At 35.1% G+C, this 57450-nt stretch carries 65 protein-coding genes and 1 pseudogene (1 of these 66 only partly in view); 39 read left to right on the top strand and 27 right to left on the bottom strand.

What is annotated here, in order from left to right; all coding sequences use genetic code 11:
• The 22 genes from AC3WV0_RS12570 to AC3WV0_RS12465 all read left to right on the top strand — a co-directional run.
• A protein-coding gene (locus AC3WV0_RS12570) for a hypothetical protein (RefSeq protein WP_488846434.1) crosses the window boundary here: on the top strand, positions 1-1357 show its 3' portion. The gene continues 2330 nt to the left of window position 1, outside the view; only the last 1357 of its 3687 coding nucleotides appear in the window; the start codon falls outside the window, past its left edge; its stop codon occupies positions 1355-1357.
• A gap of 14 nt (positions 1358-1371) precedes the next feature.
• Positions 1372-1731 carry a hypothetical protein gene (locus AC3WV0_RS12565; protein WP_488846432.1) on the top strand — a complete coding sequence of 120 codons (360 nt, stop codon included), beginning with the start codon at positions 1372-1374 and terminating at the stop codon, positions 1729-1731.
• 98 nt (positions 1732-1829) lie between these two features.
• Positions 1830-2201: an SMI1/KNR4 family protein gene (locus tag AC3WV0_RS12560; protein WP_488846431.1), complete on the top strand. Its 372-nt coding sequence runs from the start codon at positions 1830-1832 to the stop codon at positions 2199-2201.
• Positions 2182-2742 carry an ankyrin repeat domain-containing protein gene (locus AC3WV0_RS12555; protein WP_488846429.1) on the top strand — a complete coding sequence of 187 codons (561 nt, stop codon included), beginning with the start codon at positions 2182-2184 and terminating at the stop codon, positions 2740-2742. The genes AC3WV0_RS12560 and AC3WV0_RS12555 overlap by 20 nt, the downstream gene beginning before the upstream one ends.
• Before the next feature lie 434 nt (positions 2743-3176).
• Positions 3177-3575 (top strand): AHH domain-containing protein, encoded by a 399-nt coding sequence (locus AC3WV0_RS12550; protein WP_488846501.1) that lies wholly within the window; start codon positions 3177-3179, stop codon positions 3573-3575.
• 5 nt (positions 3576-3580) lie between these two features.
• A complete protein-coding gene (locus AC3WV0_RS12545) occupies positions 3581-4120 on the top strand; it encodes an imm11 family protein (protein WP_488846428.1) in 540 nt (179 codons plus the stop codon).
• Between the two features lie 199 nt (positions 4121-4319).
• Complete coding sequence (locus AC3WV0_RS12540) at positions 4320-4592, top strand: hypothetical protein (RefSeq protein WP_488846426.1); 273 nt, start codon at positions 4320-4322, stop codon at positions 4590-4592.
• On the top strand, positions 4586-4969 hold the full coding sequence (locus tag AC3WV0_RS12535) for a hypothetical protein (protein WP_488846424.1): 384 nt from the start codon (positions 4586-4588) through the stop codon (positions 4967-4969). The genes AC3WV0_RS12540 and AC3WV0_RS12535 overlap by 7 nt, the downstream gene beginning before the upstream one ends.
• Positions 4970-5098: 129 nt before the next feature.
• The gene (locus AC3WV0_RS12530) at positions 5099-5761 is read left to right on the top strand and encodes a hypothetical protein (RefSeq protein WP_488846423.1); all 663 of its coding nucleotides are present in this window, start codon (positions 5099-5101) and stop codon (positions 5759-5761) included.
• A gap of 5 nt (positions 5762-5766) precedes the next feature.
• Complete coding sequence (locus AC3WV0_RS12525; RefSeq protein ID WP_488846421.1) at positions 5767-6216, top strand: hypothetical protein; 450 nt, start codon at positions 5767-5769, stop codon at positions 6214-6216.
• A complete protein-coding gene (locus AC3WV0_RS12520; RefSeq protein ID WP_488846420.1) occupies positions 6213-6512 on the top strand; it encodes a hypothetical protein in 300 nt (99 codons plus the stop codon). Before AC3WV0_RS12525 ends, AC3WV0_RS12520 begins: the two co-directional genes overlap by 4 nt.
• Positions 6513-6514: 2 nt before the next feature.
• On the top strand, positions 6515-6664 hold the full coding sequence (locus AC3WV0_RS12515) for a hypothetical protein (protein WP_488846419.1): 150 nt from the start codon (positions 6515-6517) through the stop codon (positions 6662-6664).
• Between the two features lie 279 nt (positions 6665-6943).
• On the top strand, positions 6944-7354 hold the full coding sequence (locus AC3WV0_RS12510) for a 5-fold beta-flower protein (protein ID WP_488846418.1): 411 nt from the start codon (positions 6944-6946) through the stop codon (positions 7352-7354).
• 397 nt (positions 7355-7751) lie between these two features.
• Positions 7752-9680: a hypothetical protein gene (locus tag AC3WV0_RS12505; protein WP_488846416.1), complete on the top strand. Its 1929-nt coding sequence runs from the start codon at positions 7752-7754 to the stop codon at positions 9678-9680.
• Between the two features lie 14 nt (positions 9681-9694).
• Positions 9695-10189: a hypothetical protein gene (locus AC3WV0_RS12500; protein WP_488846415.1), complete on the top strand. Its 495-nt coding sequence runs from the start codon at positions 9695-9697 to the stop codon at positions 10187-10189.
• Between the two features lie 366 nt (positions 10190-10555).
• A complete protein-coding gene (locus AC3WV0_RS12495; protein ID WP_488846412.1) occupies positions 10556-11416 on the top strand; it encodes a hypothetical protein in 861 nt (286 codons plus the stop codon).
• A gap of 1005 nt (positions 11417-12421) precedes the next feature.
• Complete coding sequence (locus AC3WV0_RS12490; protein ID WP_488846411.1) at positions 12422-13738, top strand: ATP-binding protein; 1317 nt, start codon at positions 12422-12424, stop codon at positions 13736-13738.
• Between the two features lie 392 nt (positions 13739-14130).
• Positions 14131-14703 carry a hypothetical protein gene (locus AC3WV0_RS12485; RefSeq protein WP_488846410.1) on the top strand — a complete coding sequence of 191 codons (573 nt, stop codon included), beginning with the start codon at positions 14131-14133 and terminating at the stop codon, positions 14701-14703.
• Entirely contained in the window at positions 14700-15140 is a 441-nt protein-coding gene (locus AC3WV0_RS12480; RefSeq protein WP_488846409.1) for a lysozyme, read from the top strand. Before AC3WV0_RS12485 ends, AC3WV0_RS12480 begins: the two co-directional genes overlap by 4 nt.
• A 158-nt stretch (positions 15141-15298) precedes the next feature.
• On the top strand, positions 15299-16150 hold the full coding sequence (locus AC3WV0_RS12475; protein WP_488846407.1) for a hypothetical protein: 852 nt from the start codon (positions 15299-15301) through the stop codon (positions 16148-16150).
• Positions 16151-16152: 2 nt separating this feature from the next.
• Positions 16153-17571, top strand: coding sequence for a hypothetical protein (locus tag AC3WV0_RS12470; protein ID WP_488846406.1), 1419 nt, complete (start codon positions 16153-16155; stop codon positions 17569-17571).
• Between the two features lies 1 nt (position 17572).
• Positions 17573-19981 carry a pyocin knob domain-containing protein gene (locus tag AC3WV0_RS12465; RefSeq protein ID WP_488846404.1) on the top strand — a complete coding sequence of 803 codons (2409 nt, stop codon included), beginning with the start codon at positions 17573-17575 and terminating at the stop codon, positions 19979-19981.
• 184 nt (positions 19982-20165) lie between these two features.
• On the opposite strand, the gene AC3WV0_RS12460 is transcribed toward AC3WV0_RS12465, so the two are convergent.
• The 3 genes from AC3WV0_RS12460 to AC3WV0_RS12450 form a co-directional block, all read right to left on the bottom strand.
• Positions 20166-20585, bottom strand: a complete 420-nt coding sequence (locus AC3WV0_RS12460) for a DUF305 domain-containing protein (protein ID WP_488846403.1) — start codon at positions 20583-20585, stop codon at positions 20166-20168.
• A gap of 214 nt (positions 20586-20799) precedes the next feature.
• Positions 20800-21471, bottom strand: coding sequence for a hypothetical protein (locus AC3WV0_RS12455; RefSeq protein ID WP_488846401.1), 672 nt, complete (start codon positions 21469-21471; stop codon positions 20800-20802).
• Positions 21472-21535: 64 nt separating this feature from the next.
• A complete protein-coding gene (locus AC3WV0_RS12450; protein WP_488846400.1) occupies positions 21536-22123 on the bottom strand; it encodes a Crp/Fnr family transcriptional regulator in 588 nt (195 codons plus the stop codon).
• A 369-nt stretch (positions 22124-22492) separates the two neighbouring features.
• On the opposite strand from AC3WV0_RS12450, the gene AC3WV0_RS12445 reads away from it, so the two are divergent.
• Positions 22493-22909 (top strand): pyridoxamine 5'-phosphate oxidase family protein, encoded by a 417-nt coding sequence (locus AC3WV0_RS12445; protein WP_488846399.1) that lies wholly within the window; start codon positions 22493-22495, stop codon positions 22907-22909.
• Between the two features lie 986 nt (positions 22910-23895).
• On the opposite strand, the gene AC3WV0_RS12440 is transcribed toward AC3WV0_RS12445, so the two are convergent.
• Positions 23896-24141 (bottom strand): nitronate monooxygenase, encoded by a 246-nt coding sequence (locus tag AC3WV0_RS12440; protein ID WP_488846398.1) that lies wholly within the window; start codon positions 24139-24141, stop codon positions 23896-23898.
• Positions 24142-24157: 16 nt separating this feature from the next.
• On the opposite strand from AC3WV0_RS12440, the gene AC3WV0_RS12435 reads away from it, so the two are divergent.
• Positions 24158-24358, top strand: a complete 201-nt coding sequence (locus AC3WV0_RS12435; protein WP_488846397.1) for a hypothetical protein — start codon at positions 24158-24160, stop codon at positions 24356-24358.
• A gap of 13 nt (positions 24359-24371) precedes the next feature.
• Here AC3WV0_RS12435 and AC3WV0_RS12430 read toward each other — a convergent pair whose 3' ends face one another.
• From AC3WV0_RS12430 to AC3WV0_RS12380, 11 genes are all read right to left on the bottom strand, one after another.
• Positions 24372-24731 (bottom strand): response regulator transcription factor, encoded by a 360-nt coding sequence (locus AC3WV0_RS12430; protein ID WP_488846396.1) that lies wholly within the window; start codon positions 24729-24731, stop codon positions 24372-24374.
• A 345-nt stretch (positions 24732-25076) separates the two neighbouring features.
• The gene (locus AC3WV0_RS12425; RefSeq protein ID WP_488846395.1) at positions 25077-25424 is read right to left on the bottom strand and encodes a hypothetical protein; all 348 of its coding nucleotides are present in this window, start codon (positions 25422-25424) and stop codon (positions 25077-25079) included.
• A 24-nt stretch (positions 25425-25448) separates the two neighbouring features.
• Positions 25449-25751: a hypothetical protein gene (locus AC3WV0_RS12420; RefSeq protein ID WP_488846394.1), complete on the bottom strand. Its 303-nt coding sequence runs from the start codon at positions 25749-25751 to the stop codon at positions 25449-25451.
• Between the two features lie 39 nt (positions 25752-25790).
• Positions 25791-26741 carry a hypothetical protein gene (locus AC3WV0_RS12415; protein WP_488846393.1) on the bottom strand — a complete coding sequence of 317 codons (951 nt, stop codon included), beginning with the start codon at positions 26739-26741 and terminating at the stop codon, positions 25791-25793.
• 33 nt (positions 26742-26774) lie between these two features.
• Complete coding sequence (locus AC3WV0_RS12410) at positions 26775-27377, bottom strand: hypothetical protein (protein WP_488846392.1); 603 nt, start codon at positions 27375-27377, stop codon at positions 26775-26777.
• 21 nt (positions 27378-27398) lie between these two features.
• Positions 27399-28166 (bottom strand): hypothetical protein, encoded by a 768-nt coding sequence (locus AC3WV0_RS12405; protein WP_488846391.1) that lies wholly within the window; start codon positions 28164-28166, stop codon positions 27399-27401.
• A gap of 28 nt (positions 28167-28194) precedes the next feature.
• Positions 28195-28536, bottom strand: a complete 342-nt coding sequence (locus AC3WV0_RS12400) for a DUF4870 domain-containing protein (protein WP_488846390.1) — start codon at positions 28534-28536, stop codon at positions 28195-28197.
• 13 nt (positions 28537-28549) lie between these two features.
• Entirely contained in the window at positions 28550-29530 is a 981-nt protein-coding gene (locus AC3WV0_RS12395; RefSeq protein WP_488846389.1) for a hypothetical protein, read from the bottom strand.
• A gap of 11 nt (positions 29531-29541) precedes the next feature.
• Entirely contained in the window at positions 29542-30189 is a 648-nt protein-coding gene (locus AC3WV0_RS12390) for a hypothetical protein (RefSeq protein ID WP_488846388.1), read from the bottom strand.
• A gap of 12 nt (positions 30190-30201) precedes the next feature.
• Positions 30202-31521 (bottom strand): OmpA family protein, encoded by a 1320-nt coding sequence (locus AC3WV0_RS12385; protein WP_488846387.1) that lies wholly within the window; start codon positions 31519-31521, stop codon positions 30202-30204.
• A gap of 11 nt (positions 31522-31532) precedes the next feature.
• Positions 31533-33077, bottom strand: a complete 1545-nt coding sequence (locus AC3WV0_RS12380) for a T9SS type A sorting domain-containing protein (RefSeq protein WP_488846386.1) — start codon at positions 33075-33077, stop codon at positions 31533-31535.
• Between the two features lie 113 nt (positions 33078-33190).
• Here AC3WV0_RS12380 and AC3WV0_RS12375 point away from each other — a divergent pair, with 113 nt between their 5' ends.
• On the top strand, positions 33191-33730 hold the full coding sequence (locus tag AC3WV0_RS12375) for an RNA polymerase sigma factor (RefSeq protein ID WP_488846385.1): 540 nt from the start codon (positions 33191-33193) through the stop codon (positions 33728-33730).
• On the top strand, positions 33727-34425 hold the full coding sequence (locus AC3WV0_RS12370; protein WP_488846384.1) for a tetratricopeptide repeat protein: 699 nt from the start codon (positions 33727-33729) through the stop codon (positions 34423-34425). Before AC3WV0_RS12375 ends, AC3WV0_RS12370 begins: the two co-directional genes overlap by 4 nt.
• A gap of 139 nt (positions 34426-34564) precedes the next feature.
• Here AC3WV0_RS12370 and AC3WV0_RS12365 read toward each other — a convergent pair whose 3' ends face one another.
• Entirely contained in the window at positions 34565-37141 is a 2577-nt protein-coding gene (locus AC3WV0_RS12365; RefSeq protein ID WP_488846382.1) for a CHAT domain-containing protein, read from the bottom strand.
• A gap of 154 nt (positions 37142-37295) precedes the next feature.
• On the opposite strand from AC3WV0_RS12365, the pseudogene AC3WV0_RS12360 reads away from it, so the two are divergent.
• Positions 37296-37637: pseudogene (locus AC3WV0_RS12360) on the top strand (dihydrodipicolinate reductase C-terminal domain-containing protein); the annotation flags it as partial.
• 8 nt (positions 37638-37645) lie between these two features.
• On the opposite strand, the gene AC3WV0_RS12355 reads toward AC3WV0_RS12360, so the two are convergent.
• A complete protein-coding gene (locus AC3WV0_RS12355) occupies positions 37646-37915 on the bottom strand; it encodes a DUF305 domain-containing protein (RefSeq protein WP_488846381.1) in 270 nt (89 codons plus the stop codon).
• Between the two features lie 460 nt (positions 37916-38375).
• Between AC3WV0_RS12355 and AC3WV0_RS12350 the strand changes: the two genes are divergently transcribed.
• Entirely contained in the window at positions 38376-39122 is a 747-nt protein-coding gene (locus AC3WV0_RS12350; RefSeq protein WP_488846500.1) for an SDR family NAD(P)-dependent oxidoreductase, read from the top strand.
• Between the two features lie 353 nt (positions 39123-39475).
• On the opposite strand, the gene AC3WV0_RS12345 is transcribed toward AC3WV0_RS12350, so the two are convergent.
• From AC3WV0_RS12345 to AC3WV0_RS12330, 4 genes are all read right to left on the bottom strand, one after another.
• Entirely contained in the window at positions 39476-40276 is an 801-nt protein-coding gene (locus AC3WV0_RS12345; RefSeq protein WP_488846499.1) for a GLPGLI family protein, read from the bottom strand.
• A 9-nt stretch (positions 40277-40285) separates the two neighbouring features.
• Positions 40286-40591, bottom strand: coding sequence for a hypothetical protein (locus AC3WV0_RS12340; RefSeq protein WP_488846380.1), 306 nt, complete (start codon positions 40589-40591; stop codon positions 40286-40288).
• A gap of 182 nt (positions 40592-40773) precedes the next feature.
• On the bottom strand, positions 40774-41835 hold the full coding sequence (locus AC3WV0_RS12335; RefSeq protein WP_488846378.1) for a linear amide C-N hydrolase: 1062 nt from the start codon (positions 41833-41835) through the stop codon (positions 40774-40776).
• Positions 41836-42303: 468 nt separating this feature from the next.
• On the bottom strand, positions 42304-43086 hold the full coding sequence (locus AC3WV0_RS12330) for a helix-turn-helix transcriptional regulator (RefSeq protein ID WP_488846377.1): 783 nt from the start codon (positions 43084-43086) through the stop codon (positions 42304-42306).
• 625 nt (positions 43087-43711) lie between these two features.
• Between AC3WV0_RS12330 and AC3WV0_RS12325 the strand changes: the two genes are divergently transcribed.
• Genes AC3WV0_RS12325 through AC3WV0_RS12315 form a run of 3 tightly spaced genes read left to right on the top strand, consistent with a single transcriptional unit; the run spans position 43712 to position 45338 of the window.
• Positions 43712-44128 carry a hypothetical protein gene (locus AC3WV0_RS12325; RefSeq protein ID WP_488846375.1) on the top strand — a complete coding sequence of 139 codons (417 nt, stop codon included), beginning with the start codon at positions 43712-43714 and terminating at the stop codon, positions 44126-44128.
• Between the two features lie 28 nt (positions 44129-44156).
• Complete coding sequence (locus AC3WV0_RS12320; RefSeq protein ID WP_488846374.1) at positions 44157-44702, top strand: hypothetical protein; 546 nt, start codon at positions 44157-44159, stop codon at positions 44700-44702.
• A 60-nt stretch (positions 44703-44762) separates the two neighbouring features.
• Positions 44763-45338, top strand: coding sequence for a hypothetical protein (locus tag AC3WV0_RS12315; protein ID WP_488846372.1), 576 nt, complete (start codon positions 44763-44765; stop codon positions 45336-45338).
• A 501-nt stretch (positions 45339-45839) separates the two neighbouring features.
• Here the strand turns inward: AC3WV0_RS12315 and AC3WV0_RS12310 are convergent.
• The 5 genes from AC3WV0_RS12310 to AC3WV0_RS12290 all read right to left on the bottom strand — a co-directional run bounded on the left by AC3WV0_RS12310 (position 45840) and on the right by AC3WV0_RS12290 (position 48183).
• On the bottom strand, positions 45840-46400 hold the full coding sequence (locus tag AC3WV0_RS12310; protein WP_488846370.1) for a hypothetical protein: 561 nt from the start codon (positions 46398-46400) through the stop codon (positions 45840-45842).
• Positions 46375-46578, bottom strand: coding sequence for a hypothetical protein (locus AC3WV0_RS12305; RefSeq protein WP_488846369.1), 204 nt, complete (start codon positions 46576-46578; stop codon positions 46375-46377). The genes AC3WV0_RS12310 and AC3WV0_RS12305 overlap by 26 nt, the downstream gene beginning before the upstream one ends.
• Before the next feature lie 6 nt (positions 46579-46584).
• Positions 46585-47226 carry a hypothetical protein gene (locus AC3WV0_RS12300; RefSeq protein ID WP_488846367.1) on the bottom strand — a complete coding sequence of 214 codons (642 nt, stop codon included), beginning with the start codon at positions 47224-47226 and terminating at the stop codon, positions 46585-46587.
• A gap of 71 nt (positions 47227-47297) precedes the next feature.
• On the bottom strand, positions 47298-47729 hold the full coding sequence (locus AC3WV0_RS12295) for a hypothetical protein (protein WP_488846366.1): 432 nt from the start codon (positions 47727-47729) through the stop codon (positions 47298-47300).
• A gap of 19 nt (positions 47730-47748) precedes the next feature.
• The gene (locus tag AC3WV0_RS12290) at positions 47749-48183 is read right to left on the bottom strand and encodes a hypothetical protein (protein ID WP_488846364.1); all 435 of its coding nucleotides are present in this window, start codon (positions 48181-48183) and stop codon (positions 47749-47751) included.
• A gap of 301 nt (positions 48184-48484) precedes the next feature.
• On the opposite strand from AC3WV0_RS12290, the gene dndC reads away from it, so the two are divergent.
• The 8 genes from dndC (at position 48485) to AC3WV0_RS12250 (ending at position 56636) form a co-directional block, all read left to right on the top strand.
• A complete protein-coding gene (dndC, locus tag AC3WV0_RS12285; RefSeq protein WP_488846362.1) occupies positions 48485-49849 on the top strand; it encodes a DNA phosphorothioation system sulfurtransferase DndC in 1365 nt (454 codons plus the stop codon).
• A gap of 3 nt (positions 49850-49852) precedes the next feature.
• A complete protein-coding gene (locus AC3WV0_RS12280) occupies positions 49853-51943 on the top strand; it encodes an AAA family ATPase (protein WP_488846360.1) in 2091 nt (696 codons plus the stop codon).
• Positions 51927-52319, top strand: a complete 393-nt coding sequence (locus AC3WV0_RS12275; RefSeq protein WP_488846359.1) for a DndE family protein — start codon at positions 51927-51929, stop codon at positions 52317-52319. The genes AC3WV0_RS12280 and AC3WV0_RS12275 overlap by 17 nt, the downstream gene beginning before the upstream one ends.
• Before the next feature lie 50 nt (positions 52320-52369).
• On the top strand, positions 52370-53479 hold the full coding sequence (locus AC3WV0_RS12270) for a hypothetical protein (protein ID WP_488846358.1): 1110 nt from the start codon (positions 52370-52372) through the stop codon (positions 53477-53479).
• On the top strand, positions 53457-54446 hold the full coding sequence (locus AC3WV0_RS12265) for a hypothetical protein (RefSeq protein WP_488846357.1): 990 nt from the start codon (positions 53457-53459) through the stop codon (positions 54444-54446). Before AC3WV0_RS12270 ends, AC3WV0_RS12265 begins: the two co-directional genes overlap by 23 nt.
• 16 nt (positions 54447-54462) lie before the next feature.
• Positions 54463-54933, top strand: coding sequence for a hypothetical protein (locus tag AC3WV0_RS12260; protein WP_488846356.1), 471 nt, complete (start codon positions 54463-54465; stop codon positions 54931-54933).
• Complete coding sequence (locus tag AC3WV0_RS12255; protein ID WP_488846355.1) at positions 54933-56276, top strand: DGQHR domain-containing protein; 1344 nt, start codon at positions 54933-54935, stop codon at positions 56274-56276. The genes AC3WV0_RS12260 and AC3WV0_RS12255 overlap by 1 nt, the downstream gene beginning before the upstream one ends.
• 87 nt (positions 56277-56363) lie before the next feature.
• Positions 56364-56636 (top strand): hypothetical protein, encoded by a 273-nt coding sequence (locus AC3WV0_RS12250; RefSeq protein ID WP_488846354.1) that lies wholly within the window; start codon positions 56364-56366, stop codon positions 56634-56636.
• 222 nt (positions 56637-56858) lie between these two features.
• Here the strand turns inward: AC3WV0_RS12250 and AC3WV0_RS12245 are convergent, their stop codons facing one another.
• Positions 56859-57332, bottom strand: coding sequence for a hypothetical protein (locus tag AC3WV0_RS12245; RefSeq protein WP_488846353.1), 474 nt, complete (start codon positions 57330-57332; stop codon positions 56859-56861).
• Positions 57333-57450: the final 118 nt, after the last annotated feature.

Here is a 57450-nt window from a genome sequence, read left to right as displayed (position 1 = left end):
TGGAGAAAAATTAGAATTGGGAGGAGCGGGAGCAAACAGCGTAACTACCAAGCAATTCCAGGAGTCAGCTGCCTTTGATGCAGGATATGGCATTCATAATGAAGAAGAGAGTGCGGAACAAGCATCGGATGTTGCAGAAGCAGCCGGCCAAAACCAGAAAGATCCCGGTCCGGATTGGAGGCATATGAGCGATGAAGAGAAACTGACACAATATAATGACCAGATGCTTGTTCAGTCTGCTAAGGAAGGTGATGCCGAACCGACTTCTCAAAAAGCAGCCCCGGAAGCAACCGAAGATAACTCTCCTGAAGCACTGATTACCAAAACCGGACGCTTAAACGCAGGGCGCCGATTACAGTTTATGGGTGAACAAATGTTAACGGGAATAAAAGTATTCTGGAATAAATATAAGGCATGGATCATTGCCGGATTCGTGGCTGCGTTAGTTGCCGTTGCTGCTATTCTTATTTTTAGCGGAGGGACTGCTTTAGCTGCGGTTGTTTCGGCTTTAGGTGAAGCATTAACACTCATTTTCGGAGCTGTTGCGGTGTACCGGGCGATGGGAATGTTATGGGAATATGTGAAAAAAGCTTGGGCAGGAGATAAAGAAGGAGCCGCAAAAGCATTGGCTACTGCATTTGCCATCATTGTTGTAGAATTCTTCATCGATAAGATTATGGCAGGAATGGGTAAGGTCTATAAACGTATGCTGAAAGTCTTTAAATCTACCAAATTTGGAAGAGCAATTAGAACAGGTCTTGCTTTCCTTAAAAGGACACAAAGGAGAACAAGAGATCTTCTTAAGAAAGGAGTTGCTACATTACGAGGTACAAGGGTTGCAATCTATCTGGAAAAAATTGCATTAAAAGGAGCCGGCAAATTAGATGATCTTCGTAACAAAATTTTAACTAAATTCGGGTTCAAGAAAATTTGGCTTGAAAAACGTGGCCGGTTTATAGAACTTTGGGGAGAATTTAACTCTAGAGTGTTGTTGAGTTATTTTGAAGGAAAACTTGATGACATGCCTGTAAAAGCGTCTGAAATGCAACCTGTAAAGCAAGGTTCCAAGGAATGGAAAGAAGCTGTAAAAGCCCAACAAAAAGCAATAGAAGAAGGTAAAAAATTTCAAGTTAGATTAGAGTCTAGTTCCGATGCAAAAGAGTTTTTAAAAGATTCTCAAGGTAATATGAATAGATACAAAGCCCACACTCAATCTAAAAGAGCAGATGGTGTTCCAAAATATCCCAAAGGATATGAGCAACATATGGCTCCAGAAGAAGGGATAGGAGATATTCCTCATATTAAATATTATATAAATAGCACAGACGGGCATATCTTTTATGAAATTCCAAATTAAAAAATTAAATTATTATGTATTTATTTTTAAACCTTAAGCATCAAGAAATATCTGAACAAATTGATTCTGAGACTATTTTTTTAAAATCTGAAGAATTCCTATGTAACAATAATTTTATCTCTTTTACAGATCCTCTCATTTGTTTTGAGACTAAATTGAGTGACAATGTAAAATACTACGTAATACATGATATAGTAGCTGTCAAAGGAAAGAAGAAAAAATTAAAAGGGAAAATTGTCCTTTCAACTAAAAAAGACTTGATTGATTATGTTAGAACAGATGATATAAGACCAGTAAGAATAATGTCTGAACATAATCAAAATTTTTTAATCAAGATAACGGATGAAGAAAGTGCATTGTTCTTTTCTAAGTAAACATATAATTTCTGATTTACATTAGGCAGTAAGACATTATGGAGGAGATTTGCTTACACAGGCAAAACTTGGATTAGAAGATTAAAAAAATAACAATTATGAATTCAAAAGAGAGCTATCCCAAATTAGAAGAGTTTCAAATTGAGCAATGGGAAATGAAAAATAATATCAAGATTCCTTCAAGCTATAAAAAGTATTTATTAGAAGATAATGCAGGATATTTTATTTCTGAACCTAATGTTTTTGATGTTCCTAAAATGGGAGGTTTTGCTGTAGCAAATTTTTTAGGATTATTAGATGATATTTACGGATTAGAACATGCCTTAAAAGTGTATAAAGATAGGTTTCCAGATAAGTATTTCCCAATAGCTTATGATGTTGTAGGCAACTTAATATTAATGGGGATATCTGAAAAAAAAGAAGGACAAATCTTTTTTTTGGTATCACGAAATGGAACAGGATACTGGTAAAAAGCCGTATGAAAAAAATATCTTTAAGGTTGCAAAAACATTAAATAGTTTTATTAATTCTTTCTATACACCTGAAGAAGAATCATATGGTAAATTAGTTGATATTTTTGATGGTGATGATGAGGGAATTAAAAAGTTATTAGATTCGGATTGGGATATTAATACACCATGTGAATTCGGTCAAACTTTAATTCAAAGGGCAGCTTTGGCAGATAGAGTCTGGCTTGTCGAAGAATTAATAAAAAGAGGTGCTAAACTTGATGGAGCAGTTGAAAAATCCATAAATTTAAATAGTATTGAGTCGCTAAAATCATTATTAAGTGCAGGTGCTGATGTTGAGGAGTTAAATGAACAAGGTTATACTCCTTTACAAAAGGCAGTTATGGGAAATAAACCTAAAGCAGTTCAGATCTTGTTAGAATATGGAGCAGACAAGGCAATTCCTAATAGTTTCGGAAGGACCCCTTTAGATTCTGCACTTTTAAAAAAGCAACGTGGGGAAAATATGGATGAAATAATAGCAATGTTACAAAATTCTTAAATATTAAGTTTATTTGAATGAGTCGGTCTCACAACTCAATGATTTAGGTTGAAAATCGACTGTACGAAAATCCTTCTCCGACAGGAGGTCGAGAAAAATCATAAAAAAGTCCGTTTTCACTATTTGTGAGACGGACTCTTTTATCTCAGGTTTGGAACAAGTTTAATCCAAAAGTTCTTTTGATGGACGAAGAAGGAGAAGTTACTTCTAGAGAATTAACACCTGAAGAGCTTTTAGAAATTAAAAATAGAAGACTGGGCAATAAAGTAATAGGTGAAAAATTAGATAATGGAGTGTAGTTGTTTCAGATAGTTTTGCAAAAGACTTTATGGAAGGGAATCCAGCAAGACTCTGGATGATTTACAAAATATTGATGCAGAAGACATTTGTAAATTATCTGGAAATATTGAGGGACTAAAGAACTAAGAAGAGGTATAGGAGGTCTTCAGCCAAAGAATTTTCAGGCTCACCATGTTATCCCAAGAGAGTTAGGGCAGAAATTTAAAGACTTTTTTGGAGACATAGGATTTAATATAGAAAATGGAACAATAAACGGAATTATGGTTCCTCCAAGTGATGAAGTATTAAGAGTTGCCAAATTAGATGTTGATATCCCTATTGGAAATCAGTTTGATGATTATGCGAGACATTTAGGAAGTCATCCTGATTATACAAATTTAATAGAAGAAAAAATTATAAAAATAGAACGAGATTTTGATAGAGGATTAATAACAAAAGAAAAAGCTCATCAAAAATTAGTTGATATTACAAACTCTGCCAAAAATGCAATAAAGAATGGAAATGGTCTAAAAGTTAATGATTTAATATTTTAAAAATTATGAAAATATATAGGATAAAGCCTTATTCTGGAGAAAATAATGTTTACATTGAATCTACAGGTTTTAGTAAAGCAATTGTATTTGAAAATTTAGATGGTAAAAAAATAAATGAAATTAAAACATATAATTTCATTTTAAAAAACAAAACAAAGAACTACCCAGATTTATTAGGTACTGGTTCTTCAGAATTTTTTATCAGTAATGAATTCAAGAATTTCCTTGAAAATAATATAACAAAGCAAAAAATAAATTTTATAGAATTTACAATTGGAAAAAAACAGTATTGGTTCTTAAATATTATTGGTTTGAGAGATTGTATGGATTATAAAAATTCTGTTTACTCAAAATATGAAAATGATCAGCCAGATGAAATAACAAACTTAGTAATTGATGAAAAAAAGATTGATGAAAATGATATCTTTAGACTAAAAGATAATTCTATTCCTGTTTTTATAACAGATTCTATAAAGATAAAACTTGAAGAAATGAATTTTACAGGTATAAAAATTATTGAAAGTATGGATTTAACTTTTGGCTAATTAAATAATTTCTAATTATAAGATTTAAATACAATATTATCAAATAGTTCAACAAAGCATCTCATTCTATTGGGATGCTTTTATTTTTGAACACATATCAGCTAAAATTTTAACTAAATTCGGGTTTAAGAAAGTTTGGCTTGAAAAGCATGGCAGGTTTATAGAACTTTGGGGGGAATTTAACTCTAGAGTGTTGTTGATGAGAGAAGATGCAGAGGGAAATAAAACAATTCAGGTTGATGAAGATGGAAATCCAATGTTTAGAGATCTTAATAGTACTGACTATCAAAAGATAGGAAGAGGCAAACAAGTAGGAGTTGAAACTACTGACGGTTTAATCGTCTCCAACTCTTACGAGAGAACATTGCAAAATCTTAAAAAGAATGATATTCAAACATTTAATAAAGAAATTGAAGATCTTGAAGATGCAATAAAGGCAGAAAAACGGAAAGCGAAATCCGTGAAATGGTAAAGAGCAAAGGGAAAGTCTTTGATAAAGAAGGTTATTTGGAAAGCTATCCTAATTCTACAAAGGCTGCCGATGCCATTAATAAAAGAGGAACATTGCATACGAATATGAAGGGAAGTAAACCTGTTGGTGCAGATTGGGAAGCTCATCACTTAATTCCTGTAGAAGTATTAGAAGACACAGGTGTAGCGGGAGATATTATGAGACAGGCCTTAGAAGATGGTTTCGATTTTAATTGTGCACATTCAGATATAAATGGAGAATGGGCGCAACGCTGCAGCAGTGAAACTAGATTTAATAAAAGCGGAGAAATTACAGCTTCAGAATCAGGAACTCATTCAAGCCATCCCGAATATACAAAAGAAGTTAAAAGAGATTAATTAGCTTAGTTGACGATTCAGGATTTTCACCAAAAGAAGCGGCTGAAGCTGTTGCTAAACAGATGAGGGATAAAATTGCTGAAGACCCAACAAGGATAATTAACGAAATTTTTAAACCAAAAAAATAGTATGAAATATTTTACAGTAACTCAAAATACTAATGAGGATATAATAGGTAAATATCCTCAGGTAAAAGATTTAAAGATTAATTTTCATGAAGCAAGAGCTTCACAATGGGCTAAAATTACCCAGTGGAAAACCAATGAGGATGTTCCTGATTTGAATAATTTTATTTTACAAACAAAGTCTAAATTTACGGATTGTTTATCTAGTGGTTTTGTTGTTGAAAATCATGGTTTGTTTTTAAGCCAAAGATGTAAAGAAATTTTCGAAAAATTTAAAATTAATGGTAATTTTTATGATGCAATAGTCTGGGGGCTTGATGAAAAACGCTCATATGCTTTTTTATGGTATGGGTCTGGAGCTAAAAGTAAAATAGACTGTAAAAAATCTTTATTTGTTGAGTATCTGGATGCTAAAGAATTGTATGGCGAAGTAGTCCCAATAGATGACTTTGAAGATTATAAAGTTAAGTTCAGAAAAATATACATGGAAAAAGAAGGGTGGAGCATAGTTCCTAAACTATTAAAATTTAATGAATATTTTGATTTAACACCTGCTTTTGGGGTTGGTTTAATCTGTAATGAAAATGTTAAGAATGCTATTGAAGAAAATAAGCTTACAGGCTTTGATATTAGGCCATTAAATGTTGAAATTGCTTTTGAAGGATAGGCAATATGAAATATTATGAAATTATTATACATGCAGATTTGTCTGTAACTGGCAAATATCCTCAGGTAAAAGATTTAAAAATAGATTTTCATCAAGCAAGAGCCTCACAATGGGGTATAATAAGTCAATGGAAATCCGAAAGTGATATACCTGATTTAAACAATTTTATTTTTCAGAAAGGCTCAAAACTTACAGATATACTTACTAATAATTTTGTAAATATATCTTCTGGAGTTTTTATTAGTGAAAAGACAAAATCTGTTTTTGATTCTTTTACTGTTAATGGTAGTTTTTATCCTATTTCAATTTATGAATTGGATAAAAAGCATCAATATAATTTTTTGTGGTATGAATATGGAGGAAAGAACAGTATAGATTATAAAGCATCTGTTTTCATCGAGTATCAACCCATAGAAGAACAATACGGAGAAATAATTCCAATAGAAGATTTTTGAAGATTATAAAATTAAAGTTAAAAAACTATATACTGAAAAAGAAGAATGGGATATTGTTCCTAAAGCTTTACGATTCTGGGGATCTTCACATTGCGGAGCAAGGCTCTCGAGAATATCTAGAAAAAACTATCCAGGATATGGCTAATTCCAGAGACTTAAGAAAAATGGAAATGGCTGAAGATTTACAAAATGCGTTGGATAGAGGGAAAGTTAAATATATGGTTGTTCAGCAAAAACTTACTAAAGCTGGAGATCTAGGAGAATTTACAATTAAAGAATTTGATATAACAAAATAAATATGGAAAAAATTGATTTGCACAAAATAGATGCACCTGAGGTTATTGGGATGCTTTTATTGCTAAAAATATATCATTTTAAGAAAATCTGGTTGAGGAGCATGGGAAGCTTATTCGGCTTTGCGTGGAATTTAGGAGAGAAAATGAAGTAAATAGCAAATTTAGGGAAACTATATCAAATGCGGAACTATTCAATATAAAAAACATGCTCTGTAGTCAACACCTTCTTGACCGTACGATACAAAAGACATTGAATATAAAGTCGTGAAGTGCAATCAAATTTTTAAATTTCGATCTGGAAAGAATTGTGATCGTGTCGGAAGATTTGTGTTTCCGTTTAAAAAAGTCGTCTTTTTATTTAAAAAAATTCGTTATATATTGGTATTGACAAAAAATGAAACGAAAATAATCACCAAATAAAATTTAACCCCATGAAAAAAACACTACTCCTTTGTTTCCTGTTATTTAGGCTTTCCATTTTAAGTGCACAAACTATAGAATCCGGAAGTCACAATACGGCGGCCTATATCAAAAATGACGGAACCATCGAAGACAGAAGTCATGCAACGGTAGGGTATATTAAGAGCGATGGAACTATTGAAAACAAGAGCCACGGAACCATTGGCTACATCAAAAGTGATGGCACTATCGAGAATAAAAGTCATTCTACAGTTGGCTACCTTAAAAAAGACGGAACGGTAGAAAACAGCAGTCATGCAACCATCGGATACATCAAGGATGATGGAACGGTAGAAAATAGCAGCCACAGTACGATCGGCTATGCTAAAGGAGTGAAGAAAGAATGGGCAGCAGTGGTTTTCTTCTTCTTTAAGATGAATTAGCGGAAAAAATTATTATCAACCATATAAGTTTAAAAAATAAGGCTTGGATTTTTATAATCTGAGCCTTTGTTTTTGTGTAGATTGGAGGCTTTTGATAAGAGGTCCTGATATAAAATGCTTCTTTTATAACAATGCACCTGAAACAATAATTCATTGTATGGGTTTATTAACCTCCGGCTTCCATCATCTGTCTTCCTGCCTGAAAATCCACTGCAACTACAGAACACACAGGCCAAAAAACTTTAATAAGAATTAAAAAATCAAGACTTTTGAACCGTTGAAAAATTAATAAACTAAAGACATGAAAGAGAAACTGATGAATTAATAGTTCTACTATTACAAATACATATCCCTCGTAAAAATCTTAAAGTATAAACCTAAATTTTAATAAAACCAAATGAGTACCCCATTAAACACAATTTTAAGCTGGTTCCAGGCTGGTGATTTTCCGACCGAACAACAATTTGCTGAATCATGGAAATCTTTTTATCACAAAGAAGAAAATATTCCTGTTGATAAAGTTGAAAATCTAAATGCAGAATTACAAAACAAAGCAGACGCATCAGCATTCGAGACGCATCTAATAAGTGAGAATTCGCATAATGCTACCCTTGCAAAACTAGACGCATCAAACCTGAATGGAGAAAATACTCAGGCATGGAAAACAGCTTTAGGCGTTGAAGCTTTGCCTAATAATATTGCATTGATTGATAATCTTCCTTTCTATGGAAACGTATGGTCTAAAGAGCAAAGCAATGCCCTTTATATGGCTGCCAATGAATTTGTTTCCAATGGAAAAATTATAGCTTCCAAAATTGAAGCTTTAGGACTTACAGAACTGATTACCGTAACAGAAACTTCTTTGACCGCTTTCTTAACAAATAATATCAATTATCAGTATGAAAAAAACGATATCATTGCCATTCCTGATATAGGTGGAAATTATTCTTTATACATCTACAAAGGAGGTTTAAAAACGACAGCAGGCAATTACATTCCTACAGGTCTCACAAATATTACCATTGCAATGGTTCAGGGATTACAGACTGCTTTAGATGCTAAGATGGATAAACCTGCCATAGCGGGAAATTACATGGCGAGGCTTGCTTCAGGTACTGTAACCTGGAGGGCGATTAATCCTTCTTCTAATTATCTTAATTTTTGGAATGGGAGTGATTTTAGTGCTTCAAGCCTGTATTATGACGGCGCAAAGTTCGGAATTGGCACCACTACGCCTGGCGAAATGCTGCATCTGAACAATGGAAGACTGCGCGCCAAAGCAATGGTTTTTGACGAAAACACAGAGACTTTGCCGTATCAGATCACTTACAATAGCAGTCGTTTTTATGGTGCAGATCTTACGGGAACCCGTAGAATGTTCATGTATCGTGATTATGATGATATTCATACATTGTTTTCAGGTATGACCGATCTGCAAAAAACACAAATCAGAAATGACCTGCGTTTAGCTGGTGAAAGCTTTTCTGCCGGTACACCCCGAATAGACGTTTTATTACTACCGTTTATTGATAATACAAAGAACTTCATTCAATATACGACATTGGTGGGCATTAACTTATTTGTCGATAATGTGACCCCGAATGCAAACGTCAAGATTAAAAGAGTGAAAGATGTAAACGGAACAAACCTTGCTACACCGGAAGTTTACAACGTTGATAATTTTACTGTTTTACAGAATTTCCCTAATAACTTAAATTTTGGCATTAACTGGTCCAACAAACCCCAAGGATATTATCAGATTTTTGTCACTCATAACGGTTTGACGAATGCGAGTTCGCCCGAATTGATTGTTAAGGCGGGATTAACGTATAACCAATTTACAGGAATTGCCAACTGGCAAAAGGCGTCGGGTGGAGACGCATCGGTTTCTGATACAGCCATATCGTCAGGCTCACAAAATACGTTATATTACTCGGACAATTTAATAAGTACGGGCGAAGTCAATTCAGGGTTTATGGTCTCTTTTGCGATCAATAACAATTTAAGTAACTGGGGTGCCAGCTTTATTGGCTTCTGGAGATGCGGTTTAATCGGTAATGGGGATAATGTATTTTACGGAGTTCAATACTATGATGGTGCGGGTAATGGCCAACTTCCTAATACAACATTGTCAGTACGGAATGATACATTCCATATTGCGTATTATAACGGTGTGGTCTATGTTATAGCCGAATCTAACGGAAAGACGTATCAGCAATTTAACAGTACTTTTAATCTTTACCCTAAACGTTTTGTATTCCAATTAAGCGGAGGGGGCCAAGGCTCTATAAGTATGCAATTATTAGGAAAAATATCATTGTCTTAAACTATATAAATATCATGAAAAAAGAATTAATTATTACACCTGAAGTACAGGCTATAGTAGATGCTATAAAAAATACAGGTAAATCGTGGCATGAAGCCACTCTTCCGGATCACCCTCTATATCCTCAATTTGCGCGAAAATTGGTAGTGACAGGATTTAACACACCGGACATGGAAGGAGATGAAGATCGAATTTATGTTAATATCCGTCAATATCTAATCATAAAAGAAGAAAATATTATTCATAAACGGTTGAAGATGCCCGATTGGATGATCCATGAAGGAAATGTAGAAGAAATAATGGATAAAAATGGAGTATTGAAAGGAATTTACAGAACTACAGATGATAACGGGCAAATCATAGAAGAAAAAGAAACTGTATTAAAAGCTCAATCTGTGCAATACGTCCGTTATCTTATTAAATCAAAAGCTGAGAACCTGGTTGATATTTTAGAGAGATTTATCGGGCTTTATATCTCTTTATTTGATGAGGAAATTAATGAGATATAGGTACACTATACTATTTTGTTGATCGTTTTGCCGATATTTAAGACACTTTATCAGATTTCATTTATTACAAATCTAAATTTTAACGTATATAAACCAATGGCTACACCATTAAATACAATTTTAAGCTGGTTTCAGACCGGCGATTTCCCGACGGAGAAACAGATCTTCCCACAGCTTTAACTTTAGTCAACGAACTGAAAAAACAATTTAATGCAAAATTAACCGCCGACCGAAATAGCGGAATTTAATCACTATAAATAATCACTCACTGCAACTACAGAATCCACAAGGCAAAAAACTTTTAGGAGAACAAAAAAAGAATGAATTTTGGACTTTACATCATAAGCAGTATAGAATAGTAAATACATGGAAAAAACTGAAATAACCACGAGAGAAAAATTAAAAACCTATTTTGAAACAGGAAAATACCCAACAGAAGGTCAGTTTGCAGAATTGATCGATTTTTTGAGACTTAAAGAAGATGTTCCGAGCAATAAAGAAATGGTAACGCTTTTCAATAATTTGGCATCTCTTGAAAATGGATATATTACTTATTACAACACAAGTAAAGATTTGAAATTTCTTATCATTATCACTTCAAAAGATGAAGAAGATCAAATGATTACAATCGATAACCTGAATAATAGAGCAGAAAAAAAATATTTTTATGGAAATGCGCCCTATTCCATTAAAGTAAAAGAATTTCCTTCAGAAGGATTAGAAGAAAATGAGTACTATTATTTAAATTCTCAGGTGGATGACACTTTTGGAGTTAATAGACTTTTTGGAAATAATCTGCCTGGAATTCCTGAAGGATTTGATTTAGGAACGGTCGAAGATAAAAAGTTTTCTATACAATTAAGCAAACAGAATTTTGGAGATAAAATAAACGTTGTAAATACAAGTTTCAAGCTTGTCAATAAAACAGAAATATCTATTCAATACGCATTGTATGCAAATTACTGGTCCGGATTTTATACCTCTGAAGATAGTATTACCAATCATTATGACTTATGGGATACTGTGGTTTGCATGTATAAAGCGGACCTTACAGAAATCAATAAGGCGATTGAATGCAGAATTTATGATGCGGATAATGATACTCTTCTGATGACAGCCTCTTTGGTACCTGGTCAGAAAAATATCAACGTCTCTGCAGGAGGTGTCCTGTCAGGAGTAAGAAATGCCAGAATCGAATGTAATTATGAAAGCCAGGCAAATAAATAGAGTTACTGCAACTACAGTACAGACAGGGCAAAAAACTTTTAAATAAAGAAAAAAAGTCTGAACTTTGAACTATCAAAATAAAGGTTAAACACTCAGTCAAAAAGCCACTGCAGCTACAGAACAGAGAATGCAAAAAGCTTTTATAAGAATAAAAAAAGCCTGAACTTTGAACTTAATTCATAAAAAGGCAAATACAGGCCGAAGCCAATTAATGAAAATTATTTGGATACCGCAAAAGCGAAATGTGATCAATTACAAGATCAATTCATAAAATAAATCCTCAGTCGGGTAATATCCTTAATAACAGGATCCCTTTTACTCTTGAAATATTGGAATTTTCTGATCCATTAATCAGAATCTATCCAGGATGTGAAATAACAGTAAATCTATACCGGAAAATCTGTTGTTTTCTTTCAGAGCAGATTGATTTCTTTAAAAAGTAGGAAATCCAGTGACAGGAAGGCTTTCAGAAAACAATTGTTACGGCAGTTGGTAAAACTCTCAAAAGTGAGCTGCTTTCCGGTTGGGGTTACTTTTAATAATATGGCTGTTTAAACTTTTATATAACCGCAAAAGTTGCAAAAATTACTCATATTCATTTGTGCGCTACTTTCCGGTTGAGGTTTAGTGAAATAAACCAGAAAACAGGTGGAAACGTCTTAAGATAGACAGTATGTTTTAAAAACTCGGGTAAGACACTCCGAAGCAGGATGCCTTTTACTTTTGAAATATCGGAATTTTTTGATGTCAGACATCAGAATCTCATCCAGCATGCAGAATGACAGATCAGCTGATCTTTTATTTCTTTCAAGAGTCAGATCAATTCTTTAAAAAGTAGGAATTCCGGTGAGAGAAAGACTTTCAAAATAACTGCTGTGGCAGTTTTGGTAAGACTTTTCCAGATGAGTGATAAGTGTTGTATCAATGCATATTTTCAAAAAAATTAAATCAAAAAAGCTTTAACCGCTGAACTAAAAACAGAATTAAAATAAAAACGAATAACCAATGCAGACAGAAAAAATACAGAAATTATTTACTCATTTAGAAGACGTTATTGTCTGGCGTATAAAAAATTCTGCAGAAGACTTTACTACAGGAGCACCTGAATTTAGAACCAATGACCATGAAAACTTTCAATTAGGAGACTATATTTCAGGAAAAAAGCTTGCCCATCAGGAAGTTATTGTTCTCTTAATGGCTTTGCTGCCAAGACTTGATCCTGCATTGCTGAAACGCATCTACCTGGAGTTTCCCACCAGTGTGCTGTTTGATTTCTGTTCAGTTAATGAAAACGGAAGGCTCTTTTATCCCACAATTCAGACTGTTCAGTATATTTTGGGTGGCGAAAGCATTTCAGGACGATTAAAAGCACTCGACTATTTCAGTTCAGATTCCGTATTGGTTAAAGATGAAATTATTATTTTTTCTGGTTCAGCACAGGATCATATAGCGGTAAATAGCCAGATCAATGTTCATCACGAAGCGTTTAACACGATTGTTTTAGGATCAGAATTATTGCCAAAGATGAGCAATGATTTTCCGGCAGAACAATTGCACACCAGCCGGTCGTGGAACGATTTGATACTTCCGCAGAATACACTCCATGAACTTAAAAGCATTGAAGACTGGTACAGCAGCAGTCATATTTTAATGGAAGACTGGGGCATGCAGAAAAAACTTAAACCCGGTTTCAGAGTTCTGTTTTACGGAGATCCGGGAACAGGAAAAACACTGGCGGCCAGCCTTCTGGGCAAATACACAAAACGCCCTGTTTTCAGGGTTGATGTTTCTATGCTGGTTTCAAAATACATCGGTGAAACTGAAAAGCAGCTGTCGAAATTATTTGACAAAGCAGAAAATAAAAACTGGATCTTATTCTTTGATGAGGCAGATGCTATTTTCGGGAAACGGACCAATGTGAGAGATGCCCATGATAAATACGCCAATCAGGAAGTTTCCTACCTGTTACAGCGGATAGAAACATTTTCCGGGCTTATTATTCTGGCCTCCAATTTCAAAAATAATATGGATAAAGCCTTTACGCGACGCTTTCATAGCTGCATACAATTTAATAATCCCAAGCAAGAGGAGCGTTTGCGTATCTGGCAACACAATTTACCCGAACAATTACAGCTTGAGGGTATTGATTTAGAACAGATTGCCCGACGTTACGAGCTTACCGGATCTAATATCATGAACGTCATACAGGATGTAAGCTTAAAAGCGATCGCATTAAAAGATCCCGATTACAAGGTAAGTCAGGAGATGCTTTTAGAGAGCATCAGAAAAGAATATATAAAAGAAGACAAAATTTTCTCATAAAAAATTACATGATAAAAAGAATGGATTCCATTGTTTTTAAAAGTGCTGTAAGTTGTTGAAATGTAATAAATTGTACTTGATCGCCTCTTCTGACTGGTTGATCGGCTCTTCTAAACGGTTGATCGGCTCTTCTAAACGGTTGATTGGCTATTCGGAACACTTGATTGCTTTATCGAAATGCTTGATCCCCTGTTCTAAGTACTTGAAGGCTTCAACAAAAGGGTTGATCGTCTCAACTGAAGGCCTGAATGCTGTTTCTAACAAACTGATGTCAGTAAAGAAAACATAAATCAGGTTTTTAAACCGAAACAATATTTCAAAGAAACTCTTTAAAAGATTAAAAAAGTTAAGACTAAAGATTTTCATCCATTTAATCATTAAAACTAAAGCTCATGAAAGCAAAAATTCTGCTACTGATCATATTCTGTGGCCTCACCCTGGGCTGTTGCCGGAGTAAACAAAAAATCACCACTGTTTCCAAAGAACATCGACAGGAAACTGAAAAAGTGAAAGCCGATTCCTTGAGCTTAAACATCATAGAATCTGTTCAAAATGTATCTGCCGATGTTTTAGTCAAAGAAAAGAAAGATGAAGTATCCGGAGATATGCTGATTACAGGAAAATCTGATATTTCCAGCCCCTTTGTTTTTCACAATATTATTGGAAAAGATACTGTTCAAAGTATTTCTATTATGGGAACTGCGGATTATTCAATCAGTAATCATTATGTAAAATCATCAAACAGTAAAACCGAAAACCGAAAAGAAGAATTTAAAGATCATTTTCAGGATGTCACTCAAAATGCGGTTTCAAAAGAAATTAAGAAAGAAAAGACTTCGGTAGTTTCAGAAAAAACGGAAAAAATCAAAGTGACCGGCTTTCAAATTGCAACCTGGATTTTCATGACCATTTTTGGAATCACTGTAATACTCATCTTTTTCACCTATAAATATTTTAAGAAATGAAAACGTCACAAAAAGGGATACAGTTTATCTTATTATTTGAAGGTTTCAGCTCCAAACCTTATCTGGATTCCGCAGGCATTCCGACCATTGGCTATGGAAACACCTATTATCCCGGTGGAAAGAAAGTAACGATGAAAGATCCTGCCATCAGCAGAGAAAGAGGAGTTGAACTATTTTCAACCGTTTTGCCAACTTACGAGAAGATCGTTAACAGTAAAATCAAAGTTGCCCTTACACAGAATCAATTTGATGCACTCGTATCGCATACTTACAATACGGGAGGCTCTGATACTTTATTTTCTTTGATTAATAAAAAGGCAGATTCGGATGCTATCAGAAAATGGTTCACGGAAAAATATATTACTGCAGGCGGTAAGGTTTTAAACGGATTAATAAGACGCCGGAAAGCAGAAGCCGATTTGTTTTTTTCGAAATAAGTCAATCATAATTTAAAATTAATAAACGGGATTTAAATCAATATTAACTTAAAAAATAGCTTGAAAATGAGAGAGAATTAAACAAATGAAAAAAATAGACAATTAATTAATCAAAAAAATTGATAAAATGAAGAACTCAAACCTAATTTCCAATCATCATGGCAGTACCATTAACAACAATATTTAGCTGGTTTGAAAAGGGCGATACTCCTACACAAGATCAGTTTCAGCAAACCTTTTCTTCATTCCGTCATTTAGAAGAAAAAATTAAAATAGATGAGGTGGCGGGCTTACCTGAAGCTTTTCAAAAAACGCTGTCCACCGAAACTTTTACAAATCATTTAAATGATGAAAATGCACATAATTCGGTGCTTGCAAAACTCAATGCATCCAATCTTACGCCTGCCGATATCGATCAGTGGAAAGAAAAATTAAAAATCAATCTGGCGGCTACTATAGACGGGGGTGAGGAACCCGGAAATGTGTATACAAAACAGCAGATCGGAGAAATTGTGAGTGTGTTCCAGGCAAAGGATGATGAAATGCTTGAACAGATTGAGATTATTAATCGAATGCTGGCCTCTGATGATGTAAATCTTGATAAAATTCAGGAAATCGTTGATTATATCAAAGAAAACAGACAGCAGATAGAATTAATTCGAGAAACTCTTATCAGCGGTAGTTCAGATGATAAAATCAGACTTTTCGGAAGTTACTCAAACTGGGGGTCGGTCACTTACCAAAATCAGTTTAATGATTTGGTATATGGTAAAATTCAGCATGTTGAAGAGGAAATCGCGTCTGAAAAAGTTACCTATGAACAGAGGGTGAGGGGCAACTCTGTCATAAAACACGACCTTGATACATTAAGCTTTGTAATTGATGCCTACGACATCGTTACCATGTTTACAGTGCCTCTTAAGGTAAGAAGAATAGACACAAAAAATATTGAAGTGTTATTCGACTCAATACCACCAAATATAATTCAGTTAACCATTAAAAAAATATAATTATGGATATTAAATATGCTTATTACAGAAGTTCTGTTGGATACAAAATCGAAGGAAAAACAGACAATGAAATTTTAACAGCCGGCGGTGGCACCAGATCAATCAGTTCTTTCTGGCATGACGGTAACTTTAATCCTTTGGATTATGTACCGAAAACAAGAACGCTAACCATTAACGGAACCTCTTATGATCTGTCAGCAAACAGATCGTTCACAACGCCTGACACCATTACCCGTTTAAAAGGTGGTGCATCCGGTTCTTTAGTTTCCGGAGATGTTACTCTTGCAGCAGGTGCTAATATGGCGATCAGCCAATCGGGAAATACGATTACTTTAGCCTCTACGGATACAACGTACAGCGCGGGTAACGGTCTTACATTATCAGGAACCACCTTTTCCTTACCGGTTACGACTTCAGGGAGCGGGAACGTAGTGACAGGTATCGTTCAGAATGCCAACGGAATCACTGTAAATCTGGGTTCTATGCCCACTTCATCGGATTTGGCGAATTATGTCCCATTGTCACAAAAAGGTGCTGCGAATGGAGTTGCCGTGCTGGATGCATCCGGACTGGTGCCTGCATCTCAATTGCCATCTTATGTAGATGATGTTTTGGAAGGATATTACAAATCTGCTGACGGAAAGTTTTATAAAGAGTCATCATATACTAACCTCATCAATGGAGAAACAGGTAAAATTTATGTGTCGCTTGATACCAACAAAACCTACCGATGGACGGGAACAACATTCGTTTATATCACTTCAGGAGCGGTGGATTCCGTTAACGGTCAGACCGGCGTGGTGGTTCTTAATAAATCCCATGTTGGTTTAGCTAACGTTGACAACACTGCCGACTCAGCGAAAAGTGTTCTTTCTGCTACAAAATGGACTGCAGCAAGAACCATTACCCTTTCCGGAGTTACCGCAACAGCACAAACCATTGATGGTTCCGGGAATGTCGCAATCCCTGTTACTGCTGTTCCCGCAACATTACTAACAGGTACTGCAGCAATCAATACAACCGGATCAGCCGCAAAACTGACAACAGCGAGAACGATTTCTGCAACAGGTGATGGGACATGGGCGGTTAGCTTTGACGGTTCTGCAAACGTTGCTTCATCATTGACATTGGCTGCAACAGGAGTAGCTGCCGGAACTTACGACCAGGTAACGGTTGATGCTAAAGGTAGAGTGGTCGCCGGAAATAATCTTGTAAGATCATACACTACTTCAATTTCCGGAACTGCAACGATAGGACACAACTTAGGTACCAGAAATGTTGAAGTTGCCATGTACGATACCGTAACTTTTTACAAAATCGATGGCAGAATAAAATTAACCGATCCGAACAAATTAGATATTGAATTTGATTCTAATTTACCAAACCCGGTATCAGTCACAGTAACCAGCAAAGATTTGTAATATGAGCGATATCAAATATGCACTTTATACCTCTTCGAAGGGCTTTAAAGTCGTAGGAGGTATAGCTGCGCAATTCCTGAAGGCGGATGGTTCGGTGGATGCCACTTCTTATATCCCGGCAGGTACGGATATTAATATGGCTGATAAAAACATTAATTTCACTTCAGGAAGTTTATCCAGGGTTGAGGGTAGTTGCAGGGTTTTTAATAAAGTCTTTCAAAAATTTACTGGCAATGCTCAGACTGGTATTTTAAGTTTAAAATTTCCGCAAGCAACGACAGCCGCAACAATGTTTGACGTAACATTGAAAATTTACGGATATCAAAATAGATTTTTAGGAAATTTAAGAATTGCATTTTACAAACAATCAGCTATCTTAATTCATGCAACTGGCGCAAAGGCTGTCATTGAGTGTTCAGAAACATTTCCGACCACTGTAATTAATGCCGGAATTGATGCTGATGGGAAAGTCTGTATCAATATTGGTGAAGCAACAACATTCTGGAATACACACGTTACTGTAGAGGTTGAACGTGTTGTCAGCCAATATACGGGATATAACAGTGATTGGTCAAAAGGTTGGTCACAGGGAATTGAGACTGATACGTCAACCTATCAGTCTCTTTTAAATATCGTTCCGGATATAGTAGCTTCGAGGGCTTGGGTTGATGCCAATAATGCCGGATCTATTCCTAAATCTGCTTCATTACTATCTACTGCTGATTTGAATACATTTTTAACGCCTGGTTTTTATTATCAACACTCCAGTACCAATGCAACGTCCGAACGGCATTATCCGATTGGGCTCGCAGGTTATTTAAATGTTTATAGAGCTTCCACTACGCGACTGGTTCAGGAATACACAGAACATCTTTACGGAAGGACTTGGAAACGTGTTTATGATGGTACTAATTTTAGCACATGGTTAAAAGTTTGGTCTGAAAATGATTTCAATCAAACGAATATTGATACATGGAATGCGGCTGCTGTAGAAACGGGAAATAATTTAAAGGTATTAGGTAATGGTGTTAGTAAGCATAATTTTTCCAATATAGATGTATTTACAATGAGAAATACTGCTATGTGGGCTACTGGAGGAGCTAATAGACCTGGCAATACCAACGGTGCAGTAGTAAATTTTACACCTTATAATTCTGGTGGAAGTAGTTATGGATTCTCTTTATCCGCTAGATTAAATAAATTGTATTTTGTTACAGAGGAAAACTCAGTTTTCGGAAGTTGGCTTGAAGTGTACCATACAGGTAATTTTAGTCCATCGAACTATTATACTAAAAATGAATCTTTAGGATTATTCGTTGGATTGAATGGAGTTCAAAATATTTCAGGTGCAAAAACATTTACAGAAAGCCCAATTGTTCCAAATGCAACCTTAAATGGTCATGCCGTTAATTTCGGGCAAATGGACTCGCTAATAAATCAGACAGTAAGTAATTTCATACCTCTTGGATTCAAAGGTGCGCCCGATGGTGTGGCAGAACTTGATTCAAATGGTTTGGTTCCGGCTTCACAGTTGCCTACATTAACTGCAACACTACCTGATTCGGGCGTAACAGCCGGAAATTATAAATCAGTTACAGTTAACACGAAAGGGATTGTCACAGCAGGAACAAACCCTACAACATTAGCAGGGTACGGTATTACCAATGCGATGAGTACGTCACACCCGGCGAATAACATCAATGCAGTTACTATTAATAAGTGGAATATGATTGCAGATCAAGGCATCCGAATCAATCAGGGTTTCGCGTTCAATACCGGTGCGGGTCTTGTAATGGCTGATGATTATTTCGGAGGCGATTCAGGTATTGTAGATAATCAACTGAACAGATTTTTGGCAGCAAAAAAATATGAATATTATTTTTATGGTTCTGAAAATGATACATTTGATGGTCTGAACTTTCATTGTGAAAGAAGATCTTTCGGGATGGGAAGGGATGTTAATGATACTGATAAGCTAACAGTAGAGGGATCTGTAAAAGCCAGTAAGAATTTTAAATCAGAAGATGAAAGTCCGGATACACTATTTATTCCTAATGGTAATACGGCTTCGTTAAGAGATGAAATTATCAATGACGAATCTGAATACGCCATCAGATTAGATCCGCATGAGTATGTACTGGATTCATTTAGCTCTCTTGGTATAGATGATAGAAACAGGCTCATCCATATCATCGGGGAATATATTAAGATGGTTGTTGATTTTAAACAAGTTTATCCTAAACAGCAGATCGTCATTTACAATTTTGATCAAAATGATGGCCCGATGGAGGTGAAGATACAAGGAAAAACAATATATTACCTTGAGCCAAAATCTTTTTTAAGATTGTATGTAACCAAATCTTTACGGGTAATTGCCGAAAGATTGCAGTCTTGTGATGTTGTTTGGTAGATATGAGAAAATAATCATATTGATTGATAAAAAAATGGCGCCACTAATTTTGAGTGTGGCGCCATTTGTTTTTAATTCAGATCAGCATCGATTATCTATGTAGGAAAGATCAGGAAAAAACGAGATTATTTTCGATTGTCCTATCAGCCTGTCAGACTTGTTCATAAATCTAAAATTAAGACATTTAGTGTAATCTATCAATCATTCTGCTCATTTCATCAATTTCCCTTTGTTGGGATCTGATGATGCTGTCAGCGAGTTTTCTGACTTCAGGATCTTTGATGTCTGCATTTCTGCTGGTCATAATCGCAGAGGAATGGTGGGGGATCATGGCTTTGAGATATTGTTCATCGTTAATAGGTATCTGTTTTCTGAGACCAGTCAGAGTGATTGCAAAAACCAGAACTGAAGCCGCTATTATAATGCTGTTATATTTTTTGTTGGGATACATTTTTCCCATAATGACAATCATTAAATCGCCATAGGGCTTACCATTATCAATGCCATATAGATTCTGGTCAAACTGGTATGGTAATCGTTGATGGAATTCATGTTTAGAAATATCATTAAATACATCAGAACAGCTGAGATTGCAATGTAGCATTGGATGGCAATTTCATTTTTTGCAATGGAATAGATGGAGAGCATTTTATTCACATCAATATAAATGTTAAAAGTGCCTACCAGACAAGAATGTTTCGGAAGGTGGTTTGAGTAACATTTCGGAATGAAGCCAAAAAAGTGGAGTGCACAGCAGTATTTTCAAGGTAAATAACCATAACCACATGACATCTGCCCTTCATGGCAAAACCTTTATTTTAATTAAATGAATTAATGCGTTTATTCTGTAATAGAAATAATTTAATAATAGCAAAGCATCCCGGGACCATCGGCAAAACTGCTGTCCACATGCCGGGAAAGTAATATCTTCCCGTCGTTTTATAGTAGTAGTTGGGCATATTTTCGATGACAGATCCTTCAATTGAACCGGTGATGGGATGAGGGTCATGGGGCAAAAGATCAGGCGAGATTAACGGAAAAATAAAGTGTGTGAATTCAGCGACACCTGGGCCGATAAAAATAAACCATGCTACAAATCCGGCAACCGGAATTCTATAATATAAACCCAACGAGGTCAGTGTATAAATCGTCGGCCCTACCAGTGCAAATATCATGAGAAAGCTTTTTTCACTCCATGGAATTCCGAACAGGCGGCTCATGGCGGGAGCAAAGCCCATCTGGTATTCTTCGATAATATGAATCTGCAATGCGGCTACCGTAAGGACAAAAAGCGGCAAAATTACCGATGGATTCATAGGATTCTTAAAATAAGTCTTTTGCCAGCAAATAAAAGCGATTAATGCCGAGCCCCCTACGATAATGACGGGTGGTAAGCCGATAGAAAAATAGCCGGCTACAGGGGCAGCAATGGTAATGAGGAGCACTACAGCAACGCTAAGTTTTCTATTGAAAAACAATGGATGGATCATAGCAGTAAATTTCAGCCAAATTACATATCTGTTCAGGGCTGGCATTTATCAAATGATAAAATCGCTATTTTATTGCCCGGATCCTGCTCAATGAAACCTGCGTTATACCCAGATAGGATGCGAGATCTGCCAGACTAATCCGCTGGAGGAGATGGCCTTGATTCTGTATGAATCTGTTGTAGGCGACAACTCCTGTTTCCTCGAGCGACCGTCCCACTCGGCTCATCATTTCAATAACTGCTTTCGAAAGTAGTTTCCGGTAAAATGTTTCCAATTGGTGATATTGAGAGCATAATATCTGAAGGTCTTTATGAAGTATATAACTCACCATAGAATCCTCCAGTGCAACAATTTCATAATGTGAAGGCTTCTGCTCAATAAAACTATCCAGCACAGAAAATACATTGCCTTCCGAGAAGAAGCGCATGATATACTCCCGACTGTCTGTGGTGAATAAGGTTTTTACAAGACCGCTTTCCAAAAAGAATATTTTATTGCAGATGCTTCCCTCTTTGACTATTACATCTCCTTTTGTGTACAATTTTTTGCTAATTACAGAACGTAACGCATTACCGGCTTCTATATCAGGCCGGCAGTATAATTGTACGAACTCAAAGAAATCTGATGGCTTTGGATCTGTTGGGCTTATCATTTTAAAAGATGATTTATTTACAAGATGCTAATTTAAGTATACCTTTTAAGAATCTTTAAAGAACTCGACAATTAAAGTCTCCGTTCAATACCTGAATTACCAAAAAATACCGTAGAGAAGATACAAGAATATTTTGACATCTGTCCGGAAAAGTAGTATTTCTTAAGGATGTATTGAGAATTGATATAACGGTTTGGTACCTCTGCATCTAATAACTCACGCCGCACAGCGTTTCATATTGAGAGGCGGTGCAAAGTATAATATATTACGTATCGGTATGGATTTTGGTCTGTGATAATACAGCAGATCAGATTCCTGAATAATCTTGAACTTAGGATATGATCAACATTAAATCACGATATTAATATTATGAAAAAAGCATCATTAAAAACCATCGCAGAAAAAATGAAAGATTTAGATTTTTGTATGATGGTCACACAGGACGGAAAACAAGTCTCTCATTCAAGGCCTATGAGCAATAATGGTAAAGTAGAATATGACGGAGACTCATGGTTCTTTACTTATGAGGATAGCAATAAAGTCGATCAGATTAAGAACAATCATCATGTCAGTCTTATTTACCAGACTGACGATATGTTATTTATAGACTGTACCGGTAAAGGTGAAATTGTAAAGGATAAAGATATATTGAAGGAAAAATGGGTTGAAGGTCTGGACCAATGGTTTCCGGAAGGGATAGATACTCCGGGAATATGCTTAATCAAAGTTACTGCGAATCAGGTTAAATTCTGGCACAAGGAGGAAGAAGGTGAGTATAATGCCTGACGCTTGGCAGAAGTTGGTCAGTTTTATACAGATCTCAACTAATTTGAGTATAATAAAGAGGCTGTTCAAAAAGTAAGGACAGCCTAAATTTTTTGTTGAGATTATCTCTAAAACAGCTATCTTGGAGTTGTACAAACAATCAACTATGGCTAACTGGGAGATACAAATAATATGTTAAGGAAAAAGCAGTGATCACCTTCAAACAGACATTGATGACTGCAGTTGGTGAAGTTTCTGATGCCATGGCAAGATCTCAGAAAAGTGTTGAAAGATTAAATCTTTTCTGAAGAATAACAGGTTGTAAAAGCGATATTAATTATTGAGTTTTGAAGCTTTTAAAATGGATATACAGAATGTCAAAAACAATAATTTTGATTATGTAATGGGATGTTTTTTTGTTAGAAGAATTTGTCTGGTAAAGCTAGTTACAATTGAGATGAAATATAAACAGCGCTAACTGTCTTCAGTTGGCGCTGTTTGGCTGTTTGTGACCTCGACAGGACTATATTCAAACCATTTACTAGCAGATATGGATAATATTGTGAAGGTATTAAATGATGTTTGAATCACAATTTTCTATTGCCACAATATAGAAAGCCAAATAATAAAGTAGTGACAAAATTGATTGGTCACATTCTACGGAATGTTAAAGGTAAATTGCTTAATAAAAATAAAATAAATTATACAAGCATTCGTTGAGTCTGTTTATCTGTATCTTTCTCGGTTTCTAAAAGGCTATGATAACATTCATAAGTTCCGGTTATTTTGGAAGCAAAAGGTACTTACATTTTAACTTTGCATTTCAGCGATAATTGCTGCAATTAAGTTTTCTGCATCTTGTGTTGAAGCAATGATGCTGCCTGACCTGAGCATAAAGACTTAAGTTCCGGGTTTGACTCGGAATCCGCTGGATAGGCTCCTAGTGTTCCCACGATTTTCCCCTAAAGAGGATAGGGGGCAAAGCTGTTTCGAAATTCTTTCAATTCCTATGTTAAACGGTTTTTTATTCCACGTGACAACCTTCCGGTATATACTCTGGTTAATGTTGTGTAGCGGGCATCTCTTGAGAATAATTTTTCACGTTGAATTTTACTTGTTCCGGATTGTCGGGTAGTCAGAAAGGCAGTGTCTATCTGGACCGCGTCTTCACCTAAAGCCATTGCAGCCTTGACTCTGCGCGCATCAGCAATTCCTCCGGCAGCAATCAACGGAATTTTTACGGTATCTGCCACTTGTGGTATTAAGAAAATGTTCCTACCAAACTTTCTTCAGCATGCTGTAGCCGTTGACGGTGAGAGTGGCAAAATAAGCGTACTTCCTCCAAAAAGTGCAGCTGGAGACTATATCATAATTGAGGCAGAAATGGATCTTATTGTAGGTATGACAGCTTGTTCAGCGGAAATGTCTAATAATTATGCTTTCAAGCCCATAGGTTATTCCATCATATAATTTCAACTATTAACTAATCCTTTACAAGCCTGCTCACTGTTGAAATAACATCATCTATATCGAACGGCTTAACAATAAAAGCATCCGGCTGACATAGTCGGTCCGTCTCTATGGCTTTTGCATGAGCACTCATGAGGACTACCGGAATAGTTGATGTCGCTTTGTTGCTTTTCACATAATTACATACTTCCACTCCTGATCCGTCAGGCAGCAGGACGTCAAAAAGAAAAAGGTCTGGAATGACTGCTGGTGATAGTTCATAGAAGTCGCTGACATTGGTACAGGAAATGACCTGATAATTCTCAAAGGACAACAGGATTTCTAACGCCTCCCTAATGTTTTTTTCGTCTTCGAGTACAAAGACTTTTTTCATAACGTTTTAATAATTAAGGAACTAAGTTTTAAAATATACAAATAGTGTGCAAATATTAATAAGCGCGGAATGATAAATAACAGCACTTCGGTTTCAGCATAGTACAGACTTTCGATCTGGTTTTTATGCTTACACATAGATCTTCCTTTCTTTTATCATAATGTGTTGCATCTTCTCCAGTTTTTTCAGGTGACGAATTACGGTCTCGGCCCTGGGTACATTAAATCCTCTGAAACTACTGTTATCAGAGGATTTTATTTTAAAGGGTGGTTAAAAAGGTGGCTAAATTGACTTTACTAATTACAATTTCCAATCAATTCCCTATTTCTTCATTCCGCACTTCATTTATTGTTTTACTTCATAATCTGAAAGGTTGATATAATAGTCTGTCTGCGAAATGTACCTAAAATTATACTGAACAGCACCGCCGGGAAATACGGTATATTCGCATAAGATGATAAAGTTGCCCGGTATGTCCTTTGGAAAACGAATGGGCAGCTTTGCATCTATATTCAAATCGTTGAAAAGAGATAACACCGCCAAATCCGCTTTCGTAGTCGCCAGATAGAACGTAGATTTATCATTGGTCTTTCCGTAGCTGACATTGTATTCCAATCCTTTTATCTTATGGAAGCCAGAAAAAGTATCTCCAAAATATCTGCTTTTGCCTGTGGCTTTCCAGTAATCGGGCAATATGGCTTTTTTGTCGGGGTACAGTTAGTGTTTTATCAGCTTTTTCCTCTGGTTCTTTTCTCCGTCCTGATACGCCTGTAACACTTCTCCGCTAGGCTTCAATATAAGCCATAAGGTCATCTCGTCCTTTTCACGATAACCTGCATCATCAGGCGTAAGCAGCCAATAGTTTAATTTGGGTTCACGGTATATTGCCATTTGCGCCTTTTTACCGTTGGCATTTTTGTATTCCCAAACCCACATTTCGGAAAACTTGTATTGAGTAGTACTTTTTATCGATTTCTTTTGCTGGGCGACAACGAAGAGCGGAAACAGCAGAAAAGCCATAAGCGCTATTTTGACAAACCTGTTCATCATCTTGCATATTTAATATGATTTATAACCTGCCGGATTAAAATTGTACGAACCGTCTGCAATGCCTGTAATCTTTATCTGAAAGCCTGCACCAGAAATTTCGGTAACCAAATATGTCATTCCATCCACCGAAATATAGCCGAGGTTATAAAATCCGAATGCATCAAACTTACCAGGCGGCAAGCATACATCTGGCGACGGAACAATCCAAAAGCTGATGGTTCTGCCTTCATCGTCCTTTCCCGTATATTCGGTTTCGGTGTTAGTCGTATTCAGATGCTTCCGGGTCTTACCGGTTTTTTTGAAATCGTTCTTAAAACGCTTTTCGTTGAGTGCATCATCTTTTATGACTGATATATTAGTGCCTATGGGCATCGAATGACGGTATTTTTTACCCTCTGCAATCATATATTGCTCCATTTTACCATTGCGGATAAACTGGTCTATGATAACATTATCCTGCCCCTCCTCACCGGCATAAAATTGTTTAAAAGCTTCGTTCGGCATATAGGCTTCTCCTGCCTTCAGGTTCAGAAAGAAATAACCATTGCCTGAATGTGCCTCTTCGCCGCTGGCGCTTGCATAAAATGATATTTTCTTTGTTTCATTCGGACAGGTAAAACAGCCTTTTTCTTTAAGGTACTTTTCTAAATCAGTCTTTTTAAGGTCTATTGATTTTCCGCTTCCTCCGTAGCTGCGGTCAATTTCTTCCAGCGTGCGTTTTTCATCTTTTATGCTTTCGCACTTATCCAATATCAGTGTAGCGTTGGATGCGGCGGCAGTCCAGAAATTGTTTTTCCCTACCAGCTTGTCCACTTCGCTGGCTGCGATGGTGATTTCCGAAAACTTACAGCCTTTTCCATCAATGCAAACCGCAAGCATTTGCTTTGTTTTTTTCTCCTGGGCATTGGTAAAGGACAAAAAGAACTGAACAAGCAGGGTTAGGAAAAAAATCTTTTTCATAATGAGTGATTTAAACATAAATTTTGCTTTTTATTAATAGATAAAGTCTTCCTTAGCCTTTCCCAAGGCTTGAAAGACGACATAATTCAAGGTAACTGTACCTTCAAATGCTTTCCATTTTTCGGGGTTTTGGACGTCTTGCGGGTATCCGATATTTCCTTTGAGCCTGATAATGGTCTTTTCCGGTTTTAATGATAGAATTTCTCCTTCCATATCAAAAGCCATCATCATATCGGCTTCGTTATTTTGATAGTTCGCAATAGAAAAGCTCATAGAATTTTCGCCATTGGTATTCATCCGGCCTTTTATCGGGCGCATCTGTGTGAGATCTGTTCCTGTAAAACCAATGAGTATATTATCTTGTCCGCCTTGTTCATTGGTAATGGTCAGTGATATGACTTCTTTGGCTGCGGTAATGGTAGCGAAGCCGTTTCTGAACCGTTCGTTCAGGTTCAGTCCGTCATCTGCAATGTCTATTTCAGCTTTGTTCTTTTCGCTGTTTTTGATATTATCCATATCGGTATCTACACCTGTTGCTTTTTCCAGTACCGTTTCCAATGCAGACATTTTGTTTCCCTCGTTACTATTGCATCCGGCGATACAAAAGACCATCACAAGCAATATTAGATTTCTCATACTGTCTTTATTTACACTTGTTCAATACGATTCGGCTAATTTTACAGCTACCGATTTGTTCTTTTCCGTGTCGTTACTGATGTCGGCTCGAATTTCAAACTTTACACCGTTTTGCAGCACATAAAGCTCATTGGTAACCACATTCCAAACTGCTGCATCGCCAAGATCTTCCACCGTTCTGTAACCTTTTGATACTTCTTTGAAAGCATCGGCCATTGTTCCACCCGTTTTCTTGATTTCCTCTTTGCTGATATTTTGTTCTTTCGCTTTTTTCATTGCTTTATCGGCATCCGCATCGCCAGAATTTCCTTCGGCAATTTCATCAAGCGCATCGTTTGCCGCCTGCATCTGCTCGTCCGTCACTTCCCTGTAACTTTGATTAAAAGTAGTAGGTGACATCGGCTTTATGGAGCGTACAACTACCATATCGGGCAACTGCATTTCGTTGTTGAAACCACGTACCTTTCCCATCCTGCCGTTTTTGAATTTATACACAAACTCGTGGTTTTCGGGGTTTTTAAGTCGGTTGTTGTACTTTGTTTCCATCACGTCTTTTGAAAATCCGGTAGCGTTCAAAACATCGGTTTCGGCAAGCAATGCATCGTATTTGTTCTGATAATCCAAAAGACATTTGTTATCGCCTTTGGCATTGGGGTCATTGGATTTGCTGCTGATAACGGCATCTAAATTAATGTCGTTGTCGTTTTGTTTTTTGTCGTCATTGTTCCCACAGGAAAACAGTGTAAGACAAAGCACCGTTACGGCGACTGTTATTTTTATTGATTTCATCTTCTACTTATTTTAACTGTTTTTAAAATTATTGAATGCCTGAAAACCATTTGCCGAATAGATTACCCATTACAGGCACAGGGGTTTCTTTACCGTTAATGGCATTGAGCAATCCCATAATCCAAAGGATAAGCAGGGCAAACATTCCAACGATACAGATTACCCATCCTAAAAATGGAATGATATTGATGAAGCCCAATGCTAATCCGGTGCACATTAGCCCTAAGCTCTGGCGGATATGGAAATTGGCAAAGGCATTTTTCTTTTCGGCATTCTGCACAAAGGCAACTATCAAACCTATTAAAGTGATATAGGCAATGATGGCGGTACTTTTGCCATCGGCCGTGCTGTGCTGTCTATTTGTTTCCATATTTTATAAAAGTTTAGTCTTTTATGCGTGGTACTTTTGGTTTTGGGTTATCTTCTAATCTTGGAACGTTCGGTTTTGGCTTATCTTCCAACCTCAGTACATTGGTTTTAGGCTTATCCTCCAATCTTGGGACGTTCGGCTGAGTATGATCTTCTATTCTCGGTACATTCGGCTTAGGGTTATTGCCGGGTTCAACGGGAAGCAGGTCATCTCCTTTAGGATTTACCGGGAGTAAATCGTCATTGCCTTTAGGGTTCACCGGCAATAAGTCATCATCCATAGGTTCGTCGTTTCCAAAAGGGTCCGCTGATGATTTTTCTTTTACGAGTGTAAAAGTTACGGGAACTTTACCTATGCAGGTTTCTTTTGTAGGCACTTTTATTTCGATAGTATAAAAGGTTTCTATTTTTTTCCTGCTCACAATGGTAACATCATAGTACATTTTCATACCTCCCGATTTATTGGAATTAAAATCGAGTATGCCTTTGTAGGTATTATATCCTGTCTTAACCCATCGCATTTCGTTTGATGGAAAGAGTTGTGCCGGATTAAATGGATATTTAAAGTTGATAGTTCCGTTTCCGGCTGTTCCAGGCGTGATTTTGCTTCGGATAAAAGAACCAATATTACCAATACCATAGCAATCGTTCCCGGATGAAGTTCCGTATGAAGCACTCCAAACGCCGTCTATGGGTTGCAGATAAGGATTGAATAGACCAATTTGTGTATAGCCGTCGCCGCCCCATTCTCTGTCAATATCCTCTCTGGATTTTTTGTCCAAATAGGTAATGACTTCGCCGTTATTCTTTTTGCCCAATACAATGATGTCATCTGATTGTATATCCCTACCAAAATCTTTATCAAACAGGTCACTTTCAAAATCTGAAAGTTCAAAGGTGCAGCCACCACCCTCGGAGCAGTTGGCGATAATCACCTTTTCAGCAAATGCAGCTACCGAAATCAGCATTGCAATCATTAAAAAATAGAGTTTCATAGCAGGTAATTTTAAGGGTTCAAAATAACGTTGACCAGTTCGGCTGATTTTTTCTTCGCTAAGGTTTCGTCATCGCCAAAATTGGCAGTAATGGTAAAGGCGGCATCTTTTGCCAGTACATGCAAGGCATTCATCGGTGTTTCCCAAAATGCCATTGTAGCTATATTGCTTAGCTTTTCCGTTTTGCGCCTGCTTGCATAATCGGCAATGTATTCTGCTTCTGCGGTTCCTATTTGCTTGTTGAAATGCTGCTGCTTTGCCATATCGTTTACCTGCATCTGCAAGCCGTCATTGGTTCCGTAATATTTCTCAAATTCTGCTGCGGTCATCTTTTTGATAAAGCCGATGCTGAAACTGTTGTAATCATCAATCTCGTGTTTGCCATTGCCAACCTTTTTCTTATTTCCGGTAGCCCAGCTATACAATAGGGTATATTGACCTTGCCGGTTAATATTGTTTTCGATGTGTTCATCAATCTTGTCAACAGGCACATCTGCAACTGCAGCAACCATTTCTTTGGTAAGGATTTTTTGCAATTGGTTCTGATTGGAAATAACTACTTCCGAATTAAAGTCATCGGGGACACGCACACTTTCTGTATTACCACCGCAGGAAGCAAAAAGAAGGGATGCAATGAGTATTTTTAATGCTTTGTTCATTACCACCAGTTTTTATTGTTTGATAAACTCAACACGGCGGTTCTGCGCTTTGCCTGAAGCAGTGTTGTTGGACGTTACAGGTTGGCTTTCCCCTTTGCCGTCTGTTATTAACCGGGAAGCCTCTATCCCAAATTCCTTTACCAAAGCATTTTTTACCGAAGCAGCACGGCTTTGCGACAGCATTAGGTTGGTATCATCAGCTCCGTCGCTATCAGTATGCCCCACAATCAAAATATTTCCTGATATGGCTTTAATCGCTTGTGCGGTATTGTTAAGCGTTGCCCAGCTTTCGGGCTTGATTCGGGAAGAATTTACGTCAAAGTAAATGGAATTAGTAACGAATTTTCCAGCAGTTTTTATGTCCTGCGTAGCATTAGGTATGTTTCCTGCAATGCGAACATTACTCAAATACATCCCATCGCCCCACATATTGGTAGAAAAGATAAGATTGTACTGTGCTTTTTTGGAAAGCCCGTTGGGAAGGTTGAGTAATTCTTGTCCGTTGAGATAAAGCGCAACCTGATTGCCGTTGCGGTATATAGATACACGATTTACTGCGCCTGGGTTCCAGTTGGATTTGAAGGTATTCTCAAACAGCAGTTTTTTGCCGGACAGGTTGGAATTGTACTCGGACTGTGCTGAAACATACACCATTTTTGTACTTCCGTGCGGATGCACATCTAGTTCTATTGAGGGCTCGGCAGCCCAATATATACTGTACTCGCTGCGGTCGTCCAGTACAATAAAATTTGTTCGGAAACCACCCTCCATTTCAGACATTTTTGAAGGGTCGGCGTAGAGGTCAAACTCAAGCGTAAACTGCTCGGGTAGATTTTTAAAGCTGTTCGGGAATACAAATCCTTTACGTGGCATTTTAAGCCAGTTGCCGCCTGATACGGAAATTGTTCTGACATTGGGTCTTTCAAAATCTGCGGAAGGATCGTATTCGTATAAATGCCAGTTGGTATTGCCTGTGCCCAATCTTGCCGTGGTAAAATCTTCAAAGAACAGCACATTTTTTCCAGGGATAAAGGTTGAGCCTTTGTATTGGCTGTAATCGGTATTTCCGTTTTGGGTGGTATTTTGATTAGCACCGGAGTTAGTGTTATTTCCGGATTGGGAATTACCATTATTAGATTTATCTTTTTTCTTAAAGATGTTTTCAATGCCTTCTTCCACTTTGTCGAGACCTTTTTCTACGATATCGCCGCTCTTATTTTCTGCTTTCCGCTCTGCAGTATTTTTTGCTGCATTTTTTATCCGGTCAAAGATTTGAGCATTGCCCGTAATTATCCCAAACAATAATAATGAGCTAAGTAATGATTTCTTCATAATTAAGGATTTTATTTTTTAATGAATTTTTTGGTTTCCGTTTTTTGTCCGCTGATGATTTTGACGTAATACATTCCCGATGCAAGGTTCTTCACATCTACTGAATTAGAGCTGTATTGCGTTTTCAATAATCTTCCGTTTTGGTCGGTTATTTGTATTTTGTCTGCTCTTTCGGATAGATTCAGGATGTCGGAAACGGGATTCGGATAAATTCTGATATCAGATTTTTTTTCAGAATTTACTGAAAGAACAGATTGGTTTATCCTGAATGTTCTATCTCCATAAATGGTTCCGTCTATAGTTCCCGTGAAGAAAACATCGCCGTTCAGCTCAAAAAATTCGGCGGAAGACGATGAGCCTGTTCCCGGATTGATGTCGGCGATCATCGTGATCTGCAAACTTTCCAAATCAATGAAATAGGGCTCATCTCCGTATTGAGGCGTATAAGCGGTAAAAAACAATTTTCCGTCTTTTAACAACGGTCTGTGGCCTGCCCAGAAATACTCGAGGTTGGTCAGCTTTATCGTTCCGGCTTCTGTTCCATCGGTTTTATAGAGCTGGTTAGATGTTCCGTCGTGCTGCTGAAAATAGAGCAATCCGTTATATTCAAAAAGGATTTCCGGCTGACTTCCACCGGTATTATTTCCAGGACAGATTTCTTTTACCATCATTGTTCCGGCTTCTGTTCCGTCGGTTTTCCAAAGCTCAACACCGTGCGTATTATCTTTTGCCGTGAAAAAGATTTGACTGCCCATTTTTGTAAAACTAGATGCTGCTGAATTATCAAAATAATTGGAGGAAATCAGAATGTCTTTCAGAAGTTTTGTTCCGATGGCAGTTCCGTCAGTTGTCCAAGGCTCCCAACCGTAAGCTTCTGTGATTGGTGAAAAATAAATTTTCCCGTTTATATTTCTGGTGCTGTTCAGCTGAGTATAGCTGCTCAAGGCAGATGTGGAGGTAAGGTCTATCATATTGTGATTCACAATGCCATTACTTCGCCAGATCGTCCATCCTCCGGATGCTGTTCTTCCGTTAAAAAGAAAATCGGTATCATTTAAAAGTATGTAGCCTGAAGTATCAGTAAAAGTTGATTTTGGAGTTACGAGAACTTCACTATTAAGGTTTCCGTTCATCCGCCAAAGAAATCTGCTACTGCTGGATTCTCTTTCCATAAAATAAATCCAGCCATTTTGCTCAAACATTGGAAAAGGTCTTACAATATCAGAATTCCACATCACAAGATATGTCCCAATATCAGTTCCGTCTGTCCGCCAAATCTGGTTATTATCGGTCTGGAAATAAGCAATATTCCCGACTTTTAAGAAAGAATACGGAATGCTGCCGATGGTTCCCGGTATAATGTCTTTCAGGAGATGAGTTCCGGCTTCGGTTCCGTCGGATATCCAAAGCTCTTTTCCATGAGTTGTATCATTTCCCATAAACAAAGCTTTATCACTTAGAATAACATCCGGACGAAAAGAAAAATCAGCAATTTTTGTAACCTGTGAGCTTGCTGACAAAGAAAGCAGGACAAAAAGCAGAGAGAATTTTTTCATAAAACATATTTATTTTGAGATTACATATTTAGAGTTAGTGCAGAAAATTAAGGAAAGTAAACATCTGCGGAATTTTTTTTAGTTTTGTTTACTTCGAACATATTTTTACACTAATGAATAATGAGCAGAATTTTATCAAGAGATTAAAAGCAAAGGACAATTCTGCTCTGGAAATTTTTTATCGGGAGAATCAATCGGCTTTCTTAAGGTTTTCCAAGCAGTATGATTTGGAAGAAACGGAAGCAAAAGATATTTATCAGGACGCCGTGATTGAAGTGTATGAAAATGCACAGAAAGGAAAGCTTGATAATCTGGAAGCCAAACTTTCTACCTATCTTTTTTCCGTAGGAAAATATATGATTTTCCGCAGACTAAAAAGAAAAAACAACATTCCGACCGATAAATTTTCCGATGAAACAACGGATTTTTCCGAAATTGATTTCGATAATGATAATGACGAAAAAATCCTGAGACTTCGGGGAGCTTTTCTAAAACTGGGAGACCAATGTAGAGAAGTTTTGAAGCTGTTTTATTACGAAGAAAAAAATCTGGACGAGATAATGCAAATCCTCAATTACAGCAGCAAAGATGTTTTGAAAAGCCAGAAATCCCGCTGCTTAAAAAAATTAAAAGAAATACTAAAAACAAAATGATGGATAAAGAAAGCCTGACAAACGCCTATTTCGAAGGTCGCCTTACTGATGAGCAAAATACGGAGTTTCAACATTTGTTGAAAACCGATGCCGATTTTTTGCAGGAATTTACATTTCAAAAAAACTTGAAAAAAGCGATTGCTTTAGAAGAAAGAGCGGCCCTCAAAAAACAACTTGAATCTTTCGATAAAAAAACTCCTGCAAAAGTACTCCCGATGAAATGGATTGCTTTTGCAGCTTCGCTGCTGCTTTTGTGCGGATTGGGAAGTATTTTGTTTTATCAGCAAAAAACGGATTATGAAACATTATATACAGAAAATTTTGTGGAATTTCCGAACCTCACACACCCTGTGGTAAGAAGTGGAACTGCTGAAAACGAAACCGACAAAGCTTTTTCGGCGTATGATAAAAAAGACTATAAAAATGCGGTAGTATGGTTCTCAAAGATCGGGAACAATGAAGCTCTTTTTTACAAAGGAATTTCAGAAATGAGCATAGGGGAGTATCAAAACGCAGCCAATGATTTTTCCAAAATCAACAAAGAAAATTTCCCTCTGAAAGAACATCTGATGTGGTATGAAGCCCTGAATTTCATAAAGCTCAATAATCCCGGAAAAGCAAAACAAAACCTGAAAATGCTTTACGGCAAAGGAGTTTACGAAAAGAAGGCGAGAGAATTGGTGCTGGATTTATGAAAAGTATATGTTGATTTCCCTTGTTATTCTGAATGGAATTTTGTGACGCATTATGAAAAGGAAAAATCCCTTTTATGACAAATTTACAAAGATTCTTCACTTCGCTCTGCTTCGTTTAGAATTACAAAGGCTTTGATTTTCACTTGTGTAATTTCTGAAAATATTTCCGTTTAAGCAAAAACCAGAAAAGCCCAATTCCAAACATTCCCAAAAACATCCAAAAGATCCATTGATAATCTTTGCCTGAGATCGGATCGGTACTTCCGTTTACGATAAATCCAGCCCAGAAATAGGGATGATTTTTCAACGGATTGTTTTTTACAAATTCACGTTTTGCATTTGCAAGCGCCTCATCTTTTCGCTGTCCCTTTTTTAGAAATTTGTAGAAATATCCCATTAATTCAGAGGTTTCCCTGTCGGGAATTTCCCATAAGCTGAAGACGTTGCTCCTGCTTCCTGCAAATGTGAAAGCGTGAGAGATGCTCATAATTCCTTCGCCATTCTTCAGATAGCCATTCCCGGTATTGCAAGCGCCCAGAACCACCATTTCCGAAGGAATATTTTGATTATAAAGCTCCTCAAAATAAAGCGGAACATTATTCTGGAACAAAAGACAAGATTTACGGAAATTATTTTCATCCAGAATAGAATGCATCGAAAGATGAAGAATATCCGAAGTTTTAGCTTGCTTGTAAAAATTGTTTTTCGTGGCATCTTTGCCGGAAAAAAAATTCCCGGAATAGAACGCAAGGATTTCCTGTGCTTCTTTTTCCGCAAACTTCAAAGGAAGTGTCCTAAAACCATTAAACACTGATCCTGCTTGATAAAAAGGGGCAAATACAGAAATTTTGCTTTGGGTTTTCCGATTTCCGGAATGATTCATCTGCCAGAGCGCAAGAGAATAATGATAAGAAAGGTCGAAATGATCAGACAAGTATTTCCCGTTTTTTTGTAAAGACTCAAAAGGCAGATAATTCAGAAAATCATCCGAGATCAGGATGATTTTTTTGGCAGATATTTTCGGAAGGAGGATTTTCCTTAGTGCTTCAGAATTGTCCGGAAGAACTGAAGGGGTTTTAATTTTTCCTATAAAATCAGTTGTTAATTTTTTAACAACATTGGCTTTTCCCAATTTCAGCAGTTCTATTTTCCGCTTCGTTATCAACACTTGAAAAATATCTTCTGTCCCTACATAAAATTTAAAAATTTGCTGGTCTTTTTTCAGATTATCAAGTATATTCTGAATGCTGTGTTTATCCTCTGTCAATATCCGGAAACTGGTGGAAAGCTCATCCGAAATATTTCTTTTCTGAAGAAATTCTTTGTAAAGATGCTTGGAAGAATTCCGTTCGATAAGCCCAATAATTTCCGCTATTTTGCTCTGATTATTGCGGTATTTTTCAAAACCGATATTCAGCAGTCCTTCCGTAATTTTGGTATGAAGGCTGTGCAGTAAAGGATTGAACTCGCCTTTCAGATAAAATTCCCAAAACATCTCCGAAGAGATCAGCAATAATTTTTCCGCTTTTTCGAGATCGGTTTTTTTGTGTTCTTTTTTGTATTTATCCAGAAAAATTTGTCCCGAACTAGCAAAAATATTTATGAAATAATTAGAATTCAGATCTGTAAAATCATTAAAATTCAAATCATTTATTTTGGTTTGCTTTCTTGTTTTTTTCAGGATGATTTCCGAAATGTTGTTTTCTGTAAGAGCTGCCGCTTTCTGATATTCTCCGAGACCTGCGTAAGCCATTGCCTTCATCGTGTTCAAAGAATAAATGCTGGAATTAAAATCTTTTTTCTGCCTGACTAGATTCAGAGATGAATTGATCCAGAACAGCGCTTTTTCATAATTTTTCAGTTTCAGAAAAGATGCGCCGATTTTTGAAAAAGCAATCATCCGGTAATGCGGATAATCGGTTTTCAGCGCATAATCTGCGGATTTTTCCGAAGCGCTGATGCATTTCAGAAAATCCCGCTCGTTATAATAAAATCCCGCAATCTCCGAATAGCAGGAATTGATGTAATTCCGGTCTTCATCGGTTCCGGAGGCCGTTTCTTTCATGAAAGAATTGAGGATTGCAGTGGCATCGTCCGGTTTTTTATTCATCAAAGCGACGATCAGCTGCATTTTCCTGAACACTCTTCTGGCGTGCGGAAAATCTTTGTCACTGACAGGGATTTTTTTAAATATTTCCCGGAATTTTTTCTCTGTACGATCCAGACCAGTCAGATCGTTGTAATTATTCTGGTAATAAAACAGGTCGTTGTAGGTAGAGATGATCTTGGCTTTTTCAAAAAGATGAGGCGATTGCTCCATTACCTCCAATGCTTTCTGAGTGTAAAAAATTTCGTTCTTTTGATTGTAGTTCCCGCTGGCAGAATAGGCGAGTTCGAAATAAGTCCTACCAAGCAGCTTTCTATTTTTAATCAGCTCGTTTTTATGATCTTTCAACAGAAATTGCAATATTTTTTCTGCTTGCTTATAATCTTCGCATTGATTGAGAGAATAGGCTTTGGCAAAATAAAAATCTGCTTTTTGTGCTGAATTAAAATCCGAAATTTTATAAGAATCAAGAATGGACAACGCTTTTTTACAATCTTCGTTTTCCGTTATTTTTTCTAATTCCGAAAAGGGAATAAGACTCTTTTGCTGGGCAAAACCAGCAAAAAAATTAAAGACTAGCAAGCAGAAAATAGCGAACCTGAAAAGCATTTTGTAATGAATGCTTAAATATACCGAAAGAAAAAGAATTAAAGTACCCCCTTTCTTTACTTTTTGTATTTTATTAATATAAAAGGACTTAAATTTCAAAGTCTTTTTCTTTATAAGGATCGGTTTGGTTTGTGAAAAGATATACTTTCATTTTTATTTGCTATTTGCCGCCTCAATTTTGAAAAATATTGCCCCGGTGTCGATCTCGAACTAATAGAAGAGCACTTTCAAGCTAAATCCGGCGTATCTGGCACAGCGGTGAGAATTGCGGAAACATACTTTCGGGTCGGGCCGGGGAATAGTAGGAAAACATGGGGTAATCTTCGGATTTCCCTACCAGACCGTCAGACTTGTCCATGAGTCAATATCGAGAGAAGCCTTTGGCAGCGGAGCATTGTTTGTAGCGGAGAATCTAAAAGACAAAAGAGAGGGCTTTTATAATTTTGAGGACATATTTCGCCCTTATTTCCTCGCCCAGGCCAGCTCGTTATCTTAAATGATGAATTAGCGTAATCTCTTGATTATGCTCTTCATCTGATCAATTTCCCTTTGTTGCGATCGGATGATGCTGTCAGCCAATTTTCTGACCTCAGGATCTTTGATTCCTGCATTTCTGCTTGTCATGATCGCAGAAGAATGGTGAGGGATCATGGCTTTGAGATATTGTTCATCACCAATAGGTAATAATACAAAGCTAAAGTTGTATAATGAGTTAAAATAGCGTATTTTGGTATAAAAATACTCATAAACGACATGATGCAGATTGAATTTCAATCAAAGGACGGGCTGGGCATGTTAACGCATTACTTCGTTGGGGAAAGGCACTGGCTTTCAGACTGGGATAATCCGGACAAGAGCTCAACGCCCATCGCTAACTTACAGGCCATTACCAACTGTTCCTTTATTGCTTTCCAAAAAAAAGATTGGGACGAGTTACTGAAAATCTGTTGCTGGTTTAAATGACATTATTCATAAAATAATCATCAAGCATAAATCTGAAAAACTGGAAAGAAGGAGCTCATTGATCCCGGAAGACACTACAGCACGATATTTGTCTTTCTTGGAGCATTATCCCAATATGGTCAATCGCATTCCTCTTTCCTATGTCGCATCATACCTGGGCATGAAACAGCCATCCTTAAGCAGAGTAAGAAAAAGCATCCGATGATCACTTTTTCACAAATGTGAAAAGATTCTATTTTTTGTTGATTCAAATTTGCAATATAATTTTTAAATTAATAAAAAAATTAAGAAAGTATTCATTACAGGGGCCAATAAAGGAATCGGTTTCGCTACAGCAAAGCAACTTTTGCAAAAAGGATTTTATGTATATCTCGGATGCCGCAGTCTGGAAAGAGGTTTACAGGCGCTGGAGCAATTAAGATCAGAAGGATTGGCCAGTGCTGACATTATACAGATTGATATTACTGATGATGCATCTGTAAAAAATGCCAGGCTCGAGCTTGGACGAAAAACTGACCGATTAGATCTATTGATCAATAACGTAGGTATTACCGGAAATATGCCACAAGATGCACTGAATGCGACAATTTCAGAATTTGAAAACGTATTCAACACCAATCTGTACGGCACTGTAAGAATTGTTCAGTCGTTTACTGATCTGTTAGAGCAATCAGAAGAACCCCACATTATTAACATCAGTTCAAGTATCGGTTCGCTGACCCTTCATAGTGATACCAGTTGGAAATATTATGAAAATGCCAATCTTTTTATGGTCTATGCCGTATCCAAAGCGGCCCTTAATATGTATACCATTTCGCTTGCAAACCAGCTTTCGAAGTTCCGAATCAACCTCATAGATCCGGGATTTATCAAAACAGACCTTACCAATAATCAGGGAAGTGGAACGCCTGAAGAAGCTGCAAATACGATCGTTCGTTCAATACTGGATACTAATCTTGCTACAGGACAGTTTGTTAGTGAAGACCACGATTCCAAATCAAAAAAATGTCCTTGGTAATAGAATCTGACGCTGGACATAAACATCTCAGACTGCAATGTTGTAGTTATAAGGACGTCCGAAATTGCTATGTTCAAAAGAGTGGGAAAATATATCGGCCAGAATTTTGTCAATTGACGTTGAAAGGACTGTCACTAAAGACAGTCTTTTTCAGTTATTTAAAGAGCGTTTTTTTAACCGTATTAATGTTCATAGGTACTTTTTTATACGGCTGTCATCATATCCGGGCTGTCGTTTTCTGTAATCTTTATTAGCTCAGTTAAGATTTTACTTTTTTCTTTTCAGCTTCCGGATGTAGCAGGAAGTAATCTCGGCATACTTACTCTTTACACCTGTTTGATAATTGATCTGGCTTAATCGAGCTGATTGTTTCTGCTTTTATTGTTGTCTATAATCCGCTGCTCCTGCTCTTTAGATAATTTATAATTTGTCAGATTGGAAAAAGTCCCGGCAGGATCATTTCTGACTTCCTGGCGTTTTGCGTTGAATTTTTCATAGGTGGTTTCAATGGCATTACTCATCGGAATAATGGGCTTTTTGACCTGCTTAAGTTCTTTTAGAACAAATGTATAATATTGCTTCTCGTCTTCCAGGCTAACGATAATGCCGGGCAATCCTTTGAATGTGTAAGGACCTTCCTGAAAAGGGATTTCTGTGGTATACCAGGCAGTGATATTTCTGTTTCCGTATTTAGTGACTGCTTTTTTGCAGTGATACCCACTTATACTTTTAGATTCGCTGGCAAGTTTCCAGTTGATCTTGTTAACGGGTTCAAAAGCAAAAATATTTCGTCTGATTTTGTCATATACCAATGTCTTTCCGTTGCTGTAATAGACCTCCTGTATAAATTTTGGTCTGTTTACGGCGCTTAAATCAGGGGCAACCGTATTACCATTAGTTCCTTTCTTAAAAGCATCTTCAATGATCTTATGTGATAAAGAATCACTGGCTTGTTTAATATCGCTCCGGAAAATGCTTGAGTTTTTACCAATGCGTAAACTCAATATATCCTCCTTTGCGGAGGATATATTGAGTGTATCAACTAAAAATTTGACATAATATTTAACTTCAACCACTGAGCTGTCCGCCTTTTTTTGTGAAAATAATAGGGAAGGGACCAGAAGTATTGGATATAGCAAACTTTTAATTGACATCATCTGATTTTAATTACAAAGTTCATCATTAAACATTTGATACTCCGTTTCATAACAATGTATCGCCTCATTAAATGACGATTGGCTGCCTTCCTCCCAGCAATAACTGTTGTTGAAGTTCTGTGAAGTATCACACATAATAACAATCGTTATGGATGTGCAAAGCTGCTTCAACGGTTTTTCAGCTTCCGTTTCTTTTTCAGGTTCTTTGTTCTCAACCAATGTCGGTTGATTCTCAATGTGGTTTTTGGATACATTGTTAGCAGAAGCTAAACCAGCTATACAGATCGTAGCCGCAAAAAAGATTTTTTTCATAGTAATTTGTTTGTACGATAAAACTAGAAAAATCACATTTCCATCATTTATATAATCTTATTTATAATTTACAAAATTCTCATCAATGTGATATTTACTAAAGATGGTAAGTTAAGAATTATAATGTCGCTTTGAAACATAGTATAAATGATACCATATCAGGTATTTTTTAAAGCTGCACTTTAGGATTTCGGCAAAACGGTACTAAAAAATTCGGCAATGTTCTTTTTCAGCTTCTCAAACAGGCTTGAACTTCCAAATTCTTTATTATCATAACCTATGGGAAATCCTTTCTCAATATATTCATTATTTTTTTCAACCGTAAGATTTTGAAATCCATCGTTGACCATTCCGGTTTGATCAGTATGAATATCTAAATACTTTACAGCAGCATCTTTAGAGAAATTCAGCTTTTTGATATCGATGGTTTTTATCTCCTTTTTAAGATCCGATCTGAAATACAGATTCATGGTCTTGGTATTGATAACCGTCTGCCACTCGCCGGGATGTATTGAATTTAAAATATTCCAGGCATAGTCCACAGGCTTTTCATCATACGTATAATTTTTTAGCATATAATAAGCGCGGCTATAACGGTCTTCCCATTTTTTACTCTGTTCAAAATCGTACTTTTCATGTCCGCCCAGGAAATCAAACTTTTTAGCAGCTGTCAGATCCTTATGGTATTGGTTATTGCAAAGGAGGGGCATCGGCATGTCCTTATTGGTGAGAACCGTATACTTACCGTTCAGCAAGGCAATCGTTGCTGAGTTTCCCCCGGCATCAGTAAGGAAAAAATGACTGCCGGCCGCATTAGGCCACCAGTCGATATTAGGGCCTTCGTTCAGGTGATTGATTACCTCCTTTACCGTTTTGTGGTTATCCAGCTGGTATTGGATCCACTGTGCCCAGAACATGTTGGCTTGCTTAGGATTGTACACTTTGGTGGTTTCTTCCAGATATAATTCAACTAAGAATAGACCTTTTTCATTGACGCCGTAGCAGGGGAAATCGTAGCCTAAAAGATTGAAGGTAACTGACCCGAATTTTGAGGTCCATTGTTTCTGAGGTTGAAGATAGTCCGTGGTTAAGTTTTGCCAGCTTATATTCCTTTTAGGCACATCACGTTTATTGACTACAATCATTCCCGGCATTGTTTTCCAGTTTTCATTAAAGCCAACGACATTATGAGTTTTGCCTGTCAGCAAAAAAGCAGAGCACGCCTGACTTTGAACTGAGTACATTACAGCACAAATTATGATAGGGCGGAGAAAGGAAATTTTCATAAATGAAATAATTTTATCGATTATCGGTCAGTAGCAATAAAGATTGATAGAAAAGGTTATACAAGTGATAATTTATCAGATACTAGCCAACATATGTGTGTGATATATTTGAGTATTTCATAGAACGCTACATCAACATATCTGTGGATAGAAAATTTTCATTGCTAAAAGCAAATATATCATAATCAACCCTATCAGATCAATGGTTATTTCTAACCAAACTGACAGTTTTAGATGTTTTGTTGTTTTCTTAGCTCCCTTAGCTGTGGCCATCAGCATATTGCTTAATGATCTCAATTCTTATTGTACCACAGGAGATCAAAAGAATCAGCTCTCAATACAATAATTGCGGCTGTTTCATTTTCTATAGCAAATCTATTCCGTTGTCCCTGCTGAAAAAAATCTTTTTGGGTATTTTTAAACAGTTTATAAGTATCCCCACTGAAAACATTTTTTTACAAGCTCTAAAATATTTTTAGAATCTGTTTTTTTAAGAATATTTTTTCGATGTGTTCTTGCTGTATAAAATGAAATATTTAAATGTTCTGAAATTTGAGAAGCGGAATAACCTTTAGTAATATAACTCAAAATTTCAATTTCGCGTTTTGTAAGTTGATTGGTTGGACGTTGAAGTTCTTCCTGTTTGTCATAGTACATTTGATGAAAGTCTTTTCGATTTCCAATGCCTGAAATAAGAACTGTGTATGGGTTTACTTTGTTAAGATGAGATATGTTTGTATGAATATTTACTGCTTGTAAGAGTTTTCCATCTCTATCCTTCAATGTATGTATTGCCTGGTGATGAAACATTTCATAATTTCCTTTTTCGGTTTTCATCCTAAAGCAATAGCTAAATTTCAGTTCCTGCTGATAAGCAAAACCCTCAATTTCAAGCATCTTTTCCAGACACATCTTTTCCGCTGCCATAACAAAGTCCATATCTTCAGGATGCACCAAATCCAACACCTCTTTCAAGTGGAGAGGATATTTTTTTAGACCGTGCATAACCAGCATATTTTCGTGATGATTGGTAAGTGTGCTGTCAGTAATATTAAGTACGTAGTAATAAAACCTACCCATAGAAAACATATCGGCAATTAATTTCTCAATTGGCGGGGCTTGTAAAATCTGATGTTTATTATTGAAAAAATCGGAATAGCCGTTCCAAACTTTCTGCAAAGCGTGATTTTCAAGGTTATTCTTTTCCACAGTTTTTTGTTTTTAGTAAAGATAATTATAATCGGTAGAAAAAAATACAACAATTGTTGTATTGTAAAAAATATTCGATTGACAGAAATTTGTTTAGTAAATAAAACTATGGAAATCATTATAAAGCATCTTGTAATTCTGTTTCATGTATTTTTCCCCTTTGAATTCTCGCAGGAAAGTGAAACTGTAAAAATTCGCAACAAAGAATTGGAAAAAGAAACAAAAGCTCAAAAAAGAAAATCTGGAAAATTTATGATGAAAACTTTGAAGTTTTCAAAAAATTCTCTGTTAATAACAATGTATTGAGCATTAAAATAAAAAGAAAAAAGATTACGAAAATTCCACTTATACCGAAAAACAAGAGACCGATATTAGAAAAATAAAACGCATTGCAAAAGATTTTAATGTAATTTTTGAAACAGATCCTGACGCAGTATAACTGAAACCAACAGTGAAGGCGAACAAACAAGGAGACAAGCTCAATGTCTTACTGAAATTATCCCACTAAAAGCAAAATGAAAAATCAGCAAATCAATTGGTGAATGCTTTAAAAAAACAGGTTTAAAGATTGAAAAAGGTGTTTGGGCAGATTAAAAGAGAAATAATTTTAAAACAAATAAAACGAATGAGAAATCTATTTACAATTTTAGCAATTTTCCTTGGATTAGTAATTACGAACGCACAAACAAAAGAAGAAACCATTGCTTGGATAAAGGAGAAATTAGAAAAGTATCCGGTAAAAGATAAGAATGTGGTAAGGTCAATAGATGCTTGCCAGATGATTGTTGAAGAATATGTAATTGAACAAAACGTTTTGGAAGATGAAGAAATTTTGTTTCAGAAATATATTATACCGACTAATCCAACTAAATTTTCTTATGGTTATCTTGTGTTTGATGGAAATGTAATTGAAACAAACTATAAAGGGAAATTAGAATATGGTAATTTAGTTTCTATTTTTCGATGGTCAAGAGAAGAGGATTTAGGTAATAAAATGTTAAAAGCATTGCAACATCTCAATACCTTTTGTTATAAAAAGTAACATTCCAACCAAATAAAATATAGAAATTATGAAAACAAGATTATTATTACTAATGCTGCTATGGGCAGGAATAGTTTTGGGGCAGGATAACTCTTTTTCCGATAGAATCAAAATGGAAAGAGACAATAAACTTGACAGTATGAAATATGTGCTAGTCAAAAGTGCTGACATCATTGAAAAACTTCAAGGTGAACTTTCAAATAGCAAGGGAAATAAAAAAATTGAAAAACTTGATAGTATTCAGATAGTATTTAACGAACGTTTAAAGACTTTAGAAACTGCTCCAAAAAGCAGGACTAATTATAATGGACAATTGGCATTAATCGAATTACTAAATGTCCAAAAAGATTTGAAAATAGCTGAACTTTTTACGAATTCTAACGCATTTTTCACACAAATAAGTAAAACCGCAAACCTTCAAGATTATCCAAGTTTCAAAGCTTGGCAATCCCAATATAATGAATGGTATAAAAGGAAAAAAGAAAAAGATGGGATGTTAGAATTTGTAAACAATTCTATTGGTTTAATTGGCAATGCTGCAAATAAAATTCCACTTTACGGTTCTATAATTTAAACAGCAACGTCTGGTATTGGAACTTTAATGTCAAGCTTCGGTAAAGATAATAAAGAACTAATGAAAACGACACCTGCAATATTGAACTTACTGAGTTTCACGAGCCAGTTTGAAAATCAAAAAGCAATCATAGACCACGAATGGGAACAAATTGAAAAAGAACTTTCGGAATTAAAAGAGATTAATGGTAAATTGCTTGAAGAACAACTTTTGTATTACGAAATAGATCCTATTCAATACAAAAATGAATATCTCAATGAAACTTTAGACACAAAAAGAGATTTATTTAAAACTAAGTGCAGAACAAAGATAAACAAGAAATTGGCATCTCTTGATAATGACAAAACAACAAATGACGAGTGGTTGAACCAAGTTGAAACTTATATGTATCAAGTTCAGTCTTTAAGAATAAAGTTTGGCACATTGACAGGTAGAATGTCATCAAATATTAACCAATACAAGCCACTATTCGAATTATTCTCTGATGATAAAAAATTCCCAAAGGAATTGACAGAAAAGATAAAAATTTCTATAGAAAAATTGGGTTCATTGGAAAAAAGCATCAAAGATAATTTTTCTCCAGAAAAGTACGTTGAAGAGTCAGCGGTAATGTATATCGAGAGAAATAAATTGTAATAGCCACGACTTTATCTGACAGTTAGGGTTTAAAAATAATTGTCAGTTATTCAATATTTTCCTTACTTCCAAAAGTAAGGAATTTTTGTTCCTCTCAAGAGTTTCCCAGAAATTCTCTTTTGCCATAGGTTCACTATCCAAAAAGGGGGTTCTTACTGTTATTGCATCTAATCTTCCAGCTCAGTTGATCTCAATCGTTCGATTATAAACTATAAGGTAATGATTTGTTCTAACAGTCTTCTGAAGATAGGACGTCCCATCGTTCCTAATCAGATCCACCCTGTATTCATTGCCATTTTATCTTGAAGTATTATTCTTTATTTTTTTAAGGACTATCAACTCAAATAAACCAGCAGTAAAGATAGATGTTTTATTTGATGGAATAGATTGCTGAACGTTCGAAAAGTGTTGCTGGGTTAAGGGTTTATTAATTTAATAGTGAAATTGAATTAACTATACTTATGGTTTTTGCAAAAAGCAATGTAATGACTAAGTTGATACTTATCTTTCTCTTTTTACAATTAATCCCTGTTCAGTAATCAAAAAAGTCCGGCATTCAAAAATATATTTCATAACCAGCCACACATGATCTATGAGAGACAACATCCGGCTATGATTCTTATTTGTAACAGTCAATAGGCCGGTGAGGCTTATTTTTTTTGATCTTGAACGAGTTGTCATCAAGATAAATAGTATGGTCTGGGTGGTCATAAGATTTTGTGATGGAATGAAAAGAACTTTGTTGATGAAGATATTTTTTAAAGATCTTTCAACAATATCAGGGTGATCTTTCAATACTTCATTTGGAATATTTTCAATTGAAGTATTATACGCGCCAACTAATTCACGTGTAAAGCTGCTTTCTTTAAAATAGGATTCCCTGTGCACTATGGTCAGCAACTTTAAATTATCGATTACTTCCCATTTACCAAATGATATCTTTTTATAGAATGACGATTCATTATCTCTAAGTTCAGGTATTGATTCAAGAACACCTATAATTCTAAGGCTGTCCAATTCTCCAGGTTGTAAATTGTCAGGAACAGCTGTTGCATAAAACATAGTTTCGTACACTCTCATTATCATGTGGTCGTGCTCTCATCACAATTTTACCAGGATGGAAATTTACTTGCATTGATGCCATCTTTCCAATATTATTTAATAAAATCCTAATTTCTTTTTCTGGATATTGTGAAAGGTCTAATTTTTTTAATTCTGCTATTATTTTTTCAATTTCCATGAGCTTTTAGTTTTTAGATTTGGAGTATTCTTTTGCTTTTTTATAGTCTGTAGATACTGAATTTTTTAACAATTGATGATGACAATTTTTATATGATTTTCTGCTTCCACAGTAACATTTTGATATTCCAGTTGTTCCGCTTTTTATCAAAAGATCGAGCTGTCCTTTAAACATTTCGTATTCTAATATCATTCTATTAATATTGGGGGAAATTAAAAATTGTAGATCATCTATTCTTTTACCAAAATTATAAAGTTTAAAAATAAACTCAGCAATGAGTATGAAGTCATCGACTATAACATTTTTAGTAATATTAATCCTAACATTATCTAGACTCTGTCCATTATCGACAAATTTATTATCTGAAACAAATAATATTTCTGCTTTATTAAGTTGATTAGGAGTTATATCAATTAAATCTCCTGTTTCATTTTCCCATACTGCATGATGCTCAGCTTCGTATATCGATCCATTTTCGTGTATATTCCACCCATAATGAATACTGCCACCATCTTTTAATACTTTCTTTTCTACGTTACTATAACAACTTAGAGGAATTGAATATTCTTCTATAATTACAGGTACTATTTCAGGGTTGTACTGAACATTAAGTTTTTCTAATAAAATATTTATAAATCTGTTGTTCATGATTATATATTTGTAGGAAAATTCATTTTTAACATATTTAAAATGTTGTGTTCGATTTTATCTAAATATTATTATAAATTTTCTTGTATACTAAAATTATCTATATACTTGCTTATTGGAGAAACAAAGCCAAAATGAAATCTTTTTACACATCTTGCTAATTCTTGGAATGTCACTTGAAAATCAAAAGATTGTATCTCCACTTTATTGTCATTAGTTTCTAAGTATTTAGAAATTTCGTCAAAAGAATTTCCATATTTCTTAGTTTCAAGAAGAAGTACAAAACAGTAAATAGTATTTTGTTTTGAAACATTTGTTATAGAGCTGGTTCCAAAATGAACCCCCACCAAGAAATACTTTCTCATGTCGAAACCCTTCTCAGAACATAATTTGTAGAAATCAAAACTATCACTTCGATCCACTTGAATTAGGCCGCCGAAATCGCCATATTGTGTGTTCACAATATTCTCTAATAGATTCAAATTGAATTTTTCGTAACTCATTTTTTATTTTTAAGATAGATTATATAATTCTTGAAATTATTCTATTTATAATTTCATTTTGTACAAAAGGTAAAAATTCTTCATAAAGAGTTGCAGCTCTTACATTCGTTAATTTCCCTGTATTTGAAGGTATTGTTATGAAAAATTCTTCTGTGTCGATCCATTCGACTGGAAGTTCAAAATTGTTTCTTGAACGGGATAAATTTTCTCCCTTCTCAAATAAAATATTGAGAAACGAATTTCTAACAAGTCCAATCCCTTTAATTCTGAGATCTAATGATCCTGGTCTGTTAGCTTTCAAGTATATAATATCTCCAATTTTTACAGATGAGAGCATATTGTATAAGTCTTGAGCGTCGTTAATATCCCATCCGATTACATAGTTATTATTTGCGAAGAAATTATCTTTGATTTCATCCCCGTCCCAATTGGAACCTGCACCATAAATTGCCATAGTTATAAATTTTTATTATTGTTCTCTTTAATATATATCAAATCTACAAGTTGATATTAATTATCCATTACGGATTTCCGTAATAAACGAAATTAGTTATTTGGAAAGTGTTCGAATTCAGTGTAATTACTGAATTTTAAATATTGATGCTAGAAATTTTTTAATTAAACTTTTTATAAATATTAATTAATTTACTTAAAGTAGATTAAGGAAAACCAATAGTCATTTTCACTCTTTTCTCATTATATTTTCATAAATTTGACTGGCGTATTATGTCAAAATTATACTATGAAAATTTTTTATGCAGAAAATAAAAAGCAATAAAATAGAAGGGATTATTGAACAGATTACTGATCAATATTTATATGCTGATAGATCTGAAAGACCTTGGATTATAGGATTTAGTGGAGGGAAAGATTCTACTGTTTTGCTAACTTTGGTATGGATTGCTTTACAACGTATTAGGGAGCAACTTCCTCATCCGTTTCAGTTGAAAAGAAAAGTATATGTAGTTTGTAATGATACGATGGTTGAAAATCCGATTCTGGCTGATTATGTTACAGATGTTCTAAAGAAAATCGACGAGGAAGCTAGAAATCAGGATTTACCCATATTTGTCAAACGAACAACTCCAAAATTAGAAGAAACATTTTGGATCAATGTTATTGGAAAAGGTTATCCTGTACCGAATAATACATTCAGATGGTGTACTGACAAATTAAAAATACGGCCTACTTCAAGTTTCTTATTAGATCAAGTTAATGAAATGGGTGAAGCTATAGTATTACTTGGGACTCGTTATGATGAGAGTAATTCACGTGAGCGTTCTATAAAAAAAAATGAAGTGTTCGGAAGGAGATTATCTAAACATCCTAATACCCCGAACACATATGTATATGCTCCCATCAAAGAAATGATGATGGAAGAAGTATGGTATGTGATTAATACTGTTCCATCTCCTTGGCAATTTGATAATTCTATCTTATTTCAAATTTATGCAGATGCAAGTGCGGACGATTATGAATGTCCTACTGTTGTGACTAACAAAAAACATGGATCATGTGGACAAAGTCGCTTCGGCTGTTGGACTTGTACTGTAGTAAAAAACGATAAATCTATGAACTCCTTAGTAAATAACGGCAGGAATTGGATGCAACCATTGCTCGACTTTAGAAATAGACTCGCTGAAAATCGTAACCTCTCAGAAAATAGAATGAGTACGAGAAGAAATGGACAAAAAGCAGTTACAGAAGATGGTGAAAACTTAGGTACATACAATATTGAATATCGTCGTAAGATTTTAAGAGATTTGCTAACTATTCAAAAAGAAATTCAACAAAATCGTCCAGATATTACTTTAATCAATAATCAAGAATTAATTGGTATTCAGGTGGTTTGGAATAGAGATATGTATTTTGATCATACAGTCGGTTCTATTTATAAGGAAATTTATGGTAAAGAAATCAGTACGAATAATATTAAATCATTGGATCAAACAGAAAAAAGAATTATTCGCGAAGTTTGCGAAGAAGAGATAGAATATTATGGACTTATTGATAATTTAATTTCTCTTCAGGAAACGAAGACTCTTTTGATTAGCAAATATGGTTTGCATAACGATATAGAAAGAAGAATCGAAAAGTTTGCAACAGTTAAGATTATTTAAGAAATGAAAATTAGTAGAGTAAAATTAAATAATTTTAGAATATATAGAGGTTATAATGAGATTATTTTTTCCCCTTTTTGCAGTGCGAAAAATATAAATATTATTGCCGGTAAAAATGGTTTTGGTAAAACAACATTTTTAACGTCTTTAATCTGGTGTTTTTATGGTAAAATGATGTCAGAAGTTGAGGATAAATACAGGAAAGACATCCGGAATATCGGAGGTTATGATGAATTCTTGCAAACTCTAATGAATCGTGACACAAAAGATAAATTTATTAAAGATCAGCGTCAAGACCACTTACTTTCTGTTGAAATTGAACTTGAAGATCTATCAATACCATCAATGCCATGTAATTCTATCATAATAAAAAGATCCTTTAATTTAAAGACCAATATTGAAGAATTGCAAATTTTGATTGATGGAATTGAAAATGAGTTAACAAAGGAGGTAGGATTGGAAGTTTTTATAAATGACTTTATTCTTCCACGTGAAATTGCTAAATTTTTCTTTTTTGATGCAGAGAAGATTGTTAGTCTTGCAGAAGCAAAATCAAAATCAGAACTTAAGACTCTTAGTCGTGCTTATTCAGAGGTTTTGGGAATTAAAAAATATGAAGATCTAAAAAAGAATTTAGAAACATTACTTCTTAAAATTCAAAGAAGTGGTGCGCAACCAGTTCAAAAAAACAAACTGCAAACTTTGTTAAATGAAGAACTTGAATTAAAATCTCTACTTGATTTATGCAAGGCAAATAAAATAAAGCTAGAAAGTGAAATTACACTAAACCTAAAGGAAAGTGATCGTCTACAAGAGCAACTCATACGAGAAGGAAACAGTATCTCTCTTGAAGAGTTGAAAAATCTTAAAGAGGAGCAAGATTATCTAAAAAAAGAGTCTGAAGAAATAAAAGGTCGGTTAAAAAGAATGCTTGATATTCTACCTCTTGTGATGGCAGGAAGTAAAATTATAGCTTTAAATTCTCAACTGGAAAATGAAAGCTTTGCTAACACTAATTTTAATGTAAACATTTCAGACAATATTGATCTTAGTAAAATAATTTTGAACAAGCTGGGTGACTTGAACCTGAGTCACGATACGGGAAGTAAAATCATCAGCATTTTAGAAAAATCTTTTGAAGAATACACAATCAATAGCGGAGAAAACACTCAAGTACTTTTAGATTACACAGCAGAGCAAGCTAGATCTGTAAAAGCTGTCTTGGATAATATTAGAAATGGTTTCAACATCCAGTTTCAAAATATCGTGCGTGAAGAAAAAAACAACAGAGTAGCACAATCACGTATTTTGTTTAAAATAAAACAAGCTGAAGCTAGAAAAGATAATGCAGTTGCTAAAAAGCTTAGGTCTGAAAAGATAAAGTTAGATCAACGAATTATGATTTTGAATCAAGAAATAGGTGGTATAAAAGAAGAAATAAAAAATATTGAACAACAGTTAGCAACTAAACATAAAAATATATCAGAACTTCAAAAACTTTTCAGTATTATCGAAGCTGATAGAGCGAAGGTTGAGGTTACAGAAAAATTGTTAGAAAAAATCACGAAAATTATAACTAGGATTAAAGAAGAAAAAAAATATTCGTTACAAAAATCTATTCTACTAGGTTTAAGAAAACTAATGCATAAAAGGAATTTTGTTAGAAATATTAGAGTAAATGTACATGAAGATATTATCGACATCGATTTATTAGATAATAACGATCAGATTATTGATAAAGAATCATTATCCAAAGGAGAACAACAGTTATATGCCACAGCATTACTAAAAGCTTTAGTAGACGAGTCTGGTATTCATTTCCCCATATTTATAGATAGTCCATTACAAAAATTTGATAAATTTCATTCAGAAAATATTATTAAAGAATTCTATCCATCAGTTTCTGAACAAGTAGTTCTTTTTCCTTTGTTAGAAAAAGAGTTATCTGAAATAGAATATAGCTATTTACATCCTAATCTTAACAGAGTATACATGATAGAAAGTCATGCTGGAGGATCCTCTTTAAAACCGTATAAGACAGAACAATTGTTTAATCAATTTAGGAAAGATCACGAAAATGTTCACTCAAATTAGAACCAGTAAGGAAAATAGAGAAGTAATCGCAAGGCTTACTCGAAAGCTTAACCTAGGTACTGAAAATATTATTGCCAGAATGGCTTTTTCATATTCATTATCACTTGACCGAAAGTTGTCATTAAACGATTTAAAGGACTTTGGTGGCAAAGAATATTCACGTAATGTCCTATTTGGAGAGTACGAAGATATATATATAGGGTTGATTTGTATTCATTATAATATCTATAAAACTGACAAAGATTTAGCAAAGTACATCAAGTTACATATTGACGATGGTTTGTATATTCTTGAGGAAGATCTAAATAAAAATCAAAACATTGATGGTTTTGATTATGTGGTCGAAAAAGTATCCGTTAGTATGGAAAACTTTTAGTCTATTAAGACTTAAATAAAGTATTTGTATTTTAGCATAATAAATAAACTATGAGCCATAAAAAACCAAAATTTCATAATATTCCTTTAAATCATCTATTCTTAGATGATCAAAATCCTCGTTTACCAAAATCTTTACAGGGATCGTCGGAAAAAGAAATCTTAGAGTATATGCTCTTAGATGCCTCATTAATAGAATTAATGTTAGCAATTGGTAAAAATGATTTCTTTCCTGGAGAACAACTTTTGGTAGTAAAAGATTCTGGAGATAATTATAAGGTTATAGAAGGAAATAGAAGACTTTCAGCAGTTAAATTACTGTCCAATCCTGAACTGGTTTCAGTACAAAAAAGCAAAATCCAACAAGCAATTGATGAGGCAGAATATAAGCCTAAAGAAATACCATGCTTAATATTTGAGACAGAAGCTGAAATCCATAATTATCTTGGGTATCGTCACATAACCGGTATCAAGGAATGGAAGCTGTTAGAAAAAGCACGCTATCTTTTTGAACTGTGGCAAAGCCAATATAAGGAATCAGATCTTAATGCCGCTTCCAAAGAATTAGCAAAAAGTATAGGAAGTAGGAAAGATTATGTAAAAAGAATACTTATTGGATATCAAGTTTTTGATAAGATTCAAGATGAAGCATATTTTAAAATTCCTGGTTTAGATGATACTTCTTTTTATTTTAATTATATAGCCGATAGTCTCAATAAACCTTACATAGCAGACTATTTAGGACTAGATATACGTAATATTGATGATATTGATGAAGTAACTATTAATGATGTACATTTAGAAAACTGGACTAGGTGGTTATTCGAGAAAGACAAAGAAGGACGTACGAGACTTATTGGTGATAGCAAAAGTCTAACTGCATTGAATTCCGTTTTGGGGGTAGCTGCTGCACGTACTGCTTTTGTAGATAAAGGAATTTCTTTGGACAGTGCATTGGAACTAACTGGTGAGATAGAGAGTCAATTTCTTAACTATATAAATATTGCACTTAGCAATTTAGAGAATGCAGATCGTTTGGTAACAAAAGCAAATGTATCATATAATGAGGTTGCTGATCAGTTAAAGGAAATTCGTTCATTAGCTAGTAAAATAGGCCGTACAATACAAGAAAAAGAAGATGAAGATGAAGATGAGCTTTAATGATAAGCTTTCTAACTTCTTCGAAAGTTTTTCTTTGCAGTTAGGAACAGCACCTGCCCGAAATCTAATTTATCTCTATGCAGATTATGTAGAGTTGGTTAGCCTTTTCTCCAATCAAAATTATATTTCACCATCTGATATACTAGATCGTCTTAAAGATGAGGGCATTATTCAACAGAGAGAGGACGATCAAGATCAATCAGAAGCTAATGATGAATACGAAAGATTTATTGATTCAATATTTCGATTAATTAATGAAAGAGCACAGCTATTTGCTGATGATTATCCTTTTTTAGTGCACAATAATGAACATTTGATTCTTAAAGAAGAAACAGCGATTACGGATCGTAATAAAGTTTATATTTATCTTTTATTATCATCTTCCCTAAATGTTTTTTTACCATTCCAGCCAGAGTTAACTACTGAGTTTGAGACTCTTTGTGCTGAGGTATTACGCAATTTTCTACCTCAACATGCAGTAGTAAAATCATTTGGTAAAAACTCAGATTATAGTGGTACAGCAGTGCAAAAAATTTCGGCTTTAGCAGATGATATGCCAATTCCTATAGATAACGATGCTTTTAACGAAATTTCCGAAAAGGGAACACAAGAAAAAGGTTTAGATCTTGTTGGTTGGATTCCCTTTTCAGATACCGTTGCCAACTTTTTATCGATTTTCGTTCAGTGTGCATGTGGTAAAGATTGGCATAAAAAATTAACAGAGACTAAAAGGTATAATAATTATTTTAAGTTCCACCGACTAAAGCCAATTCATTCTCTTTTTGTACCTTATAGTCTAGTCAGTTTCAATAGAAATACTTTTTATAGAAATGATGAGTTTGATAATGGTTTAGTTTTCGAACGCAAAAGAGTCTTAAACTATTTAGCTAATACTGATTTTTTTAATCATTTTGAGTCTAGATTATTGGTAGATAGGTGTATTGAATACCAAGAAGATATTGTTTAATTTCATATTACTGTGTATGATAACATTACGAATATATTTTAATTGGTTCCTAATAAATGTATTATTTTGCTTAGTTCCAATTTTTGTTTCAATCCTTATTATAGGTGGAATTGATGCTTCTATAATTTCAAGTATTATAGCTTATTGTTTTACTATTTTAATAGCAAGTATTTATATTTTTGATAGAGTTAGTAGTATAGAAAGTAGTTTAAAATGGTCTAGTATTTTTGTTACATTTATATTGCTAGGGACTTACGTTTACTATCCAAATTTGGCTTCTAAGAATCAAACAATATGGTTTGAATCGAATAAAGTTTTATTAGTATTTTGTATACTAGTTGCAACATTAGTTCTATCATTTATTATGAATTTACCCTCTATGCAGGGACTGATAGAAGAAATTAGTGAAAAAGAAAAATTTGATAAGGCTAAAAAGACTGGTGAGCAAGTAGATGATTTGATGTCTCAATTACAAAATAGAAAATAATGTTAAGAATTCATAATAGAAACTATTTACATATCAAACTTTTAGAGATCAATCAAAAAGGAAAAAAATTCTATGTTGGTAAGATATTGGCTAAAGATATGTTGGCAATCTATACTGTACGGCCAGCTAAATATGATGTTGAGAAAAATATTTCGATTGCAAATTCATTTCCCGACCAGGAGGACTATTTTGATTATTTAACAGTTAATAATTCTGTTTCTGAAAAGGATTTTCAAAGAAAATATTCGGAAACCAGAGTTAATGAAATTTCTCAATTTCTCAATAATCAAGAGTTTGCTTTTTTCCCAAATACCATCATATCTAATTGTGATTTAATAAATGATCTTGATTTATTCGATATAAATGAATATGATGGAATTGAAACTTTTCAAAAATTCAGTAATGTACCATCACACTTGAGCTTTTTCTATCGTAAAAATGAAGAAGTATTTTTATTGATACCATTAGTTGAAAATTCTTTATTGATTATCGATGGGCAACATAGGTTGGAAGGCTTAAAAAAATCTTCGATAGATGTGCAAAATAACTATGAGCTATTAATCGCCTTTATCATTGGTTTTGACAGATCTGTAATTGCACAACAATTTTATACAATTAATTACGAACAAAAGCCTGTGAACAAATCACTTTTATATCATCTAATGGGTGAATTTAGTGATAATCTGGATGAATTGACATTTATGCATAAGGTAGTAAGGGCTTTAAATGAATTGGATTATAGTCCTTTTTATAAAAGAGTAAAGATGCTTGGCTCAACGCCCGATAATTATGACATGTATGACAAAAGGTTGCTATCAATAAGTTTAGCATTTTTGATAGATGCTCTAATTAAAACAATATCAAGTAATCCAGGTTTATATCAACCAATCTTTAGATACTTCTTTATTAACGAGAAATTTCGTATAGAAATTATTAAAACTTTGATTAATTATTTCGCTGCTGTTTCTAAATTAGTCCCGGACTGGAATGATCCTTCGAATAGTTTAATATCTAAGGGAATGGGTGTGGGTGCATTATTAAAAGTTTTACAAATATTATTCCCAATAATATTCGAAAAGGAATTGGATTTTAATCCTGAAAAAATAAAGGATCTACATGTAGATTTATTCCTAAAATATTTGAATGGTATTCAAAATGTCGACTTTAGTAACAGTGGTAAATTTGGAGGAATAGGGAGTGCAGGAAGTATTAATAAAATAAAAGAGGAAATAATTTTGAATCTTAATGTATTAGGCGTTTATCAAAGTTTTAAAGATTTTGAAAATTTTTATAAGGAAACATATTTGTCTGAATTTAAGAACTGGTTATCTAAACATATTTAATTGGCATGTGATTTTACGACCATTCCTAGTCATAAACACAATGAAATACTAAAACAAAACATCCAATAGAAAACTTTATTAAAGACAATGAATACAACTATTCATCAAGTGGCAATTAATGTTTTAAAATCTAAAGGGATACCTCTAACGATTAGAGAAATATTTGATGATATAATTTTAAATGACCTTTATCAGTTCAAGGCTATAAATCCTTTAGATGTGCTTACTAAAATTATTAGAAAACATTGTGATGGCATCAATTTTCCTTCAGCAAGACAGCAAAAATATTTTCAAATAACGAAAGATAGAAGATATTGGATTTATGGTATGCCAGTTCCGGGACAAACAAAAGAACAATAATGCTTGAAATTTGTTATTGGTGCCTACTCTTGGTCAGGGTTTTCGGCTTTCCCCTTTAATGAAATGCCTGGTAACGTTCTGCGCAAAACGATACCTGATAATTTCATTTCCGACCAATACAAAAAGATGATCACTGAGATCTCTAATTGTATCTTCTTGATGTTTTTAGGCTTTGGAAGATAGAAGCTGCCTATATAATTTTGCTCAGTGATCGAATACACATTAATGACCGCATTGTTTTCCCCAATTTTTGCTGTTTTCATATCTGCCCCTTAAATCGGATTGGTTAAACAACAATCCGTATTTGACTGTTGATGTAACATTGACCTTAAGTGGAGGTTTGTTCATCTTTCTTCTTCCATCGCTTAATTCAGCAACATCAATTTGAGGGCGGCTGATGGTATCAATGGTTTTAAAATCGCCCTTTAAATTCAGGTCCTTGTCCAGCACTAAAAACTGATTTTTATAGTAATGAACATATACAAGACTTTGATTTTCCTGATCAACATTCATCAGCCCGTCTGTATCGAAAACACCGTCTTTATATTTCTTTAAAAGATCTGGTTTAAGTCGAACATGATTCGTTTCGTCAGGAGATAAAATCCCCAGTGATTGCTTTTTTAACGGCGCATAATAGGTACTGAAAGCAAAAGAATGCTGGTCCCAGCTGATCAGCTGGCTAAAGTACAATGTCATTAAGTTAAGGTCTTAAAGATTTTTTTTATAGTTTTTAGTCACCTTTGGTTTCGCTCTGACTCTATATTTTAAAATATTTCTTTTAAAGGATCTTTTGGGCCTGATGGGAATCATATGA

Source organism: Chryseobacterium sp. 27AL (genome assembly GCF_057815395.1).
This window is presented reverse-complemented; position numbering and strand designations above follow the sequence as displayed.

Bases quoted from the DNA above. Each gene is read 5' to 3' on its own strand.
- AC3WV0_RS12505 (WP_488846416.1), top strand. From the start codon at position 7,752: ATGAGTACCCCATTAAACACAATTTTAAGCTGGTTCCAGGCTGGTGAT.
- AC3WV0_RS12400 (WP_488846390.1), bottom strand. From the start codon at position 28,536: ATGGAAACAAATAGACAGCACAGCACGGCCGATGGCAAAAGTACCGCC.
- AC3WV0_RS12300 (WP_488846367.1), bottom strand. From the start codon at position 47,226: ATGAACAACAGATTTATAAATATTTTATTAGAAAAACTTAATGTTCAG.
- AC3WV0_RS12395 (WP_488846389.1), bottom strand. From the start codon at position 29,530: ATGAAACTCTATTTTTTAATGATTGCAATGCTGATTTCGGTAGCTGCA.
- AC3WV0_RS12310 (WP_488846370.1), bottom strand. From the start codon at position 46,400: ATGTTTTATGCAACAGCTGTTCCTGACAATTTACAACCTGGAGAATTG.
- AC3WV0_RS12515 (WP_488846419.1), top strand. From the start codon at position 6,515: ATGGAAAAAATTGATTTGCACAAAATAGATGCACCTGAGGTTATTGGG.
- AC3WV0_RS12555 (WP_488846429.1), top strand. From the start codon at position 2,182: ATGGAACAGGATACTGGTAAAAAGCCGTATGAAAAAAATATCTTTAAG.
- AC3WV0_RS12500 (WP_488846415.1), top strand. From the start codon at position 9,695: ATGAAAAAAGAATTAATTATTACACCTGAAGTACAGGCTATAGTAGAT.
- AC3WV0_RS12565 (WP_488846432.1), top strand. From the start codon at position 1,372: ATGTATTTATTTTTAAACCTTAAGCATCAAGAAATATCTGAACAAATT.
- dndC (WP_488846362.1), top strand. From the start codon at position 48,485: ATGCAGAAAATAAAAAGCAATAAAATAGAAGGGATTATTGAACAGATT.
- AC3WV0_RS12470 (WP_488846406.1), top strand. From the start codon at position 16,153: ATGGATATTAAATATGCTTATTACAGAAGTTCTGTTGGATACAAAATC.
- AC3WV0_RS12535 (WP_488846424.1), top strand. From the start codon at position 4,586: ATGGTAAAGAGCAAAGGGAAAGTCTTTGATAAAGAAGGTTATTTGGAA.
- AC3WV0_RS12475 (WP_488846407.1), top strand. From the start codon at position 15,299: ATGGCAGTACCATTAACAACAATATTTAGCTGGTTTGAAAAGGGCGAT.
- AC3WV0_RS12445 (WP_488846399.1), top strand. From the start codon at position 22,493: ATGAAAAAAGCATCATTAAAAACCATCGCAGAAAAAATGAAAGATTTA.
- AC3WV0_RS12280 (WP_488846360.1), top strand. From the start codon at position 49,853: ATGAAAATTAGTAGAGTAAAATTAAATAATTTTAGAATATATAGAGGT.
- AC3WV0_RS12545 (WP_488846428.1), top strand. From the start codon at position 3,581: ATGAAAATATATAGGATAAAGCCTTATTCTGGAGAAAATAATGTTTAC.
- AC3WV0_RS12370 (WP_488846384.1), top strand. From the start codon at position 33,727: ATGATGGATAAAGAAAGCCTGACAAACGCCTATTTCGAAGGTCGCCTT.
- AC3WV0_RS12365 (WP_488846382.1), bottom strand. From the start codon at position 37,141: ATGCTTTTCAGGTTCGCTATTTTCTGCTTGCTAGTCTTTAATTTTTTT.
- AC3WV0_RS12325 (WP_488846375.1), top strand. From the start codon at position 43,712: ATGAGAAATCTATTTACAATTTTAGCAATTTTCCTTGGATTAGTAATT.
- AC3WV0_RS12320 (WP_488846374.1), top strand. From the start codon at position 44,157: ATGAAAACAAGATTATTATTACTAATGCTGCTATGGGCAGGAATAGTT.
- AC3WV0_RS12290 (WP_488846364.1), bottom strand. From the start codon at position 48,183: ATGGCAATTTATGGTGCAGGTTCCAATTGGGACGGGGATGAAATCAAA.
- AC3WV0_RS12315 (WP_488846372.1), top strand. From the start codon at position 44,763: ATGAAAACGACACCTGCAATATTGAACTTACTGAGTTTCACGAGCCAG.
- AC3WV0_RS12560 (WP_488846431.1), top strand. From the start codon at position 1,830: ATGAATTCAAAAGAGAGCTATCCCAAATTAGAAGAGTTTCAAATTGAG.
- AC3WV0_RS12450 (WP_488846400.1), bottom strand. From the start codon at position 22,123: ATGATAAGCCCAACAGATCCAAAGCCATCAGATTTCTTTGAGTTCGTA.
- AC3WV0_RS12405 (WP_488846391.1), bottom strand. From the start codon at position 28,166: ATGAAATCAATAAAAATAACAGTCGCCGTAACGGTGCTTTGTCTTACA.
- AC3WV0_RS12430 (WP_488846396.1), bottom strand. From the start codon at position 24,731: ATGAAAAAAGTCTTTGTACTCGAAGACGAAAAAAACATTAGGGAGGCG.
- AC3WV0_RS12245 (WP_488846353.1), bottom strand. From the start codon at position 57,332: ATGACATTGTACTTTAGCCAGCTGATCAGCTGGGACCAGCATTCTTTT.
- AC3WV0_RS12340 (WP_488846380.1), bottom strand. From the start codon at position 40,591: ATGAAAAAAATCTTTTTTGCGGCTACGATCTGTATAGCTGGTTTAGCT.
- AC3WV0_RS12460 (WP_488846403.1), bottom strand. From the start codon at position 20,585: ATGCTACATTGCAATCTCAGCTGTTCTGATGTATTTAATGATATTTCT.
- AC3WV0_RS12485 (WP_488846410.1), top strand. From the start codon at position 14,131: ATGAAAGCAAAAATTCTGCTACTGATCATATTCTGTGGCCTCACCCTG.
- AC3WV0_RS12530 (WP_488846423.1), top strand. From the start codon at position 5,099: ATGAAATATTTTACAGTAACTCAAAATACTAATGAGGATATAATAGGT.
- AC3WV0_RS12345 (WP_488846499.1), bottom strand. From the start codon at position 40,276: ATGTCAATTAAAAGTTTGCTATATCCAATACTTCTGGTCCCTTCCCTA.
- AC3WV0_RS12510 (WP_488846418.1), top strand. From the start codon at position 6,944: ATGAAAAAAACACTACTCCTTTGTTTCCTGTTATTTAGGCTTTCCATT.
- AC3WV0_RS12525 (WP_488846421.1), top strand. From the start codon at position 5,767: ATGAAATATTATGAAATTATTATACATGCAGATTTGTCTGTAACTGGC.
- AC3WV0_RS12250 (WP_488846354.1), top strand. From the start codon at position 56,364: ATGAATACAACTATTCATCAAGTGGCAATTAATGTTTTAAAATCTAAA.
- AC3WV0_RS12265 (WP_488846357.1), top strand. From the start codon at position 53,457: ATGAAGATGAAGATGAGCTTTAATGATAAGCTTTCTAACTTCTTCGAA.
- AC3WV0_RS12275 (WP_488846359.1), top strand. From the start codon at position 51,927: ATGTTCACTCAAATTAGAACCAGTAAGGAAAATAGAGAAGTAATCGCA.
- AC3WV0_RS12415 (WP_488846393.1), bottom strand. From the start codon at position 26,741: ATGAAAAAGATTTTTTTCCTAACCCTGCTTGTTCAGTTCTTTTTGTCC.
- AC3WV0_RS12465 (WP_488846404.1), top strand. From the start codon at position 17,573: ATGAGCGATATCAAATATGCACTTTATACCTCTTCGAAGGGCTTTAAA.
- AC3WV0_RS12260 (WP_488846356.1), top strand. From the start codon at position 54,463: ATGATAACATTACGAATATATTTTAATTGGTTCCTAATAAATGTATTA.
- AC3WV0_RS12435 (WP_488846397.1), top strand. From the start codon at position 24,158: ATGTTCCTACCAAACTTTCTTCAGCATGCTGTAGCCGTTGACGGTGAG.
- AC3WV0_RS12335 (WP_488846378.1), bottom strand. From the start codon at position 41,835: ATGTACTCAGTTCAAAGTCAGGCGTGCTCTGCTTTTTTGCTGACAGGC.
- AC3WV0_RS12305 (WP_488846369.1), bottom strand. From the start codon at position 46,578: ATGGAAATTGAAAAAATAATAGCAGAATTAAAAAAATTAGACCTTTCA.
- AC3WV0_RS12375 (WP_488846385.1), top strand. From the start codon at position 33,191: ATGAATAATGAGCAGAATTTTATCAAGAGATTAAAAGCAAAGGACAAT.
- AC3WV0_RS12455 (WP_488846401.1), bottom strand. From the start codon at position 21,471: ATGATCCATCCATTGTTTTTCAATAGAAAACTTAGCGTTGCTGTAGTG.
- AC3WV0_RS12410 (WP_488846392.1), bottom strand. From the start codon at position 27,377: ATGAGAAATCTAATATTGCTTGTGATGGTCTTTTGTATCGCCGGATGC.
- AC3WV0_RS12420 (WP_488846394.1), bottom strand. From the start codon at position 25,751: ATGGCTTTTCTGCTGTTTCCGCTCTTCGTTGTCGCCCAGCAAAAGAAA.
- AC3WV0_RS12540 (WP_488846426.1), top strand. From the start codon at position 4,320: ATGAGAGAAGATGCAGAGGGAAATAAAACAATTCAGGTTGATGAAGAT.
- AC3WV0_RS12390 (WP_488846388.1), bottom strand. From the start codon at position 30,189: ATGAACAAAGCATTAAAAATACTCATTGCATCCCTTCTTTTTGCTTCC.
- AC3WV0_RS12255 (WP_488846355.1), top strand. From the start codon at position 54,933: ATGTTAAGAATTCATAATAGAAACTATTTACATATCAAACTTTTAGAG.
- AC3WV0_RS12295 (WP_488846366.1), bottom strand. From the start codon at position 47,729: ATGAGTTACGAAAAATTCAATTTGAATCTATTAGAGAATATTGTGAAC.
- AC3WV0_RS12495 (WP_488846412.1), top strand. From the start codon at position 10,556: ATGGAAAAAACTGAAATAACCACGAGAGAAAAATTAAAAACCTATTTT.
- AC3WV0_RS12480 (WP_488846409.1), top strand. From the start codon at position 14,700: ATGAAAACGTCACAAAAAGGGATACAGTTTATCTTATTATTTGAAGGT.
- AC3WV0_RS12385 (WP_488846387.1), bottom strand. From the start codon at position 31,521: ATGAAGAAATCATTACTTAGCTCATTATTATTGTTTGGGATAATTACG.
- AC3WV0_RS12490 (WP_488846411.1), top strand. From the start codon at position 12,422: ATGCAGACAGAAAAAATACAGAAATTATTTACTCATTTAGAAGACGTT.
- AC3WV0_RS12380 (WP_488846386.1), bottom strand. From the start codon at position 33,077: ATGAAAAAATTCTCTCTGCTTTTTGTCCTGCTTTCTTTGTCAGCAAGC.
- AC3WV0_RS12270 (WP_488846358.1), top strand. From the start codon at position 52,370: ATGAGCCATAAAAAACCAAAATTTCATAATATTCCTTTAAATCATCTA.